Below are 51,778 nucleotides of genomic sequence, written 5' to 3'. Positions count from 1 at the left end.
AGAGCGCCTGCATGGCATGCAGGAGGTCAGGAGTTCAATTCTCCTTAGCTCCACAGAAGAGAAGCGGGCCACCCGGATCGGGTGGCCCGCTTCTCGTTGTGCGGAACGGTCGAGCGGCCGCCGGACCCGCTGCGGTACCCTGGCGCCATGCGTGCCGTACGCCTTCTGCTTACCGAGCCGCGCTGATCAGTACCGACCCCGAGACGGTCGGCATCGGCGCGGCGCCCCCTCCTGTGCGAGGGGTTTTTTCGTTTGGGCAGGCAGAGACGGCAGAGACGATCGATGGAGCTTCAGAAATCATGAGCGAGACGAACACCCCGGCCCCCGAGGCGGCCGAGGCGCACCGTTACACGGCTGCCATGGCCGCCGACATCGAGGCACGCTGGCAGGACGTATGGGACGCGCAGGGCACGTACGAGGCCCCGAACCCGTCCGGTGACCTGGCCGGTGACGCGTCGGTCGTCGCACGCCCCAAGAAGTTCATCATGGACATGTTCCCGTACCCGTCCGGCGCGGGCCTGCACGTCGGCCACCCGCTGGGGTACATCGCCACCGACGTCTACGCCCGCCACCAGCGGATGAGCGGCCACAACGTCCTGCACACCCTGGGCTTCGACGCCTTCGGCCTGCCGGCCGAGCAGTACGCCGTGCAGACCGGCACGCACCCGCGCGTCTCCACCGAGGCGAACATCGAGAACATGAAGGTCCAGCTGCGCCGGCTGGGCCTGGGCCACGACAAGCGCCGCTCGTTCGCGACGATCGACCCGGACTACTACAAGTGGACCCAGTGGATCTTCCTGCAGATCTACAACTCCTGGTACGACGCGGACGCGGCCAAGGCCCGTCCGATCGCCGAGCTGGTCGCCGCCTTCGAGAGCGGCTCGCGTGAGGTTCCCGGGGGCCGCTCCTGGGCCGCGCTGACCGCGGGCGAGCGGGCCGACGTACTGAACGAGTACCGGCTGGCGTACGCCTCGGACGCGCCCGTCAACTGGTGCCCCGGCCTGGGCACCGTACTGGCCAACGAGGAGGTCACCGCGGACGGCCGCTCCGAGCGCGGCAACTTCCCGGTCTTCAAGGCCAAGCTGAGCCAGTGGAACATGCGGATCACCGCCTACGCGGACCGCCTGCTGGACGACCTGGACGCGCTGGACTGGCCCGAGGCCATCAAGCTGCAGCAGCGCAACTGGATCGGCCGCAGCGAGGGCGCCCGCGTCGACTTCGCGGTCGGCGACGACGCCATCACCGTGTTCACCACGCGCCCCGACACCCTGTTCGGCGCCACCTACATGGTGCTGGCTCCCGAGCACGCGCTGGTCGAGAAGATCGTCCCGGCCAAGTGGCCCGAGGGCACTCACCAGGTGTGGACCGGCGGCGCCGCGACCCCCGGCGAGGCCGTGGACGCGTACCGCAAGCAGGCCGCCGCCAAGTCGGACGTCGAGCGGCAGGCCGAGGCCAAGGACAAGACCGGTGTCTTCACCGGCGCGTACGCGGTCAACCCGGTCAGCGGCGACAAGGTCCCCGTCTTCATCGCGGACTACGTGCTGATGGGCTACGGCACCGGCGCGATCATGGCCGTCCCGGCGCACGACGGCCGCGACTTCGAGTTCGCGCGCGCCTTCGAGCTGCCGATGCGCTGCGTCGTGGAGCCCTCGGACGACCGCGACGCCGACCCGGCGGAGTGGGAGGACGCGTTCTCCTCGTACGACGGCACCATCGTGAACTCGACCGGCGAGGGCGTCTCCCTGGACGGCCTGGGCGTCGTCGAGGCGAAGGCCGCCATCACGGCCTGGCTGGCCGAGCGGGGCATCGGCGAGGGGACCGTCAACTTCCGGCTGCGCGACTGGCTGTTCAGCCGTCAGCGCTACTGGGGCGAGCCCTTCCCGATCGTCTACGACGAGGACGGCGTCGCGCACGCGCTGCCCGCCTCGATGCTGCCGCTGGAACTGCCCGAGGTCGAGGACTACTCGCCGCGCACCTTCGAGCCGGACGACGCCGGCTCGAAGCCGGAGACCCCGCTGTCGAGGAACGAAGAGTGGGTCAACGTCGAGCTGGACCTGGGCGACGGGCGCGGGGTGCGCTCGTACCGCCGCGAGACCAACACCATGCCCAACTGGGCCGGTTCCTGCTGGTACGAGCTGCGCTACCTGGACCCGAACAACGCCTCGGCGCTGGTGGACCCGGAGATCGAGCAGTACTGGATGGGTCCGCGCGAGGGCGCGCCGCACGGCGGCGTCGACCTGTACGTGGGCGGCGCCGAGCACGCGGTGCTGCACCTGCTGTACGCGCGCTTCTGGTCGAAGGTGCTGTTCGACCTGGGCCACGTGTCCTCGGCCGAGCCGTTCCACAAGCTGTTCAACCAGGGCATGATCCAGGCGTACGCCTACACCGACGCGCGCGGTGTGTACGTCCCGGCGGCCGAGGTCGAGGAGCGCGACGGCGGCTACTTCTTCCAGGGCGAGCAGGTCAAGCGCGAGCACGGCAAGATGGGCAAGTCCCTGAAGAACGCCGTCACGCCGGACGAGATCTGCGAGGAGTACGGCGCGGACACGCTGCGCCTGTACGAGATGGCGATGGGCCCGCTGGACGTCTCGCGTCCGTGGGACACCCGGGCCGTGGTGGGCCAGTACCGGCTGCTGCAGCGCCTGTGGCGCAACATCGTGGACGAGGAGAGCGGCGCCGTGACGGTCGTCGACTCCGAGCCTGGCGAGGACACCCTGCGCGCGCTGCACAAGGCGATCGACGGGGCCGGCGCGGACATGGCGGGGCTGCGCTTCAACACCGCCATCGCCAAGATCACCGAGCTGAACAACTTCCTGACCAAGGCCGGCCGCCCGCTGGAGCGCTCGGTCGCGGAGCGGCTGGTGCTGCTCGTCGCCCCGCTGGCGCCGCACATCGCGGAGGAGCTGTGGCGCCGCCTGGGCCACACCGACTCGGTGGTCCACCAGGACTTCCCGGTCGCGGACCCGGCGTACGTGGTGGACGAGAGCGTGACCTGCGTCGTCCAGATCAAGGGCAAGGTCAAGGCGCGTCTGGAGGTGCCGCCGACGATCTCCGAGGGCGACCTGGAGCAGCTGGCGCTGGCCGACGAGGCGGTCGTGGCGGCGCTGGGCGGGGCCGAGATCCGCAAGGTGATCGTGCGCGCGCCGAAGCTGGTGAACATCGTCGTGTGAGGATCTACGTGACGATCTTCGGGGCGGCCTTCGTGTGACGTATGACCTCGATGACCATGGTCTAGGGGTTGTCCCGTACGGGCAGGTTGGGGGTTCGATTGGAACCCCCGGCCTGCCCGTGGCGTTTACGGTGGAGGGGACGGAGACGGCAGGGGAAGGGAGCCTCTCATGGAGGCGGGCGTGTTGATCATCATCTTTGCCCTGTTGGTGCTGTTCGCCTTCCTGGGGCTGGGCGCCTGGGCCACCGTGAAGGCGGTCGGGGCGGCGAAGCGCGGTGTGGACCGCACGATCACCCAGGCCCGCCGGACCGTGGAGGACACGGCGCTGAAGGCCAAGAGCTTCGGACAGGTGGGCGTGACGGGGGCGCTGGCGCAGCTGCGGCTGGACCTGCGGACGTCGATGCGGGCCACGCAGCAGGCGCTGTACCAGGGCGTCCAGGCGGATGCCTCGCTGAAGGAGTCGATCGGGCTGTTCGAGCGGCTCAGCGCGCACGGCTACGAGCTGGACGACGAGCTGAAGCGGCTGGAGCAGGAGCCGGACCGGGCGCGGATCGGCGCGATGCTGCCCGACCTCAAGGAACGGACCGCCAAGATCACGGAGGCGGCGGACTCGCTGCGGTGGGCCGCCCGCGACCGGGCGCGGCGCTTCGCCGAGGACGACCTGTCGGCGCTGTCGGCGCAGATCGAGGTCGAATCGGGGGCGCTGCGTGACTGGTCCCGCGAATCGGTGGACGACCTGGCGGCGGCGGCCGCGGCCTGGGACGCCCAGCAGCCGCCGGCGGGGCGCCCAGGGGCCACCGGGCCCGCTGCCGGGTCCACCGGTCGGTCCCCCGAGCCGCCCGCGGCCCTGAACCCGACACCCCCGCAGACCGGGTACCCGTGGCAGAAGGCGCCGCGGCCGGAGGCGACGACCTGAGCCGCGGGCGCTGAGCGGCGGCGACGCGGCACCCTTTCCCGGCCCGTCGGCCGGGGCCGGGCTGCCGTCGCACCCCCACTGGCGGTAACCTCCGGCTCATGTCCCGCCATGTCGCGATCGTCACCGATTCCACGGCCTACCTGCCCCAACCGGCCATGTCGCGGCACGGAATCACCTCCGTCCCGCTGACCGTGGTCCTCGGCGACGAGGCCCTCGAAGAGGGCACCGAGATCTCGGCCCGCAGCCTCGCCCTGGCCCTGCAGAAGCGCCGCCCGGTCACGACCTCCCGGCCCAGTCCGGAGGAGTTCGTACGGGCCTACCGGGCGGCCGCGGAGGGCGGCGCGAGCGGCATCGTGAGCCTGCACCTGTCCGCCGAGTTCTCCGGCACCTACGACGCCGCGGTCGTCGCCGCCAAGACCGCCCCGGTACCCGTCCGCGTCGTCGACACCGGCATGGTCGCGATGGCCCTGGGCTTCTGCGCCCTCGCCGCCGCCGAGGTGGCCGAAGCCGGCGGTTCCGTGGACGAGGCCGTGGCCGCCGCCGAGAAGCGGGCCGCCGACATGTCCGCGTACTTCTACGTCGACACCCTCGACTACCTGCGCCGCGGCGGCCGCATCGGGGCCGCCCAGGCCCTCCTCGGCTCGGCCCTCGCCGTCAAGCCGCTGCTCACCCTGGAGGGCGGGCGGATCGAGATGCTGGAGAAGGTGCGTACGGCGTCCAAGGCCATCGCCCGCCTGGAGGAGCTGGCCGTGGAGCGGGCCGGGGCGGGCAGCGTCGACGTGGCCGTGCACCACCTCGCGGCTCCCGAGCGGGCCGAGAAGCTGGCGCAGCGGCTGCGCGAGCGCATCCCCGGGCTGGTCGAACTGCACGTCAGCGAGGTCGGCGCGGTGATCGGCGCGCACACCGGTCCGGGGCTGCTGGCGGCGGTCGTCTCACCCCGCTGATCACCGGAACGAGTGGCGGAGTTATCCACAACGGCCGGGATTTCCACCGGAATTGATAACTCCGAACCGGGGTCGGGATTCGCCCCTACCGTCGTGCCATGACTCTTCGCACACGCACCTCGCCCTCCTCCGGAGCCACCAGCGGTCCCGGCCGGTCCCGTCTCTCCGACGGGCGGCTGCGCCACCGCCGGGGGCGTCCGCGCCCGCATCACCCCGAGCCCGCAGCGGTGCGCCGCCGGGCCGAAGCCCTGCTGGGCGGTGGCGGTCCGCAGCCTCCGCCGCCGCAGTCCCCGCCACCGGAGGCGGGGCCGAGTCCGGGGCCCGTCGTCCGGCCCGCCATCCGGTCCGTGGCCGACCCGCCGCCCGGCGAGACGCCATTGGGGGTGCCGCCGCCCCGGGATGCCCCGCTGTCCGGAGGAGCCGTGCTGAGGCTCGCGGTGCGGGAGCGGCTGCCGCTGTGGCTGCAGGCCCGGTGTGCGGTGGAGCCGCGCACGGTGGCCGCGGTGGGGGTGGTGCTGGCCGCCGCCGTGGCCTTCGGGGCGCAGCAGTACTGGACGGCCCGGCCGCAGCCGGTGACCGCGCCGTCGGTGGTGGCCCCGGCCACGGCGCCCGCTCCGGCGGCGGGCCCCGGGGCGCCCGCCGCTGCGGGGGGCGGCGGTGCGCGGATCGTGGTGGACGTCAGCGGCAAGGTGCGTGACCCGGGGGTGCGGCGGCTGCCCGCCGGGGCCCGGGTCGAGGACGCGCTGGCCGCCGCGGGGGGAGTGCGGCCCGGTGCGGATGTCAGCGGGCTCAACCGGGCCCGGGTGCTGGTCGACGGGGAGCAGGTGGTGGTGGGCGCCCCGGCGCAGCCCGCCCCGGGAGGGCCGGGGTCCGGCGCGGGCCCCGGCGGGGGCGGCGGTGGTGCGGCCGGGCCGCTGAGTCTCGGCACGGCGACCGTGGAGCAACTGGACGGCCTGCCCGGGGTGGGCCCGGTGCTGGCGCAGCACATCGTGGAGTTCCGGACCGCGCGGGGCGGCTTCCGCTCGGTGGAGGAGCTCCGGCAGGTCGACGGCATCGGGGAGCGGCGGTTCGCCGACCTGCGCAAGCTGGTGCGGCCGTGAAGGGCCCCGAGGGCCCGGGCCCGGTGGATCTGCGCCTGGTGGTGCCGGCGCTGGCCGCCTGGGCGGCCGCCGCCCTCGCCCTCGACGCACCGGCCGGCCGGACCGCCGCAGGGGCGGGGCTGGGGATCCTCGGTGCGGGGCTGCTGCTCCTGGCCGCCTGCCGGCGTCCGGAGTCGCTGTGGCGGATCGGCTCGGCCGCGGCCGCAGCCCTGCTCTGCGCGGCCGCCGGGGCCGGGGTGGCGGGCCTCCAGCGGGCCGAGGCGCGGGCCGGGCCGGTCGTGGGGCTCGCGGGGGAGCACGCCCGGGTCCTCGCCGAGCTCACCGTCGGTTCCGACCCGCGGTCCGCGCGGGGCGGGAGCGGACCGCCCGTGGTGGTGCTGGACGCGGTGCTCACCCGGGTGACCGCCCCCGACGGAACGCGGACCCGGGTCGAGACCCCCGTACGGGTGCTGGCCGGGCATCCGCAGTGGGCGCGGCTGCAGCCCTCCTCCCGGGTCGCGGTCGTCGCCCGACTGGCCCCCGGACGGGCGGGGGAGCGGGCCGTGGCACTGCTGCGCCCCGCGGGGGACACCCCGCCGCGGGTGACCGGCGGCCCCGACACCGTCCAGCGGATCGCCGGGCGGCTGCGGGCCGGGCTGCGCGGGGCCACCGAGGGGCTCGCCCCCGACGCCCGGGCCCTGCTGCCGGGGCTGGTCGTCGGGGACACCTCCCGGGTGCCGCCCGACCTGGACGAGGCGTTCCGGGCCACCGACCTGCTGCATTTGCTGGCCGTCTCCGGGTCCAACCTCACCGTGGTGCTGTTCCTGCTCATCGGCGCGCCCGCCGCCGCGCAGCGCGCCGAGAGGGGCGGTCTGGCGCCCCGTCTCGGGCTGTCCCTGCGGGCGACCGCCCTGTGCGGGACGGCGCTGACCCTGGCGTTCGTGGTGGTGTGCCGACCGGAGCCGAGCGTGCTGCGGGCGGCGGCCTGCGGGACGATCACCCTGCTGGCCATCGCCACCGGGCGGCGCAGGTCCCTGATCCCCGCCCTGGCGGCCGCGGTCCTGCTGCTGGTGCTCCACGATCCGTGGCTCGCCCGCAGCCCCGGGTTCCTGCTCTCGGTCCTGGCCACCGGGTCCTTGCTCACGCTCGGCCCGCGCTGGAGCGAGGCCCTGCGGCGGCGCGGGATGCGGCCCCGGCTCGCCGAGGCCCTGGCCGCCGCCGCGGCCGCCCAGGCGGTCTGCGCGCCGGTGGTCGCCGTGCTCTCGGCCCGGGTGAGTCTGGTCGCCGTGCCCTGCAATCTGCTGGCCGAGCTCGCGGCGGGCCCGGCGACCGTGCTCGGTTTCGCGGCGCTCGCGGCGGCCCCGCTGTGCATGCCCGTCGCCGAGCTGCTCGCCCGGTGCGCGGGGGTGCCGGCCGGGTGGATCGCCGGTGTGGCCCGGGCCGGGGCGGGCCTGCCGGGCGCGGAGCTGGCCTGGCCGGGCGGGCTGACCGGGGGAGTGCTGCTGGCCGGCGCCACCCTGGCCGTCGTGGGGCTCGGCGCGCGGATCCGCCGCCGGCCCTGGGTGTGCTCAGCGCTGGCCGTGCTGCTGCTCCTGGCCGTGCTGCGGCCGCCGCAGTTGACCCGTACGCTCACCCGCTGGCCGCCGCCCGACTGGAGCTACGTGCAGTGCGCGGTGGGCCAGGGCGACGCCGCCGTACTCTCCGTCGGCCCGGGCACGGCCGTGGTGGTGGACGCCGGTCCGGAGCCGGAGCCGGTGGACGCGTGCCTGCGCGCCCTGGGAGTGAACCGGGTGCCCTTGCTCCTGCTGACGCACTTTCACGCGGACCACGTCGGCGGTCTGTCCGGGGTGCTGCGGGGCCGGTCCGTGGGTGTGATTCAGACCACCACGCTGGAAGAGCCCGCGGGTCAGGCCGCGTTCGTCCGGCGGGCCGCGGCGGCGGCGCGCGTACCCGTCGTGGCGGCCTCGGCGGGCGAGCGGCGCCGGGCCGGGCCGCTGGACTGGCAGGTGTTGTGGCCCCCGCCCGACGGGCCGCGGCCCGAGGGGCCCAACGACGCCAGCGTCGCCCTGCTGGTCCGCGGTGCGGGCCTGACCCTGCTGCTGCTCGGCGATCTCGAACCGCCTTCACAGCAAGCCCTTTTGAGGGCCCATCCCGAACTGGGCCCGGTCGACGTCCTCAAGGTCGCGCACCACGGCTCCGCCCACCAGGACCCTGGCCTCCAGGCCCGTGTCCGGCCCCGTCTCGCGCTCGTCCCGGTCGGTGAGGACAACCGGTACGGGCACCCCGCGCCGGGTACGCTCGCGCGGCTGCGGGCCATGGGCGCGACCGTGCTGCGCACCGATACCGACGGTTCGATCGCGGTGGCCGGGAGCGGCCCGGGCGTGCGGGCGTTCCCCTCGCGTCGGCGGCGGCGCCGACACGGGCATACCGGACACCGCCTTTCCGTTTGCCCGCAACCCGGCAGCATGATCGAATGCGTCTTCGCCAGAGCGGTACAAGTCCACAGAGCACGGGGGTGCCTCAACCATGTTCGGTCGCCGAAGAGGGATGGAGACGGCCGGAAGCGCCGGTTCGCACACGTCCGCCACGCTGACGCTGCCTCATACGGCGCGTCTGCTCAGCTGTCGCGTCCTCGACACCGTCCACCAGCCGGTCAGACAGGCGAAGTTCGAGGTGACCGACCCGATCGGCCGGCGCGTCGTCAGCGGCGAGACCGACCCGTACGGAGGGTTCACCGCGGCCGTGCCGGAGGGCGAGTACCGGCTCTCCGTCACCGCCGAGGGTTACGCGCCGTTCCACGGGGCGACGCTGGTCGGGGACCCGGGACAGGCCGGCACGGGGGAGATCGTCCTCGACGCCGTGGAGCCGCCGCTGCTTCCGGCGCCCGGCCACTGGGAACTCGACCCGACGCATTCGTCGATCGCCTTCACCGCCCGGCACATCGGCTTCGCCAAGATCCGCGGCCGGTTCAACACCTTCGCCGGCGGGGTGCGCATAGCCGACCGCATGGAGGACTCCTCCATGCACGTGATCATCGACGCGGCGAGCATCGACACCGGCGTGCGGATGCGGGACGACCACCTGCGGTCCGCCGACTTCCTGGACGCGGCCCGGCATCCGACGGTCGAGTTCTACAGCGAGCGGTTCATCCACCGCAGCGGCAGCCGCTGGGCCGTGGCGGGCGCCCTGACCCTGCACGGAGCCAGCCGCTCGGTGACGCTGGACACCGAGTACCTGGGCCTCGGCACCGGCTTGGAGGGCGAACCGCGCGCGGCCTGCCGGGCGACCGCCGAACTGCACCGCGAGGACTTCGGCGTGAACTGGCAGTCCGTGCTGGCCCAGGGGATAGCGGCGATCGGTTCGAGCGTGGAAGTGGTGCTGGACGTCCAGATCGTGCACAAGGCCTAGGAGGGGGCCGGGGGGCTACGGGGGTTACGGGGTTTCCAGCCAGCCCTCGTACTCGGCGGCGAGGCCGTCCAGCACCGTGGCGTCGAGCCGCTCCTGCGGGTCCTCGACCACCACCAGCCACTGGGCGTCCTCGGCGTCGTCCTCGCCGGCGAGGGCGTCACGGAACAGCTGCGGCTCCTCGGGGAGGCCGAAGCGGTCCGCTGCCTCCTGGGCCACCTCCTCGGCGGCGTCGCGGTCGGGCAGGACCAGTACATGTCGCACGTTCACCCGGCCATTCTCGGGGATGCGGTGGGGGAGGCCGCGCTGCGGGGGGCTGTCAGTGCGGCGTGGGATGCTGGACGCGATGGCCACCAGGAAGAACTCCACCGACGATCCGCTCGCCCCGCTCACCCTCGCGGTGGGGCAGGAGGACCTGCTGCTCGACCGCGCCGTGCGGGAGGTGGTGGCGGCCGCCCGGGCCGCCGACGCCGATACGGACGTGCGCGACCTCGCCCCGGAGCAGCTCCAGCCCGGCACGCTCGCCGAGCTGACCAGTCCCTCGCTCTTCTCCGAGCGCAAGGTGCTGGTCGTACGCAATGCGCAGGACCTGTCCGCCGACACGGTCAAGGAGGTCAAGGCGTACCTCGCGGCGCCGTTCGAGGAGATCGCCCTCGTGCTCCTCCACGCCGGCGGGGTCAAGGGCAAGGGGCTGCTGGACGCGGCCCGCAAGGCCGGGGCCCGGGAGATCGCCTGCCCGAAGATGACGAAGGCGGCGGACCGGCTGGCGTTCGTGCGGGGCGAGTTCCGCACGCTGGGCCGGTCGGCGACCCCGGAGGCCTGCCAGACGCTGGTCGACGCGATCGGCAGTGATCTGCGGGAGCTGGCGAGTGCGGCCGCGCAGCTGTGCGCGGACGTCGAGGGAACGATCGACGAGTCCGTGGTCGGGCGGTACTACACGGGCCGGGCCGAGGCCTCCAGCTTCACCGTCGCCGACCGGGCGGTAGAGGGACGGGCGGCGGAGGCCCTCGAAGCCCTGCGCTGGTCCCTGTCCACGGGGGTGGCGCCGGTGCTGATCACCAGTGCGCTGGCGCAGGCGGTGCGGGCCATCGGCAAGCTGGCCTCCGCCCCGCGCGGCGCCCGCCCCGGCGACCTCGCCCGGGACCTCGGCATGCCGCCCTGGAAGATCGACCGGGTCCGCCAGCAGATGCGGGGCTGGTCGGCGGACGGCGTCGCGGACGCCCTGCGCGCCGTGGCCGCCGCCGACGCCGGCGTCAAGGGCGGCGGTGACGATCCGGAGTACGCCCTGGAGAAGGCGGTCGTGGCCGTGGCCCGGGCCGCCCGCCCCCAGCGCCGCTGACGCCCGACGAGCCGTCCGGGCAAGACGAAGGCCCCGGGGGCCTCCCTGGGGAAGGGGGGCTCTCGGGGCCTTCGTTACTTCTTGTTGCGCCGCACCCGCGTGGCGAACGCTTCGTGTGCGGCGCGGGGTGCCGGTCAGGAGCGGGAGAGAGGGCCCGCTGGATCCGTTCCGGCGATCACATCAGAGCTCAGCCCTGGAGGGAGGCAACCTTGGTGGCCAGCGCCGACTTCTTGTTGGCGGCGGCGTTCTTGTGGATGACACCCTTCGAGACAGCCTTGTCGAGCGCACGCGAGGCGGCGCGAGAAGCCACGGTGGCCTTCTCGACGTCACCCGCGGCCACGGCCTCGCGGGCCTTGCGGATCGCGGTCTTGAGCGAAGACTTGACGGCCTTGTTGCGCAGGCGCGCCTTCTCGTTCGTCTTGTTCCGCTTGATCTGGGACTTGATGTTCGCCACGAAAGAGCCTTTTCAGGTTCAGAGTTTGATCTTCGGATTGTGCCTCGCCAGCTGAGAGGGCATACGAGACACAGCTGCCCAGGCTACCAGGCGCGCTCCGACCGGCCCAAACCGAGCGCATCGCCCCGTCCATGGGACCATGGGAACCTGCGTACAGATCCGACGAGAGCCGGAAACGCTTCCGACTGCGACCCGAGAATCAGGACACTGCGTGCCCGCGATCCCCAGCCACGTGCCCGAGCCGAGCCGTACCGACCCGGCGCTGATCCGCAATTTCTGCATCATCGCGCACATCGACCACGGCAAGTCGACGCTCGCCGACCGGATGCTCCAGCTCACCGGCGTCGTCGACCAGCGGCAGATGCGCGCCCAGTACCTCGACCGCATGGACATCGAGCGTGAGCGCGGCATCACGATCAAGTCCCAGGCGGTCCGTCTGCCCTGGGCGCCCACCACGGGCGAGGGCGTGGGCAAGACGCACATCCTCAACATGATCGACACCCCCGGGCACGTCGACTTCACGTACGAGGTGTCGCGCTCCCTCGCCGCCTGTGAGGGCACGGTCCTCCTGGTGGACGCCGCACAGGGCATCGAGGCCCAGACCCTCGCCAACCTGTACCTGGCGATGGAGAACGACCTCGCGATCGTCCCGGTCCTGAACAAGATCGACCTGCCGGCCGCCCAGCCGGAGAAGTTCGCCGAGGAGCTCGCGAACCTGGTCGGCTGCCAGCCCGAGGACGTCCTGCGCGTCTCCGCGAAGACCGGTCTCGGCGTCGACGCCCTGCTCGACAAGGTCGTCGCCACCGTCCCGGCCCCGGTCGGCGTCAAGGACGCCCCCGCCCGCGCGATGATCTTCGACTCGGTCTACGACTCGTACCGCGGCGTCGTCACGTACGTCCGTGTGGTCGACGGCCAGCTCAACAAGCGCGAGCGCATCCGGATGATGTCCACCGGCGCCACCCACGAGCTGCTGGAGATCGGTGTCTCCTCTCCGGAGATGACCCCGGCCGACGGCATCGGCGTCGGCGAGGTGGGCTACATCATCACCGGCGTGAAGGACGTCCGTCAGTCCAAGGTCGGTGACACGATCACCAGCCTGCACAACGGTGCGACCGAGGCCCTCGGCGGCTACAAGGACCCGAAGCCGATGGTGTTCTCGGGCCTCTACCCGCTCGACGGCTCCGAGTACCCCGACCTGCGCGAGGCCCTGGACAAGCTCCAGCTCAACGACGCCGCGCTCGTCTACGAGCCGGAGACCTCGGCGGCGCTCGGCTTCGGCTTCCGCGTCGGCTTCCTCGGCCTGCTGCACCTGGACGTGGTCCGCGAGCGCCTGGAGCGCGAGTTCGGCCTCGACCTGATCGCCACCGCGCCGAACGTGGTCTACCGCGTCGTCCTGGAGGACGGCAAGGAAGTCCAGGTCACCAACCCGAGCGAGTTCCCCGAGGGCAAGATCTCGGACGTGTTCGAGCCGGTCGTCCGCGCCACCGTGCTCGCGCCCACCGAGTTCATCGGCGCGATCATGGAGCTCTGCCAGACCCGCCGCGGCACGCTGCTCGGCATGGACTACCTCTCCGAGGACCGCGTCGAGATCCGCTACACGCTGCCCCTCGCGGAGATCGTCTTCGACTTCTTCGACCAGCTGAAGTCCAAGACGCGCGGTTACGCCTCCCTCGACTACGAGCCCACCGGCGAGCAGTCCGGCAGCCTGGTCAAGGTCGACATCCTGCTGCACGGCGACAAGGTCGACGCCTTCTCCGCCGTCACCCACAAGGACGCTGCGTACGCGTACGGCGTGCGGCTCGTCGCCAAGCTGCGCGAGCTCATCCCGCGGCAGGCCTTCGAGGTGCCGATCCAGGCGGCCGTCGGCTCGCGCGTCATCGCCCGCGAGACCATCCGCGCCATCCGAAAGGACGTCCTCGCCAAGTGCTACGGCGGTGACATCTCCCGTAAGCGGAAGCTGCTGGAGAAGCAGAAGGAAGGCAAGAAGCGCATGAAGATGGTCGGCTCGGTGGAGGTGCCCCAGGAGGCCTTCATCGCCGTCCTCTCCAGCGACGAGTCCGCGGGCAAGAAGAAGTAGTCCGCGGCGAGCGCCGCAGAGCAGTGCCATACGGAACGGGCCCCCACGCTGACGCGCGGGGGCCTGTTTCGTTATGAATCGGCCGCTCGCCGCCCCTTACGCCCTGGCCGGAGGACACCTAGTCTGATCACTGCTCGATGGTTACTCGCCAGTTACAAGCCCCTGAATGACAGGCCCTGCCGCGTGGTCCGGAGGACGTCCGTGAGCGACACACAGACCTTGATCGAGAACCGCCCGCCCACCGTGGCGGCCCTCTTCCTGGAGCGTGTCGCCGCCACGCCGAACGCCGAGGCATACCGGTTCCCGGTGCCCGCGGCCGGCGGCAGCGGCCCCGACGACTGGAAGTCGCTGAGCTGGGGACAGGCCGCCGAGCGGGTCTTCGGCATCGCCGCCGGCCTGCTGGACCTGGGCCTGGGACCCGAGGACCGGGTCGCGCTCGCCTCCAACACCCGCGTCGAGTGGATCCTCTCGGACCTCGGCGTCATGTGCGCCGGCGGCGCGGTCACCACGATCTACCCCAGCACCAACGCCGAGGAGTCGGCGTTCATCCTCTCCGACTCCGCCAGCCGGGTGCTGATCGCCGAGGACGCCTCCCAGCTCGCCAAGGCCCGCGAACGCCGCGCCGACCTGCCCGAGCTCGCCCACGTCGTGGTCGTGGAGGCCGCCGACGCGGTACCGGCCGCCGGCGATCCGGAAGGCTGGGTGCTCTCCCTCGCCGACCTCGAAGCGCGCGGCAACGCGTACCTCGCGAAGCACCCCGAGGCGGTCAAGGAGCGGATCGGCGCCATCACGGCCGACCAGCTCGCCACGCTCATCTACACCTCGGGCACCACCGGCCGCCCCAAGGGCGTACGCCTGCCGCACGACAACTGGTCGTACATGGCCAAGGCCACCGTCGCCACCGGCATGATCTCCAGCACCGACGTCCAGTACCTGTGGCTGCCGCTCGCGCACGTCTTCGGCAAGGTCCTGACCTCCGGCCAGATCGAGGTCGGGCACGTCACCGCCGTCGACGGCCGGATCGACAAGATCATCGAGAACCTGCCGGTCGTCCAGCCCACCTACATGGCGGCCGTCCCCCGCATCTTCGAGAAGGTCTACAACGGGGTCGCGGCCAAGGCCCGGGCCGGCGGCGGCGCCAAGTACAAGATCTTCCAGTGGTCGGTCGGCGTGGCCCGCGAGTACGCCAAGACCACCCAGGACAACTACCGGCGCACCGGCAGCCCCGCGGTCCCCTTCGGTCTCGCGACCAAGCACAAGATCGCCGACGCGCTCGTCTACTCCAAGCTGCGCGACGCCTTCGGCGGCCGGCTGCGCGCCGCCGTCTCCGGCGCCTCCGCCCTGGCCCCCGAGATCGGCTACTTCTTCGCCGGCGCCGGCATCAACATCCTGGAGGGCTACGGCCTCACCGAGTCCAGCGCGGCCTCCTTCGTCAACCCCGGCGAGGCCTACCGCACCGGCACCGTCGGCAAGCCGCTCCCCGGCACCGAGGTCCGCATCGCCGACGACGGCGAGATCCTGCTGCGCGGCCCCGGCATCATGCAGGGCTACCACCTCCAGCCCGAGAAGACCGCCGAGGTGCTGGAGGAGGACGGCTGGCTGCACACGGGGGACATCGGCGAGCTCTCGCCCGACGGCTACCTGCGCATCACGGACCGCAAGAAGGACCTGATCAAGACCTCGAACGGCAAGTACGTCGCGCCGGCCGAGATCGAGGGCCGCTTCAAGGCGATCTGCCCGTACGTGTCGAGCATCGTCGTGCACGGCGCCGACCGGAACTTCTGCGCCGCCCTGGTCGCGCTCGACGAGCCGTCGATCATGGTCTGGGCCGCCGAGAACGGGCTGGAGGGCAAGACCTACGGCGAGGTCCTGGCCGCGGCGGAGACGAACCGGCTGATCGAGACGTACGTCCAGACCCTGAACGAGGGCCTCCAGCGCTGGCAGACGATCAAGAAGTTCCGGATCCTGCCCCGCGACCTGGACGTGGAGCACGGCGACCTCACGCCCAGCCTCAAGCTGAAGCGCCCGGCCGTCGAGCGTGAGTTCAAGCACCTGATCGACGAGATGTACGAGGGCTCGCGCGAGGCGTAGCGCGGCGGCGGGCGGTACGAGGGGCCCGGGGGCGCCGGTGGGCGGCCGGGCCCCCGGCCGCGGTGCGGGACAATGGGGGCATGCCTTCCGCACTGCCCGACGGTGAACCCATGCCCGAAGACGGCTCGCTGCCGTCGCACGCCCTGGCGGGCGCCGGGGACCGGCCCCTCGGGTTCTACCTGCACGTCCCGTACTGCGCCACGCGGTGCGGGTACTGCGACTTCAACACGTACACCGCGACCGAGCTGCGCGGCACCGGCGGCGTGCTCGCCTCCCGGGAGAACTACGCCGACACCCTGATCGACGAGGTCCGCCTCGCCCGCAAGGTGCTCGGCGACGACCCGCGGGCCGTGCGGACGGTGTTCGTGGGCGGCGGTACGCCGACGCTGCTGCCCGCCGCGGACCTGGTACGGATGCTCGCGGCGATCCGGGACGAGTTCGGGCTGGCCGAGGACGCCGAGGTCACCACGGAGGCCAACCCGGAGTCGGTGAACCCCGAGTACCTGGCGGAGCTGCGGGCCGGGGGATTCAACCGGGTCTCCTTCGGCATGCAGAGCGCCAAGCAGCACGTCCTGAAGGTGCTCGACCGCACCCACACCCCCGGACGGCCGGAGGCCTGCGTCGCCGAGGCGCGGGCGGCGGGCTTCGAGCACGTGAACCTGGACCTGATCTACGGCACGCCCGGCGAGACCGACGAGGACTGGCGGGCTTCCCTGACCGCCGCGCTCGGAGCCGGACCGGACCACATCAGCGCGTACGCGCTGATCGTGGAGGAGGGCACCCAGCTGGCCCGGCGGATCCGCCGCGGCGAGATCCCGATGACGGACGACGACGTGCACGCCGACCGGTACCTGATCGCGGACTCGGTGATGGCCGAGGCCGGGTACGACTGGTACGAGGTCTCGAACTGGGCCACCTCGCAGGCCGGCCGCTGCCTGCACAACGAGCTGTACTGGCGCGGCGCGGACTGGTGGGGCGCGGGTCCCGGGGCCCACAGCCACGTGGGCGGGGTCCGCTGGTGGAACGTGAAGCACCCCGGCGCGTACGCGGCGGCGCTCGCGGAGGGCCGCTCCCCGGGCGCGGGCCGCGAGCTCCTCTCCGAGGAGGACCGCCGGGTGGAGCGCATCCTGCTGGAGCTGCGCCTGGTGGACGGCGTACCGCTGTCCCTGCTGGCCCCGGCCGGCCTGGCGGCCTCCCGCCGCGCCCTGGCCGACGGCCTGCTGGAGCCGGCTCCGTACGAGGCGGGCCGCGCCGTGCTGACCCTGCGCGGCCGGCTCCTGGCCGACGCGGTGGTCCGCGATCTGGTGGACTGACCTCACGGACGAGTGAATCGGTGCGGGTACGGGCAGGTGCGACCCTGCCTGCTCGTGGCCTCCTGCCGCGCGTGCCCGCGGCCGGCGGCGTGCCCGCACGTCCGATCGTGGACCCCCACCATGGGATTCGGCACCCTGCCGTGGCTCAGAGCGGTGCTGTCACGAAGTCGATCAGTTCCTCCACGCGGCCCAGCAGGACCGGCTCCAGGTCCTTGTAGGACCGCACGCGGGACAGGATGTGCTGCCAGGCGGCGCCGGTGTTCTCCGGCCAGCCCAGCGCCCTGCAGACGCCCGTCTTCCAGTCCTGGCCCGGCGGGACCACCGGCCACGCGGGGATGCCCAGGGCGGACGGCTTCACCGCCTGCCAGACGTCCACGTACGGGTGGCCGACGACCAGGACGTCGGGCGAGGTCACCGAGGCCGCGATACGGGACTCCTTCGAACCCGGCACCAGGTGGTCCACCAGTACGCCCAGGCGGGCGTCGGGGGCCGGGGCGAAGTCCGCGACCACCGCGGGCAGGTCGTCGACGCCCTCCAGGTACTCCACCACCACGCCCTCGATCCGCAGGTCGTCACCCCAGACCCGCTCCACGAGCTCCGCGTCGTGCCGGCCCTCCACGTAGATCCGCCCGGCCCGCGCCACGCGCGCACGCGCCCCCGGGACCGCCACCGAGCCCGAGGACGTGCGCAAGGGGGCCGCGGGGGCCCGTGAGGGGCGGGTCAGGGTCACCACGGCGCCCTCCAGCAGGAACCCCCGCGGCTCCAGCGGGAACACCCGCCGCTTGCCGAAGCGGTCCTCCAGGGTCACGGTGCCCGCCTCGCACGCCACCACCGCCCCGCAGAAGTCCGTACCCGCCACCTCGACCACCAGGTCGGTGTCGGCCGGCACCTCCGGCACCGGCTTGGGGCGCTTCCACTGCGGGGTCAGGTCGGGGGAGTACTCGCGCATCCGGCCGAGCGTAGGAGAGCGCGCGCCCTCACGTGACCGACACGCCGAACCGCCGTGCCAGTGTGTCGCGTTGCTCACGGACGAAGTCCGCCGTGACCACCGCTCCGTGACCCGGCACGTACAGCGCGTCGTCCCCGCCCAGCGACAGCAGCCGGTCCAGCGCCGCCGGCCACTGCGCCGGCACCGCGTCGCTGCCCGCCTGGGGCTGCCCCGACTCCTCGACGAGGTCCCCGCAGAACACCGTCTCGCGCTCGCCCGGCACGCACACCGCCAGGTCGTACGGGGTGTGCCCCGGTCCGACGTTGGCCAGCAGTGCCTGCACCCCGCCCAGCTCCAGCGTCCATTCGCCCGACACGTGGTGCCGGGGCACCACCAGCAGGTCCACGGCCTCGGTCGCCTCGGCCTCCGCGAGCCCCTGCCGGACCGCGTCGCCGCGCAGCTCCTCCCGGCCCGTCGCCAGCTCCGCGTCCAGCCCCACCGCCCCGTACACCTCGGCCCCGGCGAACGCGCCCGCACCCAGTACGTGATCGAAATGGCCGTGCGTGAATGCGATATGCGTCACGCGCCGGCCGGTCAGCCGCTCCGCCTCCGCCCGCAGCTGCGCGCCTTCGCGTACGCACGAGCCCGGGTCGATCAGGAGCACCGACTCGTCCCCCACCACCAGTCCCACCGTGCAGTCCCACACCGGGAGCCGTCGCCGCCCGGTCCGCCCGGTCAGCCGCTCCCAGCCCGCCTCTTCCCAATGCACGTCCATGCCGCGACGCTACCCTGGCGGGCCGCCCTTGCCAGGGGCTGACTACCCGGCCGTACACTGGCCGGGGGATCTCTGGCACTCGAACGCCCGGAGTGCCAACGAAGCAGATGAAACCGACCACGACGAGCCACGACGACCAGCTGGAGGTGTGCGCGATGCTGAGCGAACGCAGACTTGAGGTGCTGCGCGCCATCGTCCAGGACTACGTCGGGACGGAGGAGCCGGTCGGCTCCAAGGCGCTCACCGAGCGGCACCGGCTCGGCGTCTCGCCCGCCACCGTGCGCAACGACATGGCCGTGCTGGAGGAGGAGGGCTACATCGCCCAGCCCCACACCAGCGCCGGCCGGATCCCCACCGACAAGGGCTACCGGCTCTTCGTCGACAGGCTGGCGGGGGTCAAACCCCTGTCGACGCCCGAGCGCCGTGCGATCCAGAACTTCCTCGACGGCGCCGTCGACCTCGACGACGTCGTCGGCCGCACCGTGCGGCTGCTCGCGCAGCTCACCCGGCAGGTCGCCGTCGTCCAGTACCCGAGCCTGACCCGTTCGACGGTGCGGCACGTGGAACTGCTGTCGCTGGCTCCGGCCCGGCTCATGCTCGTGCTGATCACCGACACGGGGCGGGTGGAGCAGCGTCTGGTCGACTGCCAGGCGCCGTTCGGCGAGAGCTCGCTGGCCGATCTGCGGGCGCGGCTCAACAGCCGGGTCGTCGGCCGTCGGTTCACCGACGTGCCGCAGCTCGTGCAGGACCTGCCGGAGTCCTTCGAACCGGAGGACCGCGGCACGGTGTCGACCGTGCTCTCCACGCTGCTGGAGACGCTGGTCGAAGAGGCCGAGGAGCGGCTGATGATCGGCGGGACCGCCAATCTCACGCGCTTCGGACACGATTTTCCCCTGACGATCAGGCCGGTGCTCGAAGCGCTGGAGGAGCAGGTCGTGCTCCTCAAGCTGCTGGGCGAGGCCAACGAGTCGGGAATGGCCGTACGGATCGGGCATGAGAATGCCTACGAGGGACTGAACTCCACGTCCGTCGTCTCCGTCGGCTACGGTTCGGGCGGCGAGACAGTCGCCAAACTCGGCGTGGTCGGACCGACCCGCATGGACTACCCCGGAACGATGGGAGCGGTACGCGCAGTGGCACGTTACGTCGGACAGATCCTGGCGGAGTCGTAAGTGGCCACGGACTACTACGCCGTTCTCGGCGTGCGCCGCGACGCATCGCAGGACGAGATCAAGAAGGCCTTCCGCCGCCTCGCGCGTGAACTCCACCCGGACGTGAATCCGGATCCGAAGACGCAGGAGCGCTTCAAGGAGATCAACGCGGCCTACGAGGTGCTCTCGGACCCGCAGAAGAAGCAGGTCTACGACCTCGGCGGCGACCCGCTGTCCTCCTCGGGCGGCGGCGCGGGCGCGGGTGGCTTCGGTGCGGGCGGCTTCGGCAACTTCTCCGACATCATGGACGCCTTCTTCGGCCAGGCCTCGCAGCGCGGACCGCGCTCGCGGACCCGCCGCGGCCAGGACGCCATGATCCGCCTCGACCTGGAGCTGGACGAGGCCGCCTTCGGCACGACCAAGGACATCCAGGTCGACACGGCCGTCGTCTGCACCACCTGCTCCGGCGAGGGCGCCGCCCCCGGCACCTCGGCGCAGACGTGTGACATGTGCCGCGGTCGCGGTGAGGTGTCGCAGGTCACCCGGTCCTTCCTGGGCCAGGTCATGACCTCGCGTCCCTGCCCCCAGTGCCAGGGCTTCGGCACCGTGGTCCCGACCCCGTGCCCCGAGTGCGCGGGCGACGGCCGGGTCCGCTCCCGCCGCAGCCTGACGGTCAAGATCCCCGCCGGTGTCGAGAACGGCACCCGGATCCAGCTCGCGGGCGAGGGCGAGGTCGGCCCCGGCGGCGGCCCCGCCGGCGACCTGTACGTGGAGATCCACGAGCTCTCGCACCCGACCTTCCAGCGGCGCGGGGACGACCTGCACTGCACGGTGACCATCCCCATGACGGCCGCGGCCCTGGGCACCAAATGCCCGCTGGAGACCCTGGACGGCATGGAGGAGATCGACATCCGGCCCGGCACCGGGTCCGGCCAGTCGATCCCGCTGCACGGGCGCGGCGTCACGCACCTGCGCGGCGGCGGCCGCGGCGACCTGATCGTCCACGTCGAGGTCACCACCCCCGGCAAGCTGGACGCCCAGCAGGAGGAGCTGCTGCGCCAGCTCGCCAAGCTGCGCGGCGAGGAGCGGCCCACGGGCCAGTTCGCGCCGGGGCAGCAGGGCCTGTTCAGCCGCCTGAAGGACGCCTTCAACGGCCGCTGACCGGCCCGTCGGCAGACGTACGAGCCCGGTCCGGGGATGCCCCGGACCGGGCTCGTCGCATCGGTGCGGACGCCGCCGGTGAAGCGGACTATGCCAGGCGAATGCGGTGATTCGGCCCGGTGGGCGGGACATGGCACGATGCAGGGCATGTCCTCCGCACCGTACGGTCTCTCCCCCTACCCGATCGTGCAGGCTCCCATGGCGGGCGGCGCCTCCTGTCCGCCGCTGGCCGCCGCCGTGTGCGAGGCGGGCGGCCTGGGCTTCCTGGCCGGCGGCTACAAGACGGCCGACGGCATGTACCAGGAGATCAAACAGCTGCGCGCGCTGACCCGGCGCCCGTTCGGCGTGAACCTCTTCATGCCGCAGACCGGGTACGTGGACCAGTCGGCCGTGGAGGCGTACCGCGGGCAGCTGGCGGGGGAGGCCAGCTGGTACGAGCTGTCCCTGGCCGACGAGGACATCATCGGCACGAGCGACGACGGCTACGACGCCAAGCTGGCGATCCTCCTCGAAGACCCGGTCCCCGTGGTCTCGTTCACCTTCGGCTGCCCCGCGCCCGTGGTCCTCGCCGCCCTGCGCCAGGCCGGTACGTACTCCGTGGTCACCGTCACCTCGGTCGACGAGGCCCGCGCCGTCCAGGCCGCGGGCGCCGACGCCCTCTGCGTCCAGGGCGTGGAGGCCGGCGGCCACCAGGGCACCCACCGCGACGACCCGCAGGCCGACGGCACGGCGGGCGTGGGCCTGCTCGCGCTGGTGGCGCAGGTACGGGAGGCCGTGGCGCTGCCGATCATCGCGGCGGGCGGGCTGATGCGGGGATCGCAGATCGCGGCGCTGCTGGCGGCGGGCGCGGGGGCGGCGCAGCTCGGCACCGCGTTCCTGGCCTGCCCCGAGTCGGGCGCGCATCCGCTGCACAAGCGGGCCCTGACGGACCTCCTGTTCCCCCACACGGAGCTGACCAGGGCGTTCTCGGGGCGGCCGGCGCGGGGACTGGTGAACCGGTTCATGCGGGAGCACGGGCCGTACGCCCCGGCCGCGTACCCGCAGATCCACCACATGACCAGCGGACTGCGCAAGGCGGCCGCAGCGGCCGGGGACCCGCAGGGCATGGCCCTGTGGGCGGGCCAGGGACACCGGCTGGCGCGGGCGCTGCCCGCGGGGAAGCTGGTGGAGGTGCTGGCGGCGGAACTGGCCGAGGCACAGAGTGCATTGAAGTCGATGAACAACAGGAGTACGTCATGACCGCCCCCGTGTTCGTGGTCGAAGAGGTCCCCGCGGGGCCGGAGTTCGTGCTCGACGGCCCGGAGGGCCGGCACGCGGTGTCCGTGAAGCGGCTGAACCCCGGTGAGGACGTGGTCCTCACCGACGGGCGCGGTCACTGGACGGAGGGCGTGGTCAAGGCCGCCGAGGGCAAGGACCGGCTGGTCCTCATGGACTTGAACCTCGTCCGGGAGGAACCGGAACCGGCCGTACGGATCACCGTCGTCCAGGCCCTCCCCAAGGGGGACCGCGGCGAGCTCGCGGTCGAGACGATGACCGAGACCGGCGTGGACGCGATCGTCCCCTGGCAGGCCTCGCGCTGCATCACCCAGTGGCGCGGCGAGCGCGGAGCCAAGTCCCTGGCCAAATGGCGGGCCACGGCCCGGGAGGCGGGCAAGCAGTCCCGCCGGGTCCGCTTCCCGGAGGTGGCCGAGGCCATGTCCACCAAGCAGGTCGCGGCGCTGCTGGCCGGGGCCGACCTGGCGGTGGTCCTCCACGAGGACCGGGACACCCCCTCGGGGGCCCTGGCCACGGCCGAACTCCCGGCCGCGGGCTCCATCGTCCTGGTCGTCGGACCGGAAGGCGGGGTCTCCCCCGAGGAGCTGGCCGCCTTCGCGGAGGCCGGCGCCCACCCCTTCCGCCTGGGCTCCTCTGTGCTGCGCACCTCCACCGCCGGCACCGCGGCGACGGCCGTCCTGCTGGCGCGCACGGGCCGCTGGTCCTGACCCCCGGCCCCCGGCCGGCCCGGGTCCCGGTCCGGTCGAAACGCACATGAGGGCGTCGGCGGCGCCGGATACGATGCCGGGGCTGATCATCGTCGGCTCCGGCGGGCCGTCCGCCGGAGCCACTGTCTCGGAAGGCGAAGCAATGGCCGGGGAACCGCAGGCGGACTGCCTGTTCTGCAAGATCGTCGCGGGGAGCATCCCGGCGACCGTGGTCCGGGAGACCGCGACGACGTTCGCGTTCCGGGACATCAACCCGCAGGCGCCCACGCACGTCCTCGTGATCCCCAAGGTGCACTACCCCGACGCCGCCTCCCTCGCCGCAGCCGAACCGGCCGTCGCCGCAGACCTGCTGCGCGAGGCCGGGCGCATCGCGGCCGAGGAGAAGCTCGACGACCACGGCTACCGCGTGGTGTTCAACACCGGCGCCGGCGCCGGCCAGACCGTCTTCCACGCCCACGCGCACGTCCTCGGCGGCCGCGGCCTCCAGTGGCCCCCCGGATAACCCGGTGTCCGTACGAGAGTTCGTGGTGCTGGGCACCGCCAGCCAGGTGCCCACCCGCCACCGCAACCACAACGGCTACCTCCTGCGCTGGGACGGCGAGGGCATCCTCTTCGACCCGGGCGAGGGCACCCAGCGCCAGATGCTGCGCGCCGGGGTGGCCGCGCACGACATCAACCGGATCTGCGTCACCCACTTCCACGGCGACCACAGCCTCGGCCTCGCCGGGGTGATCCAGCGCATCAACCTGGACCGGGTCCCGCACCCCGTCACCGCGCACTACCCGGCCTCCGGGCAGAAGTTCTTCGACCGGCTCCGGTACGCGACCGCCTACCGGGAGACCGTCGCGCTCCGCGAGGAGCCCGTCGCCGCGGACGGGCCGCTGGCCGAGGGGCCCTCGTACGTCCTGGAGGCGCGCCTGCTCTCGCACCCGGTGGAGTCCTTCGGCTACCGGCTCACCGAACCGGACGGGCGCCGCATGGTGCCCGGACTGCTCGCGCGGCACGGGATCAAGGGGCCCGACGTGGGCCGGATCCAGCGCGAGGGGCGCCTCGGCGGGGTCACGCTCGACGACGTCAGCGAGCACAAGCCGGGGCAGAGCTTCGCCTTCGTCATGGACACCCGGCTGTGCCCCGGCGTGGACGCGCTCGCCGCGGGCGCCGACATGCTGGTGATCGAGTCCACGTTCCTCGACGAGGACGAGGCGCTCGCCACCGACCACGGCCACCTGACCGCCGGTCAGGCGGCGCGGGTGGCACGCGAGGCGGGCGTCCGTCACCTGGTGCTGACGCACTTCTCGCAGCGCTACTCGGACCCCCGGGAGTTCGAACGCCAGGCCCGCGAGGCCGGTTTCGAGGGCGAGCTCACGATCGCCGCGGACCTCGTACGGGTTCCCCTGCCGAAGCGCGGTTAGACGGTAGAGGCGTCCCGCTCGCGGTTGCGGGTGCGGGAGCGGCGGGCCGCCGGGGAGAGCAGCAGGACCCGGCGGGGCCTTCCGGCTTCGGCCGTGACCGCCGGAGCGGGGATCTCGATGCGGAGTTCCGGTTCGACGGCCGCGGTCGCGGTCGTGGCCGCGACCGCGACCGCCGGGCCTTTGCCCGCGTGCAGCGCCACCGCGGTCAGCGGCCCGGCCACGGCCAGCAGCAGCCCGCCCAGCACCAGCCCCATGCCCGCAAGCCCGAAGGCCTCGGCGAGCAGGCTGCCCACCACCGGCCCGCAGGCCGTGCCCAGCGAGGAGGCGGCCCCCGCGAACACCGCCCAGCGGCCGCGCGGATCCAGGGCCGCCGCGAGGCCGATCAGGTACGAGAGGACGACCGGGTAGACCGCGTTCCACAGGATCTCCCCGGCGGCGAAACCGGCGAGCCCGTCCGCGGACGCGGTCAGCACCACGCAGCCCGCGATGGCCGCCGTGCCCGCGCCGATCGGGAGCGCCCGCCCCAGCCGGGTGCCGAACGCGGAGGCGCCCGTGACCCCGAGCAGGCCCGCACCCAGCGCCACCGCGAAGACGACGCCCAGCGTGGCCTCGGACAGCCCCGCCTGCTCGGCGCCGATCCGCCCGCTGACTCCCCACAGGGCCTCCTGGGTCAGTGACCAGAACAGCAGGCAGCCCGCCAGGACCGCCCCGGCGCGCGGGTACGGCGGCCGCCCGGAGTTCCGTACGGCGGCCGGACCGGGACGGGTCGGCCCGCCGAGCCGGCCGGTGGCCGGCCAGGCCAGCGCCGCGACCAGGGCGATGGCCGCGAACGGCAGCCCGTGCCCGCCGCCGAGGTGCGGCAGGGTCAGGTACAGGGCCCCCGCGGTCGCCGAGACCGACAGCAGCCCGAGCGAGGAGATCCGGTGGGGATCACGGTGTCCGGCGATCCCGGCGGCGGCCACGGCGGTGGCGCTGCCGGAGCCGAAGCCGCCGACCACCACGCCCGCGACCACCAGCGGGAGCAGCGTGGTCGAGGCCGCCGCGCCGTAGCCCAGGACGGCGAGCAGCAGTCCGAGCCGTGCCAGTGGGCGCGGTCCGCGGCGGGGGATCCGGGAGGCCAGGGTGAATCCGGCGGTGGCGGAACCGAGCAGCAGGGCCGTGCCGACGAGCCCGGCCTGGGCGGGGCTCAGCGGGAGGTGGGCGTCGAGGCGTCCGACGACGGTGGGGAGCAGGTAGGGGGCGACGTACCCGGCCGTGAAGAGGGCCACCAGGGGCCAGACGGCGGGCGGCGCGGGGGTGGTGTCGGACACGGCTCTTCCCGGTGATGCGCAGGTGGGACGGGATTTCCGCGAGGCCGCGGGCCCCTTGTCTATCAAGTGCTCCGCGACCCGGAGAAGAGCGCCACGAGAGTGATGTGCGACACACTGTGTTTTGGCCCTGCCCGGGGCGGGCAAGGCTGCCAGCTTTCCCCTGCATGCCCGCTTGCGGAAACGAGCATTCGCACCAGAGCCGGGAGTACACCGTGACCAGTCGGGACAGCCTCACCAGCCGCAGCGCAGACCTGGACGCGCTCGACAGCGCAGCCGCAGACCTGGACCCGCTCGGCCCGCTGCGGGACCCCTTGGAGCCGGGGTTCGACGTCTACCTGACCGGCACGGTCTTCCTCGACATCATCTTCACCGGCCTCGACTCGGCCCCGGTGCGCGGTACGGAGTCCTGGGCGCGCGGCATGGGCTCCAGCCCCGGCGGAGTGGCCAACATGGCCACCGCCCTGGCCCGGCTCGGCCTGCGCACCTCGCTGGCGGCCGCGTTCGGCGACGACCACTACGGCGAGTACTGCTGGGACGCGCTGGAGCAGGGCGAGGGCATCGACCTGTCGATGTCGCGGACCGTCCCCGGCTGGCACAGCCCGGTCACCGTCTCGATGGCGTACGAGGGCGAGCGCACGATGGTCTCGCACGGCCACGAGGCCCCGCCCCCGGCGGGCCCCGGGCCGTTCCCGCAGTGCCCGCCGCGCACCCGGGCAGCCGTGGCCTCGCTGGCGCGGGGGCGGGCGGAGCCGTGGATCGCGGAGGCGGCGCGCTGCGGGGCGCGGATCTTCGCAGACGTGGGATGGGACGAGAGCGGCCGCTGGGACCTGGCGGCCCTGCCGGACCTGGAGCACTGCGAGGCCTTCCTGCCGAACGCGGGGGAGGCGATGCGGTACACGCGGACCGACTGTCCGAGAGCCGCGGCCCGGGCGCTGGCCGAGAAGGTGCCGGTCGCGGTGGTGACGATGGGCGCGGAGGGTTCGTACGCGGTGGACGGGCGGACCGGGGAGACGGCCGAGGTCCCCGGGATCGCGGTGGAGGAGCTGGACCCGACGGGGGCGGGGGACGTCTACGTGGCGGGATTCGTCACGGCCACCCTGGCGGGGTGGCCGCTGGCGGACCGGCTGGCCTTCGCGGGGCTGACGGCGGCCCTGTCGGTCCAGGAGTTCGGCGGCTCCCTGTCGGCCCCGGGCTGGCCGGAGGTGGCCCACTGGTGGCGCACGGCCCCCGAGGTCCTGCGGCCGCGCTACGGGTTCCTGGACGCGCTGGTCCCGCCGGGCGGCGAACCGGCCTCCCGGCGCCGGGCGGTCCCGACCATCGGCTTCCGCCACCCCGTCTAGGACCGGCCCGGGAGGCGTGCGGGGCGGGGTGGAAAACCCCTCGGGGATGGCGCGGCGGAGTCGTACCCTTGGTACTCCGGAGGTCGTCGATCGGCGAGGCCCCTCAGCGGGAGGTATGTGCAGGCCACAGTGCCGGCCCATGACTCAGACACCCACAGCCCAGAACCCGGCGCCGGGGCAGGCGCGAGCCCACTTCACCGTTCCGTCCAGGCATCCGATGGTCGCGGTGCTCGGCTCTGGTGACGCCCTGTTGCGCGTGATCGAGAAGGCCTTTCCGAAGGCCGACATCCATGTTCGGGGCAATCAGGTCAGCGCGGTCGGAGACGCGGCGGAAGTCGCTCTGGTCCAGCGCCTTTTCGACGAGATGATGCTGGTGCTCCGCACCGGGCAGCCGATGACGGAGGACGCAGTGGAACGCTCGATCGCCATGCTCAAGGCGAGCGGCAACGGCAACGGCCCGGACGAGACTCCGGCGGAGGTGCTCACCCAGAACATCCTCTCCAGTCGCGGTCGCACCATCCGCCCCAAGACCCTCAACCAGAAGCGGTACGTCGACGCGATCGACAAGAACACGATCGTGTTCGGCATCGGCCCCGCCGGTACCGGCAAGACCTACCTCGCCATGGCCAAGGCGGTCCAGGCCCTGCAGTCCAAGCAGGTCAGCCGGATCATCCTGACCCGGCCGGCGGTCGAGGCGGGCGAACGCCTCGGCTTCCTCCCGGGCACGCTCTTCGACAAGATCGACCCGTACCTGCGCCCGCTGTACGACGCGCTGCACGACATGATCGACCCGGACTCGATCCCCCGCCTGATGGCGGCGGGCACGATCGAGGTCGCACCGCTGGCATATATGAGGGGCCGCAGTCAGCCGGTCTTCACGAACGTTCTGACACCGGACGGCTGGCGACCCATCGGCGATCTCCAAGTGGGTGACCTGGTTGTCGGATCGAACGGCGAGCCGACCCCCGTCCTCGGCGTCTACCCGCAGGGCGAGAAGGACGTCTACCGTGTCACGGCCCAGGACGGCTCCTGGACCCTGGCCTGCGCTGAGCATCTCTGGACGGTCAGGACACGCGACGACGAGCGCCGCGACAAGCCGTGGCGGGTCCTGGAGACCCAGGACATGATCGGCAACCTCCGGGCGGGGCACGCCCGCCGCTACGAGCTGCCGATGCTCACCGCGCCTGTCGAGTTCCCCGTGCGTGAGGTCCTCGTGGACCCGTACGCGCTCGGGCTGCTGCTCGGGGACGGATGTCTGACCGGCTCGACCACCCCGTCGTTCTCCACGGAGGACGAGGAACTCGTCCACGCACTGGAGGCTGCGCTCCCAGGTGTGACCGTCCGGCACAAGGGCGGTTCCGACTACGTCCTGAACCGCGTCAAGTCTCCCGGTGACGTGGTCACCCTGGAGAATCCCGTCACCAGGATCATGCGCGAACCGGACCTGCTCGGCAGCCGTTCGCACTCCGAGTTCGTGCCGGACGACTACCTGTTCAACACGGCGGAGGTCCGTCTCGCCGTGCTCCAGGGGTTGCTCGACTCCGACGGCGGCCCGGTCGTCCAGAAGGACCGGACCTGCCGGATCCAGTACTCCACGGCGTCGATCGTCCTGCGGGACGACGTGATCGCTCTCGTCCAGTCCCTCGGCGGCGTCGCCTACACCCGCCGCCGCGCGGCCGAGGGGCGCGAGCAGGGCAGCGCACTGGCCGGTCACCGCGACGCCGCGCACGTCGTCGACATCCGCCTGCCCGAGGGCATCGAGCCCTTCCGTCTCGCCCGCAAGCGGGACGCTTACGACGCGGCCGGCGGCGGCGGGCGCCCGATGCGGTTCATCGACTCGATCGAGCCCGCGGGGCGGGAGGAGGCGGTGTGCATCCAGGTGGCCGCCGAGGACTCGCTGTACGTCACGCAGGACTACCTCCTGACGCACAACACCCTGAACGAGGCGTTCGTCGTGCTCGACGAGGCGCAGAACACCACCGCCGAGCAGATGAAGATGTTCCTGACCCGGCTCGGGTTCGACTCGAAGATCGTCGTGACCGGTGACATCACGCAGATCGACCTGCCGGGTGGTGCCAAGAGCGGTCTGCGTGAGGTCCAGAAGATCCTGGAGGGGGTCCCGGACATCCACTTCTCGCGGCTCACGTCCGAGGATGTCGTCCGGCACAAGCTGGTCGGCCGTATCGTCGATGCGTACGAGAAGTACGACGACAGCCAGGACGCCCAGCAGTCCCGGAACGGCTACCAGCGGAAGTAGAACCCAGCGCACCATGTCGATCGACGTCAACAACGAGTCCGGAACCGAGGTCGACGAGCGGGCGATCCTCGACATCGCCCGCTACGCGCTCACCCGGATGCGGATCCACCCGCTGTCCGAGCTCTCCGTCATCGTCATCGACGAGGACGCCATGGAGCAGCTCCACATCCAGTGGATGGACCTGCCCGGTCCCACCGACGTCATGTCCTTCCCGATGGACGAGCTCCGTCCGCCGGCGAAGGACGACGAGGAGCCCCCGCAGGGTCTCCTCGGTGACATCGTGCTCTGCCCCGAGGTCGCCAAGAAGCAGGGTGAGGAAGCTCCGACGCAGCACTCCATGGACGAGGAGCTCCAGCTCCTGACCGTCCACGGGGTGCTGCACCTGCTCGGGTACGACCACGAGGAGCCGGACGAGAAGGCCGAGATGTTCGGCCTCCAGGCGGCCATCGTCGACGGCTGGCGCGGTGAGCGCGGCATGACCGGTCCGTCCCCGGCCCCGACCGTCTCGTGACCGCCCCGCAGCTGATCACCGGCGCGGTGCTGCTGGTGGTGGTGGCCTGGTTCGCGGCGTGCGCCGAGTCCGGCATCGCCCGGATCTCCGGCTTCCGCGCCGAGCAGGCCGTACGGGAGGGCCGGCGCGGCAGCGCGAAGCTGGCGCAGGTCGCCGCCGACCCCACCCGCTACCTCAACGTGGCGCTGCTCGTGCGGGTCACCTGCGAGATGGCGGCCGGCGTGCTCGTCACGTACGTCTGCCTCGACGAGTTCGGCGACAACTGGAAGGCGCTGCTCGTCGCGATCGCCGTGATGGTGCTGGTGTCCTTCGTGGCCGTCGGGGTCTCCCCGCGCACCATCGGCCGCCAGCACCCCCTCAACACGGCGACGGCGGCCTCGTACGTCCTGGTCCCGCTCGCCCGCGTCATGGGGCCCATCCCGCAGCTGCTGATCCTCATCGGCAACGCGCTCACGCCCGGAAAGGGCTTCCGCAAGGGGCCGTTCGCCTCCGAGGCGGAGCTGCGCGCGATGGTCGACCTGGCGGAGAAGGAGTCGCTGATCGAGGACGACGAGCGCCGGATGGTGCACCAGGTCTTCGAGCTCGGCGACACGCTGGTGCGCGAGGTGATGGTGCCGCGTACCGACCTGGTCTGCATCGAGCGGTACAAGACGATCCGTCAGGCGACCACGCTGGCGCTGCGGTCGGGCTTCTCACGCATCCCGGTCACCGGGGAGAACGAGGACGACATCGTCGGCATCGTGTACCTGAAGGACCTGGTCCGCAAGACGCACATCAGCCGAGAGGCCGAGGCCGACCTGGTCACGACCGCGATGCGGCCGGCGGTGTTCGTACCGGACACCAAGAACGCGGGCGATCTGCTGCGCGAGATGCAGCAGGTGCGCAACCACGTGGCCGTGGTCATCGACGAGTACGGCGGCACGGCGGGCATCGTCACCATCGAGGACATCCTGGAGGAGATCGTCGGCGAGATCACCGACGAGTACGACCGCGAGCTCGCGCCCGTCGAGGAGCTGGGCGAGGACCGTTACCGGGTGACCGCGCGGCTCGACATCACCGACCTCGGCGAGCTGTTCAAGGTCGAGGACTACGACGACGAGGACGTGGAGACGGTCGGCGGTCTGCTGGCCAAGGCGCTGGGCCGGGTGCCGATCGCGGGCGCCTCGGCGGTGGTGGAGCTGCCGGACGGGCGGCCGCTGCGGCTGACGGCCGAGTCCCCGGCGGGCCGCCGGAACAAGATCGTGACGGTGCTGGTGGAGCCGATTGCCCGGGTGGCGGGCGAGGACGGGGAGGGCGCATGACGCCGGCGGAGCTGCGCGCGTTCTGCCTGGGGTTCAACGCGGCGGTGGAGGAGTTCCCCTTCACGCCCGAGACCTCGGTGTTCAAGGTGCTGGGGAAGGTGTTCGCGCTGAGCGCGCTGGACGCGGACCCGCTGAAGGTCAACCTCAAGTGCGAGCCGGAGCTGGCGGTGCGGCTGAGGGAGGAGCACGAGGCGATCGTGCCGGGCTGGCACATGAACAAGCGGCACTGGAACACGGTGACGGTCGGCGCGCTGCCGGACGCGCTGGTGCGGGAGCTGGTCGAGGACTCGTACGACCTGGTGGTCGCTGGTCTGCCGAGGGCGGAGCGGCTCCGGCTCGACCGCCCGTGAGGGTGGCACGCGGACAGGACGAAAGTCACTGAACTCTGTGACCTTTGGATCACAGGTCGTGCTGGTTCGGGCGCTTGGGTTCGGTCCCGCGTGCCTCAAGATCCGGGGGGACACGGGGGCGGAGGGGAGAGCGTCTCGGCGGGGCCCGTCGTGCGGCCCCGTCGAGGCGCTCCATATGCTTTCGCCCATGACCGACAGCACCGGGATCAGCCCCGAAGACAGCAAGATCATCACACTGGCGCGCAGCGCCCGGGCCCGCAACGGGGTGCCCGAGGGTGCGGCGGTGCGGGACGAGACCGGGCGTACGTACGTCGCCGGGACGGTGGAGCTGGACTCCCTGAAGCTGAGCGCGCTGCAGACGGCGGTCGCGATGGCGGTGGCGAGCGGGGCCGAGTCCCTGGAGGCCGCGGCCGTGGTCAGCTCGGCGGAGTCGGTGGCCGCCGCCGACCGTGCGGCGGTCGGCGACCTGGGCGGCCCCGCCACCCCGGTCCTGCTGGCCGGCCCGGACGGCACCCTGAAGTCCACGACCCCGGCGGGCGCCTGACCCCGTGGCGGCCCGCCGCCGCCCTGCTCACGCCGTGAGGGCGGCAGGGCGGCGGCGGATCACCATCGCCATCAGCGCCGCCATCGCGCAGAGCGCGCCCGACGCGTACCAGACCAGGTCGTAGCTGCCGAAGGCGTCGCGCGCCAGGCCGCCCAGGAAGGCCACCAGAGCCGCGCCCACCTGGTGCGAGGCCAGGACCCAGCCGAACACGATCGCGCTGTCCTCCCCGTAGTGCTCGCGGCAGAGCGCGATGGTCGGCGGGACGGTCGCGACCCAGTCCAGCCCGTAGAAGATGATGAAGAAGACCATCGGCGGGTGCACGGACGGCGCCAGCAGCATCGGCAGGAACATCAGCGAGACGCCGCGCAGTGCGTAGTACACCGCCAGCAGGCGGCGCGCCTCGAAGCGGTCCGTGAACCAGCCGGAGGCGATGGTGCCGATGACGTCGAACACGCCGATCACCGCGAGCAGCCCCGCGGCCGCCGTCACCGGCATGCCGTGGTCGTGCGCCGCCGGCACGAAGTGGGTCTTGACCAGCCCGTTGGTCGAGGCGCCGCAGATCGCGAAGGTGCCCGCCAGCAGCCAGAACGGGCCGGTACGGGCCGCCTTGAACAGCACCGTCACCGCCCGGCGGGCCGCCCCGAGGGCCGGTGCGGGCTTCTCCGCGTAGCTGCCCCCGTACGGGGCGAGCCCCACGTCGGCCGGGTGGTCGCGCAGCAGCAGCCAGACGAACGGGATGACCGCCAGCGCCGCCAGCGACACCGTCACGGCCGCCGGACGCCAGCCGTGGTGCACCACCAGCCAGGACAGCAGCGGCAGGAAGATCAGCTGGCCGGAGGCCCCGGCCGCGGTCAGGATGCCGGTGACGAGCCCGCGCCGGGCGGTGAACCAGCGGTTGGTCACCGTCGCCGCGAAGGCCAGTGCCATGGAGCCGCTGCCCAGGCCGACCAGCACGCCCCAGAAGAGCACCAGTTGCCAGGACGCCGTCATCCACACGGTGGCCGCCGTGCCGCCGGATATGACCAGCAGGGCCAGCGCCACCACCTTGCGGATGCCGAAACGGTCCATCAGCGCGGCGGCGAAGGGCGCCGTGAGTCCGTAGAGCGCGAGGTTCACCGAGACGGCGAAGCCGATGGTGCCGCGCGACCAGTCGAACTCCTCGTGCAGCGGCTCGATGAGCAGTCCGGGCAGGGAGGCGAAGGCGGCGGCGCCGATGATCGTCACGAACGCGACGGCCGCAACGAACCAGGCGCGGTGGATGCGCCCCGGAAGGTTCGGGGCGGGGGCGGGGGCGGGGGCGGGGGGAACGGGGGCCGGGGGAGCGGGGGAGGGGGCTGCGTCTGGGGCTGTCTGCGTCACTCCGACAGCTTCCGGCCGGAAGGCCCCCGTACGACAGTGGCCTGACCGACACCCTTCGATACGATTGGGCCATGGCCCCTCATCGTGTCGTCGTCCTCGCGCTCACCGGGCTGCTGCCCTTCGAGCTCGGCATCCCGCACCGGATCTTCGGCCGGGCCAAGGATCCCTCCGGAGCGCCGCTGTACGAGATCCTCACCTGCGCCCTGGCCGCCGGGCCGGTGCGCACGGACGCCGACTTCGCGGTCCACGTCGAGCACGGCCCCGAGCTGCTGGCCACCGCCGACACGGTGGTCGTGCCCGCCTCGTACGAGCTGGGGCCGGTGTACGAGAAGGGCCTGCTGACCGGCGAACTCGCCGCCGCGCTCGCCCGCGTCCGGCCCGGGACGCGGCTCGTCTCCATCTGCACGGGCGGGTACGTGCTGGCCGCCGCCGGGTTGCTGGACGGGCGCCCCGCCACCACCCACTGGGCGCACGCCGAGCACTTCCAGCGGCTCTTCCCGGCCGTCCGGGTGGACGCGGACGTGCTGTACACCGACGACGGGGACGTGCTGACCTCGGCCGGGGTCGCCGCCGGCATCGACCTGTGCCTGCACATCGTGCGCCGCGACCACGGCGCGGCCGTCGCCAACGACGTGGCCCGGCGGACCGTCGTACCGCCGCACCGGGACGGCGGGCAGGCCCAGTTCGTCGACCGCCCGGTGCCGCAGCCGCAGCTGGCCAGTACGGCGGCGGCCCGCGCATGGGTGCTGGAGCGGCTGCACGAGCCGGTGCGGCTGGTGGACCTGGCCCGGCAGGAGGCCATGTCGGTACGGACGTTCACCCGCCGCTTCCGCGAGGAGTCCGGGGTCAGCCCGGGGGAGTGGATCGTCGGGCAGCGGGTGGAGCGGGCCCGGTGGCTGCTGGAGAGGACGGAGCTGCCGATGGAACAGGTGGCGCGGGAGACGGGTTTCGGGACGGCGCAGTCGCTGCGCAAGCACGTGCAGGCGGCGCTGGGCGTGAGCCCGACGGCGTACCGGCGCACGTTCCGCGCGGCCGGCGGGCAGGGGGACTCCGCCATCTCCTGATGGGTCATCAGATATTGCCGGGCCCGTGCCTTGACTTCTTCCGCCGCCCGCTCGTGAATGGCCCCCTGTCGGCGCGAGGGAACCCAGGGGGCGGGCCGTGCGAACACGGGCGGGCAGCAGCAGGAGATGGTCGGTGGCCTTCGGCGTGGCCGCGCTCGCGGCGACGACCGGGGGAGTGCTGAGCCCGCCCGCCGCCGCCGAATCGCAAACGCCCGCCGGGCGGGTGGAGTTCCCGACGCGGTGCCTGCCGCCCCAGGAAGCCGCTCTGGCACCCGCCGACGGGCCGACCACGGCCCTGATCACCGCGGACGACCCGGCGCCCGAGGTCGGGGACACGGTCACCGTGACGTACCAGGTGACCCGGACCCCCGCCGTGAACCCGGTCGCCGGCGCCCTCCCGGCCGATGTGCTGACCCCGACCGGGCGGATCCTGCTCGGGGGCGCACAGAGCGGTGAGGTCACCGTCGTGGGGGCGAAGCGCAACGACTCCGTCCAGGCGGGGGCGGAGCTCCCCGCCGTCACCATGACCGGCACCTTCACCGTCACCGCGCCGGGCGGGATCACCCTGGCCCCGGGCGACTACGCGCTCCACACCAGCCACCTGCTGGACCTGGACACCACCTGCGCCGTCACCGGGGCGCCGGTGTCCGCACGGCTCACCGCGAGCCCACCCCCGGCCACGCCCGGGGGGACCCCCACCCGGACCAACCTGCGCTCGGTCGCGCTCGGCACGGCGTACGGGAAACCGGGAGCCGCGGTCGAGGTGACCGGCGCCGGCTTCGCACCGGGCGCGGCGGTGACGGTGGCCGGCCGGGCGGGCGCCGCCGAGACCGCGGACCGGGTGGCGGCGACGGCGGACGACCGGGGGGAGGTCCGGGCGCGGCTGCCGGTCACCGACCGGGCGACGACGGCGGTGGTGGCGTACGAGGGCGCGCGGTGGTCGGCGCGGGAGGGCTCGGGCCCGGCGGCGTACACGGTGCTCGCCGCGGCGCCCCCGCGGGCGGCCGCGCAGGAGGTGACGGCGCTGGTGGCGGATCCGGGCGCGCTGTCGCTGACCCAGACCGGCGCGTCGATCACGCTGGGCGCGCTGCCGTACGGGGCGGGCGGCGCGGCTCCCGGCCGGATCGGGACGGTCACGGTCAAGGACGCCCGGGGCGGAACCGGGGGATGGTCGCTGATCGGCAAGGTCACGGCCTTCACCGGTTCGGGCGGTGCCGTGATCCCGGGTGCTTCGCTGAGCTGGACCCCGACCTGCACGGCGGCGCCGGGAAGCGCGAGCCGGTGCGCGGCGGGCAGCGCGGGGGCGGTCGGGCCGGAGGGGGCGGTGCTGGCTTCCGCTCCGGACGCCGCTTCGGTGGGCGGCACCTTCACGATCGACGCGGCCGTCACCCTCACGCTGCCGCCGTACACCCCGCCGGGCGCGTACCGGGCGGTCCTGACCCTGACCCTCTCGTGACCCCCGTCCGACCCTCCTCGCGGCGGACTGGTCGGCGCCGGGACCCGCATCGGGGAGAATGGCCCGTATGAGCGATCGTTCCCCCGAGTCCACCGCCCCGCACCGTGCGGGCTTCGCCTGCTTCGTCGGCCGCCCCAACGCGGGGAAGTCGACCCTGACCAACGCACTCGTGGGCACCAAGGTCGCGATCACCTCCAACCGGCCGCAGACCACCCGCCACACCGTCCGCGGCATCGTGCACCGCCCCGACGCCCAGCTCGTGCTCGTCGACACGCCCGGTCTGCACAAGCCGCGCACGCTGCTCGGCGAGCGGCTGAACGACGTCGTGCGGACCACCTGGGCCGAGGTCGACGTGATCGGCTTCTGCCTGCCCGCCGACCAGAAGCTGGGCCCCGGAGACAAGTTCATCGCCAAGGAGCTCGCGGGGATCAAGAAGACCCCCAAGATCGCCATCATCACCAAGACCGACCTGGTCGAGTCCAAGCAGCTGGCCGAGCAGCTCCTCGCCGTGCACCAGCTCGGCGCCGAGCTGGGCTTCGAGTGGGCCGAGATCGTCCCCGTATCGGCGGTCGGTGACACCCAGGTGCAGCTGCTGGCCGACCTGATCGCGCCGCTGCTGCCGGAGAGCCCGCCGCTGTACCCCGAGGGCGACCTCACCGACGAGCCCGAGATGGTGATGGTCGCGGAGCTGATCCGCGAGGCCGCGCTGGAGGGCGTACGGGACGAGCTCCCGCACTCCATCGCCGTCGTGGTCGAGGAGATGATCCCGCGGGAGAACCGCCCGGCGGACCGCCCGCTGCTGGACATCCACGCGAACGTCTACATCGAGCGGCCCAGCCAGAAGGGCATCATCATCGGCCCGAAGGGCTCCCGGCTGAAGGAGGTCGGGATGAAGTCGCGCAAGCACATCGAGGCGCTGCTCGGCACCCCGGTCTTCCTCGACCTGCACGTCAAGGTCGCCAAGGACTGGCAGCGCGACCCCAAGCAGCTGCGCAAGCTGGGGTTCTGAGGCGGTAGGGGCGTCCGCCCCACCACACGACGACGCACGGCCGCGGTCCCCGCCCGGGACCGCGGCCGTGCGTCGTCGTGTGGCCCGTCGTGTGGCCCGTCGTGTGGCCCGTCGTGTCGTCCGGCTACGCGGGCCGGCGCACCCGCACCACGTTGTCCGTACGGTGCCCCGGCGTACCGTCGGGCTTCGCCTGGACCCGCTCGGTCTCCTCGGCGCGCAGCACCTCCCAGCCCGCCGTGACCGGCTCCAGCTGCGCGAGGACCTCCTCGGGCGTGGGGAAGTGCGCCTCTTCCCGGTCCTCCTGCCACGGTGCCCATCCCGCGTGGCCGACCACGAGCAGGGTGCCGCCGGGGGCCACGGCCGAGGCGGCCGTGCGCAGGACGACGTCACGGGGGAAGTCCCCGTAGTTGTGCAGGAAGCAGGCCGAGACGAGGTCGAACTCCCCCTCGGGGAAGGACTCCGTCAGATCGTGGCGCGCCAAGGAGACCCGGTCCGCGACCCCGGCGTCCGCCGCGTGCCCGGCCGCCCGGCCGAGGGCGACGCCGGAGATGTCGGTCCCGGTGACGGTCCACCCGCGGCGGGCCAGCCAGACGGCGTCGCCGCCCTCGCCGCAGCCGAGGTCCAGGGCCCGCCCCGGGGCGAGGCCGGACACCTCGTGCACCAGCACGGCGTTGGGCTCGCCGCTCCAGATCCGGCCGCTCTCCGCGTAGCGGCCGTCCCAGAACTCCTCTCCCGCCGGGGGCCCGGCCGCCGGGAGGTGCTGCGTGTGCGTGTGCGTGTGAGTGTGCGCGTGCGTGTGCTCGGTCATCGGTTCCTCTTCCCGTACGGGTGCCGGTACGGGCGATGCTCCGCCCGGTCCGCCCGTCCGGGCAAACCCTGTTGCCGTTCCGGCAACGCCGCTCAGGCGCCTTCCTTCAGCAGCCGGGAGATCAGCTTCCGCTGGGCCTCCGACAGGTTCGGCTCCCGGCAGGAGACGGTCCGGTCGTCGACGGTGATCCGGTACGAGAACCCGTCCCGGATCCGGTCCGAGCCGGGAGCGGGCGGGACGGGCCGCAGCGCCAGCCGGGCCAGGGCCTGCCACTCCGCCTCGTCGGGCCGGCCCGAGGTGTCCACCTCGGCCCGGCGCTCGATGCCCGCGAAGCCGCCCGTCCGCACCACCAGAATCCGCATGTCCTGCGTTCTACCCCAGGCCGACCGTCGACCACGCCTTCTGGAGGGCCTGGTGCTCCGCGCCGCCGTCCCCGTACCGGGCCACCGCGGCCGCCACCGTCAGCCGGGCGAAGTCCTTGAAGTCCGCGTCCGAGGCCAGCTCGCCGCCCGTCAGCGTGTCGTACCAGATCCGCCCGGCCCGTTCCCAGGCCTTGCCGCCGAGCTCGGTCGCCACCAGGTAGAAGGCGTGGTTGGGGATGCCCGAGTTGATGTGCACCCCGCCGTTGTCCTGCGAGGTCTTCACGTAGTCGTCCATGGTCGCCGGCTGCGGGTCCTTGCCGAGCTCGTCGTCGTCGTACGCCGTGCCCGGCGCCTTCATCGAGCGCAGCGCGACCCCGGTGACGTCCGGTCCCAGCAGGCCGGCGCCGATCAGCCAGTCCGCGTCCTGGGCCGTCTGGTCCAGCGAGTACTGCTTGATCAGCGAGCCGAAGACGTCGGACATCGACTCGTTCAGGGCGCCCGACTGCCCGTGGTAGTCGAGGTTCGCCGTGTACTGGGTGACCCCGTGGGTGAGTTCGTGCCCGATGACGTCGATCGACACCGTGAAGTCGAGGAAGATGTCCCCGTCCCCGTCGCCGAACACCATCTGCTGCCCGTCCCAGAAGGCGTTGTTGTAGTCCTGCCCGTAGTGCACGCTCGCGTCCAGGGCCAGCCCGGAGTCGTCGATCGAGTGCCGGCCGAAGCCCTTCAGGAACAGCTCGTACGTGGCGCCGAGCCCCGCGTAGGCGCGGTTGACGGTGGCGTCGCCGCTCGCCCCGTCGCCCTCCCCGCGCACCTTCTTCCCGGGCAGCCTGGTGCGGTGCTGGGCGTCGTAGATGGTCCGGCGGGGCTCGTCGGAGGCGGGCGTCCCCACGGCGGGGGCGATCCCGCGCAGGGTGGTGACGCTGCGCCGGGTGCGCAGCAGGGCGTCCTGTTCGAGGGTGCGCTGGGCGGCGTCGGCTCGCGGGAGCCGCTCGGACCGGGCGATCTTGTCGAGCAGGTGGGGCGGGACCACCGTGCAGAAGACGGGGTGGCGGGAAACGTGGGAGGCGTCCATCCCGGCAATGTGGCAGTGGGTCATCGCCCTGTCACTACCTGCAACCATGATTCATTCGGTTGTCTGAAAGTGGTCACACCGCGTTGACGGATCGGCCGGACCTGTATCGAAGAAAGCGATGTAGCTCACATTAGGTACAAAACGGACAGGCCAGTCCCGCATACTGGAACAGGTCCTCGCGTTACGGCGCGGCTCGGTTAGGCTCGGTCCATCATGCGTTTCGGGCTGCTTCTCCTTAGCTGCCGCGGCGAGGGTCTGTAGTCGTAGGCCGACCCCCTCCCCGCGGAGTTTGGTGTTGCGGTTTTTACGACCGCCGTCGGCCGTTCCAGCGAACTACACGCGGACACGCGAGGAGCCCAACGCCATGAGCCAGCAGCCTTTTGTCGGTCGCCCCACGCCCATCACCAACGCGACCCACACCCAGAAGACCTCCGGCATGCCGATCCACAAGTACGGCCGGTACGAGCAGGTCGACATCGCGGACCGCACCTGGCCCGACGCCCGCGTCACCAAGGCCCCCCGCTGGCTCTCCACCGACCTGCGCGACGGCAACCAGTCGCTGATCGACCCGATGACCCCCGCCCGCAAGCGCGAGATGTTCGACCTGCTGGTGCGCATGGGCTACAAGGAGATCGAGGTCGGCTTCCCCTCCTCCGGCGAAACCGACTTCGCCTTCGTGCGCTCCATCATCGAAGAGGGCGCGATCCCGGACGACGTCACCATTTCCGTACTGACCCAGGCCCGCGAGGACCTGATCGAGCGGACCGTGGAGTCGCTGGTCGGCGCCAAGCGCGCCACCGTGCACCTGTACAACGCGACCGCCCCGACCTTCCGCCGGGTCGTCTTCCGCGGTTCGAAGGAGCAGATCAAGCAGATCGCCGTCGACGGCACCCGCCTGGTCATGGAGTACGCCGAGAAGCTGCTGGGCCCGGAGACCACCTTCGGCTACCAGTACAGCCCCGAGATCTTCACCGACACCGAGCTGGACTTCGCCCTGGAGGTCTGCGAGGCGGTCTGTGACGTCTGGCAGCCGTCCGAGGGCCGCGAGATCATCCTGAACCTGCCCGCCACCGTGGAGCGTTCGACGCCGTCCACGCACGCGGACCGCTTCGAGTGGATGGCCCGCCACCTGACCCGCCGCGAGCACATCTGCATCTCCGTGCACCCGCACAACGACCGCGGCACCGCCGTCGCCGCCGCCGAGCTGGCCCTGATGGCCGGCGCCGACCGCATCGAGGGCTGCCTGTTCGGGCAGGGCGAGCGCACCGGCAACGTCGACCTGATCACGCTGGGCATGAACCTGTTCTCGCAGGGCGTCGACCCGCAGATCGACTTCTCGCAGATCGACGAGATCCGTCGCACCAGCGAGTACTGCAACCAGATGGAGGTCCACCCGCGCCACCCCTACGCGGGCGACCTGGTCTACACCGCCTTCTCCGGCTCCCACCAGGACGCCATCAAGAAGGGCTTCGACGCCATGGAGGCCGACGCGGCCGCCAAGGGCGTCACCGTCGACGACATCGAGTGGGCGGTCCCGTACCTGCCGATCGACCCGAAGGACGTCGGCCGCTCCTACGAGGCCGTCATCCGGGTCAACTCGCAGTCCGGCAAGGGCGGCATCGCGTACGTCCTGAAGAACGACCACAAGCTGGACCTGCCGCGCCGCATGCAGATCGAGTTCTCGCGGATCATCCAGGCCAAGACCGACGCCGAGGGCGGCGAGGTCACGCCGAAGGCGATCTGGGACGTCTTCTGCGACGAGTACCTGCCGAACCCCGAGAACCCGTGGGGCCGCATCCAGCTGCGCTCCGGCTCGACGGCCACCGACAAGGACGGTACGGACACACTGACCGTCGAGGCGGTCGTGGACGGCGTGGAGACGGTCCTGTCCGGCACCGGCAACGGTCCGATCTCGGCGTTCTTCGACGCACTGGCCGGCATCGGCGTCGACGCCCGCCTGCTGGACTACACCGAGCACACGATGAGCGAGGGCGCCTCCGCCGTCGCCGCCTCGTACATCGAGTGCGCGATCGACGGCCGCGTCCTGTGGGGCATCGGCACCGACGCCAACACCACCCGCGCCTCCCTGAAGGCGGTCATCTCCGCCGTCAACCGCGCGGGCCGCTGATCCCTCGTACGAGACCCCGTCCCTTCCTCCGGAGGGGCGGGGTTCCGTCGTTCCGGGCTCAGCGGGCCAGGTAGCCGCCGTCCACCGGCACGATCGCGCCCGTCACGAACGAGGCCGCGTCCGAGGCCAGGAAGGCGATGACCCGGGCCACCTCCTCCGGCTCGCCGAGGCGTCCCATCGGATGGGCCGCGGAGACCTCCGCCAGGTACTCCGGGCCGCCCGGCTCGTCCACCAGCGCCAGCACCCGCTCCGTACGGATGGTGCCGGGTGCCACCGCGTTGACCCGGATCCCGCGCGCCGCCCACTCCACCGCCAGGTGCTTGGTCAGCCCCGACGCCACGAACTTCGCCGGCCCGTACGCCGCCTGCCGGGCCTGTCCGGCCACGCCCGAGACCGAGGACACGCAGACCAGCGCCCCGCCGGGCCGCTCCTGCGCGCTCATCGCCTCGATCGCGTACTTGCAGGTCAAGAACATGCCCCGGCCGTCGACCGCCATGACGTGGTCCCAGTCCTCGGGGCTGGTCTCGTTCACGTCCGAAAGGGGGAGCACCCCCGCGTTGGCCACGGCGACGTCGAGCCTCCCGTACGCCTCCACCGCGGCGTCGACCATCGCCCGGTTGGCCCGCGGATCGGCGACGTCACCCGTCACCACGGTGATGCCGATGCCCTCGGCGGCCAGTTCCGTACGCAGTTCCCCGACCCCGGGGCCATTGATGTCGGCCGCGGTGACGCGGGCCCCGGAGCGGGCCAGCAACAGGGCGGTGGCCTTGCCGATGCCGCTCGCGGCACCCGTCACCAGACAGGACTTCTCGTTCACGCGGCAGAGCCTAGGGAAAAAACGGTGTCCGGCGGGGGCGCAGTTCGGCCAAGTCCCCTGGGTGGCGCAGGTTGTCTTGTCACACGACTGACGGATCCTCACCGATGTGGCTAACATCACGCCAGACCGGCGATGCTGCCGGTAGGTGATGGAGGTGCGACGTGCTGCCAGTTCGGGGTGGGGACGGCCGGAAGCTGACGGTCTGGGGCATCCGTACCACCTGGAGCACCGTGGGTGACGGGGAGTTCTTCTGCCCCGACTGCGGTGGCGACCGCAACTACCGCCGGCGCACCGGGCGCCGCCGGTTCACGGTCCTCGGCGTCCCGCTGCTGCCGCGCGGAGCGGCCGGGCCCGTCATCGAGTGCCAGGGCTGCCGGGAGCGCTTCGACACCGAGGTCCTCGACCACCTGACCACCACCCGCTTCTCGGCGATGCTGCGCGATGCCGTGCACACCGTGACCCTGGCGGTGCTGGCGGCCGGCGGGACCGCCTCGCGCGGAGCGCTGGAGTCCGCGGTGTCGGCCGTACGGGCGGCGGGCTTCCAGGACTGCACCGAGGAGCAGCTGGAGTCCCTCGTGGAGGCGCTGGCCACCGACGAGGGCCGACTCGGGCTGTACGACGTGCCCGAGTGCTGCGGCGCCGCACTGGCGATCGAGCTCCACGAGGTGCTGGAACCGCTGGCTCCGCATCTGGCCGGGCCCGGTCGAGAATCGATCCTGCTCCAGGGTGCCCGGATCGCCCTGGCGGACGGCCCGTACACCCCGGCCGAGCGCGAGGTGCTCGCGACGGTGGGCGCCGCCCTGCGGATCGCCTCCGAGGACGTGACCCGCCTGCTGTCGGCGGTCCGGGCTCCGTAACCCTGGCCGAAACGGCATCGGTCCGGGCTCGATACGGCCTCGGTACGGGCTCGTTGGCCCTTCGGTGGGGTAACGATCCGGCCTCGCGCGACTGAATGCGCCCCCCTTCACACTCCGCGTGAAGGGGGATTCGTGCGTTCCGGCCTCGGCCGTCCACCCCTTGGACACCCGGACGGAGCCGTGACCTGCGCCTACGCGTTTCGCGGCCGTCGGCATTACGCCCCTGCGGAGACATCCGCCAGTGGAGATACCCACAGATCTGCCGTCTCCAGAGGTCAACACTTTGTGGAAGTCCACGATATCTGTGAGCACCCCCACAGGCGTTCAATTCCGGTCACACGACGAGACGCCGCCGGTAACACAGCGGGGCTTCGATTCACGTGATCGCACTGACAACCCTGGCGAACCAACGGGATAGCGACCCACTTCGCCCAGGGATAACCAGATTCCTCTCGTTTACCTACCTCTTGAAGGGCAAGGCAGAGATGGCACGTGTCGCCGCCCGGTTCCCCGTCAGCGGAGAGCCCGGTACGCACCCCGTCGACGAGGTGCTCCCCCTCCCCAAGCTGGCCCTCTACGGCTTCCAGCACGTACTGGCCTTCTACGCCGGTGCGGTGATCGTCCCGATCATCGTGGGCGGTGCCCTCGGCCTGACCACCGAGCAGCTGGTCTACCTGATCAACGCAGACCTCTTCACCTGCGGCATCGCCTCGATCATCCAGGCGTGGGGCATCGGCCGGATCGGCGCGCGCCTGCCGCTGATCCAGGGCGTCACCTTCACCGCGGTCTCCCCGATGATCGCCATCGGGCTCGGAGCCGGCGGCGGTACGGCGGGCCTGCTCGTCATCTACGGCGCGGTCATCACGGCCGGCATCGCGACCTTCGCCTTCGCCTGGCTGCCCCCCAAGGCCTTCCGCGCGGTCATGAGGCTCTTCCCGCCGGTCGTCACCGGCACGGTGATCACCGTCCTCGGCATCGTCCTGATACCCGTCGGCCTGGGCGACGCCGCGGGCGGCCTCGGCAGCCCGGACTTCGGCGCCCCGAAGAACTTCGCGTACGCCGGCGGCACGATGCTCTTCATCCTCGTCCTGATGAAGCTCGGCAAGCCCTTCCTGTCCAGCATCGCGATCCTGATCGGCCTGGTCGGCGGCACCGTGGTCGCCTTCCTGCTCGGCGACGCCAAGTTCGCCGACGTGGGGAACTCGGACTGGATCGGCATCACCACCCCGTTCCACTACGGGGCGCCGAAGTTCGCCTGGTTCCCGATCCTGCTGATGCTCATCGTCATGCTGATCACCATGGTCGAGACGACCGGTGACACGTACGCCGTCGGCGACATCGTCGGCAAGGAGATCGACAGCGAGACCGTGGCGCGTGCCCTGCGCGCCGACGGGGCCGCGACCGCCCTCGGCGGCGTCCTGAACTCCTTCCCGTACGTGGCCTTCGCCGAGAACGTCGGCCTGGTCCGCATGACCAAGGTCAAGAGCCGCTTCGTCGTGGTCGCCGCGGGCGTCTTCATGATCGTGCTCGGGCTGATCCCGAAGGCCGCCGCGATCGTCGCCGCGGTCCCGCACGGAGTGCTCGGCGGCGCGGCGACGGTGATGTTCGCGATGGTGGCGCTGGCCGGCATCCAGACCCTCGCCAAGGTCGACCTCAAGGAGGAGAAGAACGCGCTGGTCGTGGGCGTTTCCCTGGCCTTCGCCCTGCTGCCGGCCACCGTCCCGGTGCTCTTCAAGGACCACATGGACGCGGACCTGTCCTCGCTCCTCAACAGCGGGGTGACGCTCGGCGCCACGGCCGCGATCGTGCTCAACCTGATCTTCAACGGCCTGGCCAAGGACGATGCGCACGGAGCCGCCGTGCAGGCCGCGGTGCCCTCCCAGGCGACGGCACCGGCCACGGCGGCGGAGCCCGCCGAGACGGTTGCCGAGGCCGAGACGGTGGCCGAGGCCGCCGTCGGCGCCGCCGTGAGCACGGCGCCCGCCGTCGCCGTGAAGGCCGGCGCGGACGAGGAGGCCCCGTCCGCCTCCTGACCCTCCCGAGGGGCGATGGCCCTGCGTCCGGACCGGTGTCCGGGCGGAGGGCCATCGCCGCGCCCGGGCAGGCGACAATGGGCGCATGAGTCTGTTCCGCGACGACGGCATCGTGCTGCGCACCCAGAAGCTGGGTGAGGCGGACCGCATCATCACGCTCCTCACCCGCGGCCACGGCCGGGTGCGGGCCGTCGCCCGCGGGGTGCGGCGTACGAAGTCAAAGTTCGGCGCCGGGCTGGAACCTTTCTCCCACGCCGACGTGCAGTTCTTCGCGCGCGGCAGCGAGCTGATCGGCCGCAGCCTCCCGCTCTGCACCCAGACCGAGATCATCGCCCCGTACGGCAACGGCATCGTCACCGACTACGCCCGCTACACCGCGGGCACCGCGATGCTGGAGACCGCCGAGCGGTTCACCGAGAACGAGGGCGAGCCCGCCGTACAGCAGTACCTGCTGCTGATCGGCGCCCTGCGCACGCTCTCGCGCGGCGAGCACGAGCCGAACCTCATCCTCGACGCGTTCCTGCTGCGCTCGCTCGCCGTCAACGGCTACGCGCCCAGCTTCACGGACTGCGCGAAGTGCGGGATCCACGGCCCCAACCGGCACTTCTCGGTCGGCGCGGGCGGGGTCGTCTGCGGTGACTGCCGGGTCGCCGGCAGCGTCGTACCCTCGTCGGAGGCCATCGCCCTGCTCAGCGCGCTGCTGACGGGCGACTGGGGGCATGCGGACGCCTGCGAGGCGCGGTACGTGCGGGAGGGCAGCGGGCTCGTCTCCGCCTATTTGCACTGGCATCTGGAGCGCGGGCTACGCTCCCTGCGATACGTCGAGAAATAGGAGCTGGACACATGGCACGACGCGGGATTCTGGGGCGCTCTCGCCGGGAGTACAAGGTTCCCGAGCCGCACCCGTCCGGTGAGCGCCCGCCGAAGATCCCCGGCGAGCTCGTCCCGAACCACGTCGCGGTGGTCATGGACGGCAACGGCCGCTGGGCCAAGGAGCGCGGCCTGCCCCGCACCGAGGGCCACAAGGTCGGCGAGGGCGTCGTGCTCGACGTGCTCAAGGGCTGCCTGGAGATGGGCGTCAAGAACCTCTCCCTGTACGCCTTCTCGACGGAGAACTGGAAGCGCTCGCCCGACGAGGTCCGCTTCCTGATGAACTTCAACCGTGACGTCATCCGGCGCCGCCGCGACGAGATGAACGAGCTGGGCATCCGGATCCGCTGGGTCGGCCGCATGCCGAAGATGTGGAAGTCGGTCGTCCAGGAGCTCCAGGTCGCCCAGGAGCAGACCGTCGACAACGACGCGATGACCCTGTACTTCTGCGTGAACTACGGCGGCCGTGCGGAGATCGCGGACGCGGCGCAGGCGATCGCCCGGGACGTGGCCGCGGGCAGGCTGGACCCGTCGAAGGTCAACGAGAAGACCTTCGCGAAGTACATGTACTACCCGGACATGCCGGACGTGGACCTGTTCCTGCGGCCGAGCGGCGAGCAGCGCACCTCCAACTACCTGCTCTGGCAGAGCGCGTACGCCGAGATGGTCTTCCAGGACGTGCTGTGGCCGGACTTCGACCGCCGTGATCTGTGGGCGGCCTGCCTCCAGTACGCCCAGCGCGACCGCCGCTTCGGCGGCGCCGTCCCCAACCAGCCGGAGCCGGGCCCGACGGCCTGAGCGTCGTCTACGCTCCTGCGTCATGCACATGAGTGGGAATGACGCGCGGCCGACGCGCACGCAGTCGGCCGCGCGGACGGAACAGGCCGTGTTCGTGTACGAGCCGGCTCTGGAGGACTTCCGCGGGGCCGTCCGGGTCCGCGCCCGGCGTACGGGGGCGGGCCGGGCGGAGACGGTTCTGGTCCCGCTGGTGACGACGAGCGCCATCGTGGCGTTCGCCCTGTTCCGGGGGTTGCTGCCGGCCCTCGTCGTGGTCAGCGCGGTGCTGGGCCTGGGCGCCGGGGCCTTCGGGGTCGCGCGCGGCCGGCGCGGCATGGCGCGCCGGCTCCACGCGGTGATGGCCGCGTACGGGCAGTGCCGCACGGTGGTCGACGAACGGGGCACCGCGACGACCGGCCGGACCATGTCGTACACGGGTGACTGGGAGCTCTTCACACACTTCGCCGAGACGCCGGAGCTCTTCGTCCTGCTCGGGGGCCCGCGCGCGAGCTGCGTCACGGTGCTGCCGAAGCGGGGGGCCGAGGGGCCGGCCGACGTCGACCGCCTGCGCGGGATCCTCGGCCGGAACCTGCTCAGGCTCTAGGCGGAGGCTGCGGCGCAGTCGGCGCAGGTGCCGAAGATCTCCACCGTGTGGGCGACGTTCACATAGCCGTGCTCCGCGGCGATGGACTCCGCCCACTTCTCCACCGCCGGGCCCTCCACCTCGACCGCCTTGCCGCACTTGCGGCAGACCAGGTGGTGGTGGTGGTCCCCGGTGGAACAGCGCCGGTAGACCGACTCCCCGTCGCTGGTGCGCAGCACGTCCACCTCGCCGGCGTCGGCGAGCGACTGGAGGGTGCGGTACACGGTGGTCAGGCCCACGGAGTCACCGCGGTGCTTGAGCATGTCGTGCAGTTCCTGGGCGCTGCGGAACTCGTCCACCTCGTCCAGCGCCGCGGCGACGGCTGCCCGCTGCCGGGTGGATCGTCCTCGTACTGGCGCGGTATTCATCTCGCCAGGCGCAGTCGCCACCGGTTCCTCCTCGTATCGGCCTCGGCCCATTGTGCCAGGCGGCCGCAGCGCCCAGACCGTCCTAGACCTTCACATCATCGCGCGTGCAGACCTCTTCGGCGGCGCGGGCCGCGTTCGCGCGGCGCCGGGCCAGCGGTGTGGACACGGCGGTCATCACCATGAAGACGCCGATGGCGAGGAGCACGATCGTGCCGCCCGAGGGGGCGTCGATGTAGTACGTCAGGGTCGTGCCGGAGAGCGAGACCAGCACGCCGATCACCATGGCCACCGACAGCGTGGCGGTGAAACCGCGGGTGACGCGCTGGGCCGCCGCGACCGGGATCACCATCATGGCGCTGACCAGCAGCAGGCCGACGATCCGCATGGCCACGGTGACGGTGACGGCGGCGGTGACCGCGATCAGCAGGTTCAGGAAGCGCACGGGCAGGCCGGTGACCCGGGCGAACTCCTCGTCCTGGCAGACGGCGAACAGCTGGCGGCGCAGCCCGAGGGTGACGGCGATGACGAAGGCCGCGAGGATCACGACGGCCGTGACGTCCTCGGCGGAGACCGTGGTGATCGAGCCGAAGAGGTAGCTGGTCAGGTTGGCCGTCGAACCGCCGGGAGCCAGGTTGATGATCATCACGCCGCCGGCCAGGCCGCCGTAGAAGAGCATGGCGAGGGCGATGTCACCGCTGGTCTTGCCGCGGGAGCGGATCAGCTCCATGCCGACCGCGCCGATCACCGCGACCAGGGTGGCCATCCACACCGGGCTCGCGTTGAAGAGGAAGCCGAGCGCCACACCGGTCATGGCCACGTGCCCGATGCCGTCGCCCATGACGGCCTGGCGGCGCTGGACGAGGTACGTGCCGATGGCGGGGGCGGTGACGCCGACCAGCACGGCCGCGAGCAGGGCCCGCTGCATGAAGGCGTAGTGGAGGAGGTCCATCAGCTCAGCAATCCCGTCCGGAGCGGCTCGGCGTCGTGCGCCGCGTGGGGGTGTACGTGGTCGTGGCCGGGCAGGGCGTGCTGCCCCACGGCCTCGGGCGGCGGGCCGTCGTGGACGACGCAGCCGTCGCGCAGGACGACGGCGCGGTCGATGAGCGGCTCCAGCGGGCCCAGCTCGTGCAGGACGAGCAGGACGGTCGAACCGGCGGCGACCTGCTCGCGCAGGGCGTTCGCGAGGACCTCCTGGTTGGCGAGGTCCACGCCGGCCATCGGCTCGTCCATGATCAGGAGTTCGGGCTCCACCGCGAGCGCCCGCGCGATGAGCACGCGCTGGTGCTGGCCGCCGGAGAGGGCGTTGACGGAGGCGTCGGCGTACTGGCTCATGTCGACGAGGGCCAGGGCCCGTTCGACGGCCGCCTTGTCGGCCCTGCGCAGGATGCCGAAGCGGGAGCGGGCGAGCCGGCCGGAGGAGACGACCTCGCGGACGGTGGCCGGGACTCCGCTGGCGGCGGTGGTGCGCTGCGGGACGTACCCGATGCGCGACCAGGCGCGGAAGCGCTTGAAGTCGGTGCCGAACAGTGCCAGCCCGCCGTCGGAGAGCGGGACCTGTCCGACGATCGCGCGGACGGCCGTGGACTTGCCGGAGCCGTTGGCGCCGAGCAGGGCGACGACCTCGCCGCGCCGGACGGTGAGGTCGACCCCGCGCAGCACGGGGCGCGAGCCGAGCGAGGCCGTGGCCCCGCGCAGGGATATGACGGGCTGGTCCGCTGCCTCCGCGGGCTGGGACTCCATGGCACGCGCCTCCGTTACTGCCATCACTTGCTACCGAGCGCCTTCTGCAGGTTCTTCAGGTTGGACCGCATGACCTCGAAGTAGTCAGCGCCCTGGGACTTGTCGGTGATTCCTTCGAGCGGGTCGAGGACGTCGGTCTTCAGGCCCGTGTCGGTGGCGAGCGTCTTGGCGGTCTTGTCGCTGGCCAGGGTCTCGAAGAACACGGTCGAGACATTGTCCTTCTTCGCGACGGCCTGGAGTTCCTTCATCCGGGCGGGGCTCGGCTCGGACTCGGGGTCGACGCCGGAGATGCCCTCCTGGTCGAGGCCGTAGCGCTCGGCGAGGTAGCCGAAGGCGGAGTGCGTGGTGATGAAGGTCTTGGAGGCGGTGTTCTTCAGGCCGTCCTTGAACTCCGTGTCGAGCGCGGTCAGCTTGCCCAGCAGCTCGTCGGTGTTCTTGCGGTAGTCCGCCGCGTGCTCCGGGTCGGCCTTCTCCAGGGCCGCGCCGACGCCCGTGGCGACCTCGGCGTACTTCACCGGGTCCAGCCAGACGTGCGGGTCCTCGCCGGCCTCGCCGTGGGCGTGGTCGTGGCCCTCCTCGCCCTCGCCCTCGCCCTCGCCCTCGTGGGCGTGGTCGTGGCCCGAGGAGCCGTGGACCTCCAGCCTGGTGAGCTTGGCGGCGTCGACGACGTTCTTCACGCCGGACTGGGCGACGGCCTTGTCGACGGCGGGCTGCAGGCCCTTGAGGTAGAGGACGACGTCGGATTCGCCCAGCTGCCCGGTCTGCTTCGGGGTGATCTCCAGGTCGTGCGGTTCGACGCCCGGCTTGGTCAGGGTGTCGACCTTCACGTGGTCCTTGCCGATCTGTTCGGCGAGGAACTGCATCGGGTAGAACGACGCCATGACGTGCAGCTTGCCGTCCTTGCCGCTTCCGGCAGAGGCTCCGGAGCACGCGGTGAGGGCCGTGGCGCCGAGGGCTACGGCTCCGGCGAGGGCGGCTGCGGGTATGAGGCGTCGTACGTTCATGACATCCATTTTCATCAAAGATGGAAACGATTGTCAAAAACCCAGGTGGGGGGCCCGGGGGCGGCGCCTTCGAACGGGAACCGATTTGAAAGGGGGGGTGCGGGCGCCGGTAACCTAAAGCCTTCGCCGTTCGTCCTCGTAATGAAGAGAGCACCGTGGCCGCCGACAAGATCGAAACCATCGTCAGCCTGAGCAAGCGCCGTGGCTTCGTTTTCCCGTGCAGTGACATCTACGGCGGCTCCAGGGCTGCCTGGGACTACGGTCCGCTGGGTGTCGAGCTCAAGGAGAACATCAAGCGCCAGTGGTGGAAGGCCATGGTCACCGGGCGCGAGGACGTCGTCGGCCTCGACTCTTCCGTGATCCTGGCCCCCGAGGTCTGGGTGGCCTCCGGCCACGTCGCGACCTTCTCGGACCCGCTGACCGAGTGCACCTCCTGTCACAAGCGCCACCGCGCCGACCACCTGGAGGAGGCCTACGAGGCCAAGCACGGTCGCCAGCCCGCGAACGGCCTCGCCGACATCAACTGCCCCAACTGCGGCGTGAAGGGCCAGTTCACCGAGCCGAAGCAGTTCTCCGGCATGCTGGAGACCCACCTCGGCCCGACCCAGGACACCGGCTCGAAGGCGTACCTGCGCCCCGAGACCGCCCAGGGCATCTTCACCAACTTCGCCCACGTGCAGACCACCGCGCGCAAGAAGCCCCCGTTCGGCATCGCGCAGATGGGCAAGTCCTTCCGCAACGAGATCACGCCGGGCAACTTCATCTTCCGCACGCGCGAGTTCGAGCAGATGGAGATGGAGTTCTTCGTCAAGCCGGGCGAGGACGAGCAGTGGCAGGAGTACTGGATGCAGGAGCGGTGGAACTGGTACCGCGACCTCGGCATCCGCGAGGAGAACATCCGCTGGTACGACCACCCGCAGGAGAAGCTGTCCCACTACTCGAAGCGCACCGCCGACATCGAGTACCGCTTCAACTTCGGTGGCAGTGAGTTCTCCGAGCTGGAGGGCGTCGCCAACCGCACCGACTTCGACCTGAAGGCGCACTCGGCCGCCTCCGGCCAGGACCTGGTGTACTTCGACCAGGAGACCAAGGAGAAGTACACCCCGTACGTCATCGAGCCGGCGGCCGGTGTGAACCGCGCCATGCTGGCCTTCATGCTCGACGCGTACGTCGAGGACGAGGCTCCGAACGCCAAGGGCGTCATGGAGAAGCGCACCGTGATGCGCTTCGACCCGCGCCTGGCCCCGATCAAGGTCGCCGTCCTGCCGCTGTCCCGCAACGCGCAGCTGTCGCCGAAGGCCAAGGGCCTCGCCGCCGACCTGCGCAAGTTCTGGAACATCGAGTTCGACGACGCGGGCGCCATCGGCCGCCGCTACCGCCGCCAGGACGAGATCGGTACGCCGTTCTGCGTCACCGTCGACTTCGACACCCTGGACGACAACGCGGTGACCGTGCGCGAGCGCGACACCATGAAGCAGGAGCGCGTCTCCCTGGACCAGATCCAGAGCTACCTCGGCAGCCGTCTGCTCGGCTGCTAGGTCCCTGCCCCGAGCGGGGTGAAACGGCCGGTGGCCCCGTGCGCCAGAAGAGCACCCGGCC

At 72.1% G+C, this 51,778-nt stretch carries 45 protein-coding genes and 1 pseudogene; 32 read left to right on the top strand and 14 right to left on the bottom strand.

Going from position 1 to position 51,778, the window contains the following annotated elements:
- The first annotated feature begins 299 nt into the window (after window positions 1-299).
- The 6 genes and pseudogenes from leuS to AB0M92_RS35485 all read left to right on the top strand — a co-directional run bounded on the left by leuS (window position 300) and on the right by AB0M92_RS35485 (window position 9,516).
- On the top strand, window positions 300-3,170 hold the full coding sequence (gene leuS / locus AB0M92_RS35510) for a leucine--tRNA ligase (protein ID WP_366106481.1): 2,871 nt from the start codon (window positions 300-302) through the stop codon (window positions 3,168-3,170).
- A 168-nt stretch (window positions 3,171-3,338) separates the two neighbouring features.
- Window positions 3,339-4,085, top strand: a complete 747-nt coding sequence (locus AB0M92_RS35505; RefSeq protein ID WP_366106480.1) for a hypothetical protein — start codon at window positions 3,339-3,341, stop codon at window positions 4,083-4,085.
- A gap of 98 nt (window positions 4,086-4,183) precedes the next feature.
- The gene (locus AB0M92_RS35500) at window positions 4,184-5,029 is read left to right on the top strand and encodes a DegV family protein (protein WP_366106479.1); all 846 of its coding nucleotides are present in this window, start codon (window positions 4,184-4,186) and stop codon (window positions 5,027-5,029) included.
- Window positions 5,030-5,127: 98 nt separating this feature from the next.
- Window positions 5,128-6,129 carry a ComEA family DNA-binding protein gene (locus tag AB0M92_RS35495; RefSeq protein WP_366106478.1) on the top strand — a complete coding sequence of 334 codons (1,002 nt, stop codon included), beginning with the start codon at window positions 5,128-5,130 and terminating at the stop codon, window positions 6,127-6,129.
- Window positions 6,126-8,498: pseudogene (locus tag AB0M92_RS35490) on the top strand (ComEC/Rec2 family competence protein); the annotation flags it as partial. The gene AB0M92_RS35495 and the pseudogene AB0M92_RS35490, both read left to right, overlap by 4 nt.
- Before the next feature lie 157 nt (window positions 8,499-8,655).
- Complete coding sequence (locus AB0M92_RS35485; protein ID WP_366106477.1) at window positions 8,656-9,516, top strand: YceI family protein; 861 nt, start codon at window positions 8,656-8,658, stop codon at window positions 9,514-9,516.
- 24 nt (window positions 9,517-9,540) lie between these two features.
- Here AB0M92_RS35485 and AB0M92_RS35480 read toward each other — a convergent pair whose 3' ends face one another.
- Window positions 9,541-9,783: a hypothetical protein gene (locus AB0M92_RS35480; RefSeq protein WP_366106476.1), complete on the bottom strand. Its 243-nt coding sequence runs from the start codon at window positions 9,781-9,783 to the stop codon at window positions 9,541-9,543.
- Between the two features lie 76 nt (window positions 9,784-9,859).
- Here AB0M92_RS35480 and holA point away from each other — a divergent pair, with 76 nt between their 5' ends.
- On the top strand, window positions 9,860-10,852 hold the full coding sequence (gene holA, locus AB0M92_RS35475) for a DNA polymerase III subunit delta (RefSeq protein ID WP_180291122.1): 993 nt from the start codon (window positions 9,860-9,862) through the stop codon (window positions 10,850-10,852).
- 187 nt (window positions 10,853-11,039) lie between these two features.
- Here holA and rpsT read toward each other — a convergent pair whose 3' ends face one another.
- A complete protein-coding gene (gene rpsT, locus AB0M92_RS35470; RefSeq protein ID WP_099892447.1) occupies window positions 11,040-11,306 on the bottom strand; it encodes a 30S ribosomal protein S20 in 267 nt (88 codons plus the stop codon).
- 211 nt (window positions 11,307-11,517) lie between these two features.
- Here rpsT and lepA point away from each other — a divergent pair, with 211 nt between their 5' ends.
- The 3 genes from lepA to hemW all read left to right on the top strand — a co-directional run bounded on the left by lepA (window position 11,518) and on the right by hemW (window position 16,787).
- A complete protein-coding gene (gene lepA / locus AB0M92_RS35465; RefSeq protein WP_366106475.1) occupies window positions 11,518-13,383 on the top strand; it encodes a translation elongation factor 4 in 1,866 nt (621 codons plus the stop codon).
- 201 nt (window positions 13,384-13,584) lie between these two features.
- Entirely contained in the window at window positions 13,585-15,474 is a 1,890-nt protein-coding gene (locus tag AB0M92_RS35460) for an AMP-dependent synthetase/ligase (RefSeq protein ID WP_366106474.1), read from the top strand.
- An 80-nt stretch (window positions 15,475-15,554) separates the two neighbouring features.
- Entirely contained in the window at window positions 15,555-16,787 is a 1,233-nt protein-coding gene (hemW, locus tag AB0M92_RS35455) for a radical SAM family heme chaperone HemW (RefSeq protein WP_366106473.1), read from the top strand.
- Window positions 16,788-16,932: 145 nt separating this feature from the next.
- Here hemW and AB0M92_RS35450 read toward each other — a convergent pair whose 3' ends face one another.
- On the bottom strand, window positions 16,933-17,736 hold the full coding sequence (locus tag AB0M92_RS35450) for a DUF3097 domain-containing protein (protein WP_366106472.1): 804 nt from the start codon (window positions 17,734-17,736) through the stop codon (window positions 16,933-16,935).
- 28 nt (window positions 17,737-17,764) lie between these two features.
- Window positions 17,765-18,490, bottom strand: coding sequence for an MBL fold metallo-hydrolase (locus tag AB0M92_RS35445; RefSeq protein WP_366106471.1), 726 nt, complete (start codon window positions 18,488-18,490; stop codon window positions 17,765-17,767).
- 155 nt (window positions 18,491-18,645) lie between these two features.
- Here AB0M92_RS35445 and hrcA point away from each other — a divergent pair, with 155 nt between their 5' ends.
- The 6 genes from hrcA to AB0M92_RS35415 all read left to right on the top strand — a co-directional run bounded on the left by hrcA (window position 18,646) and on the right by AB0M92_RS35415 (window position 24,196).
- Complete coding sequence (gene hrcA, locus AB0M92_RS35440) at window positions 18,646-19,662, top strand: heat-inducible transcriptional repressor HrcA (RefSeq protein ID WP_366106484.1); 1,017 nt, start codon at window positions 18,646-18,648, stop codon at window positions 19,660-19,662.
- Entirely contained in the window at window positions 19,663-20,802 is a 1,140-nt protein-coding gene (gene dnaJ, locus AB0M92_RS35435) for a molecular chaperone DnaJ (RefSeq protein ID WP_366106470.1), read from the top strand. It abuts the gene before it with no gap.
- A 147-nt stretch (window positions 20,803-20,949) separates the two neighbouring features.
- The gene (locus AB0M92_RS35430) at window positions 20,950-22,041 is read left to right on the top strand and encodes a nitronate monooxygenase (RefSeq protein ID WP_366106469.1); all 1,092 of its coding nucleotides are present in this window, start codon (window positions 20,950-20,952) and stop codon (window positions 22,039-22,041) included.
- Window positions 22,038-22,784, top strand: a complete 747-nt coding sequence (locus AB0M92_RS35425) for a 16S rRNA (uracil(1498)-N(3))-methyltransferase (RefSeq protein ID WP_366106468.1) — start codon at window positions 22,038-22,040, stop codon at window positions 22,782-22,784. Before AB0M92_RS35430 ends, AB0M92_RS35425 begins: the two co-directional genes overlap by 4 nt.
- 142 nt (window positions 22,785-22,926) lie before the next feature.
- On the top strand, window positions 22,927-23,286 hold the full coding sequence (locus AB0M92_RS35420) for a histidine triad nucleotide-binding protein (protein WP_366106467.1): 360 nt from the start codon (window positions 22,927-22,929) through the stop codon (window positions 23,284-23,286).
- Window positions 23,287-23,290: 4 nt separating this feature from the next.
- Entirely contained in the window at window positions 23,291-24,196 is a 906-nt protein-coding gene (locus tag AB0M92_RS35415; RefSeq protein WP_366106466.1) for a ribonuclease Z, read from the top strand.
- On the opposite strand, the gene AB0M92_RS35410 is transcribed toward AB0M92_RS35415, so the two are convergent.
- Complete coding sequence (locus AB0M92_RS35410) at window positions 24,193-25,506, bottom strand: MFS transporter (RefSeq protein WP_366106465.1); 1,314 nt, start codon at window positions 25,504-25,506, stop codon at window positions 24,193-24,195. The two genes, AB0M92_RS35415 and AB0M92_RS35410, sit on opposite strands and share 4 nt — an antisense overlap.
- A 281-nt stretch (window positions 25,507-25,787) precedes the next feature.
- On the opposite strand from AB0M92_RS35410, the gene AB0M92_RS35405 reads away from it, so the two are divergent.
- The 6 genes from AB0M92_RS35405 to AB0M92_RS35380 all read left to right on the top strand — a co-directional run bounded on the left by AB0M92_RS35405 (window position 25,788) and on the right by AB0M92_RS35380 (window position 31,809).
- Window positions 25,788-26,846 (top strand): PfkB family carbohydrate kinase, encoded by a 1,059-nt coding sequence (locus AB0M92_RS35405; RefSeq protein ID WP_366106483.1) that lies wholly within the window; start codon window positions 25,788-25,790, stop codon window positions 26,844-26,846.
- Window positions 26,847-26,985: 139 nt separating this feature from the next.
- Entirely contained in the window at window positions 26,986-29,103 is a 2,118-nt protein-coding gene (locus tag AB0M92_RS35400; RefSeq protein ID WP_366106464.1) for a PhoH family protein, read from the top strand.
- A gap of 13 nt (window positions 29,104-29,116) precedes the next feature.
- Window positions 29,117-29,614: an rRNA maturation RNase YbeY gene (ybeY, locus tag AB0M92_RS35395; protein ID WP_053689049.1), complete on the top strand. Its 498-nt coding sequence runs from the start codon at window positions 29,117-29,119 to the stop codon at window positions 29,612-29,614.
- Window positions 29,611-30,915, top strand: coding sequence for a hemolysin family protein (locus AB0M92_RS35390; protein WP_366106463.1), 1,305 nt, complete (start codon window positions 29,611-29,613; stop codon window positions 30,913-30,915). Before ybeY ends, AB0M92_RS35390 begins: the two co-directional genes overlap by 4 nt.
- Window positions 30,912-31,265: an MmcQ/YjbR family DNA-binding protein gene (locus tag AB0M92_RS35385; RefSeq protein WP_048480608.1), complete on the top strand. Its 354-nt coding sequence runs from the start codon at window positions 30,912-30,914 to the stop codon at window positions 31,263-31,265. The genes AB0M92_RS35390 and AB0M92_RS35385 overlap by 4 nt, the downstream gene beginning before the upstream one ends.
- A gap of 187 nt (window positions 31,266-31,452) precedes the next feature.
- Window positions 31,453-31,809: a cytidine deaminase gene (locus tag AB0M92_RS35380; protein ID WP_366106462.1), complete on the top strand. Its 357-nt coding sequence runs from the start codon at window positions 31,453-31,455 to the stop codon at window positions 31,807-31,809.
- 27 nt (window positions 31,810-31,836) lie between these two features.
- On the opposite strand, the gene AB0M92_RS35375 is transcribed toward AB0M92_RS35380, so the two are convergent.
- Window positions 31,837-33,069, bottom strand: a complete 1,233-nt coding sequence (locus AB0M92_RS35375; RefSeq protein ID WP_366106482.1) for an MFS transporter — start codon at window positions 33,067-33,069, stop codon at window positions 31,837-31,839.
- Window positions 33,070-33,239: 170 nt separating this feature from the next.
- Here AB0M92_RS35375 and AB0M92_RS35370 point away from each other — a divergent pair, with 170 nt between their 5' ends.
- The 3 genes from AB0M92_RS35370 (at window position 33,240) to era (ending at window position 36,697) form a co-directional block, all read left to right on the top strand.
- Window positions 33,240-34,232 (top strand): helix-turn-helix domain-containing protein, encoded by a 993-nt coding sequence (locus tag AB0M92_RS35370; protein ID WP_366106461.1) that lies wholly within the window; start codon window positions 33,240-33,242, stop codon window positions 34,230-34,232.
- 133 nt (window positions 34,233-34,365) lie between these two features.
- Complete coding sequence (locus tag AB0M92_RS35365; RefSeq protein ID WP_366106460.1) at window positions 34,366-35,688, top strand: beta-xylosidase; 1,323 nt, start codon at window positions 34,366-34,368, stop codon at window positions 35,686-35,688.
- A 67-nt stretch (window positions 35,689-35,755) separates the two neighbouring features.
- The gene (era, locus tag AB0M92_RS35360; protein ID WP_181382474.1) at window positions 35,756-36,697 is read left to right on the top strand and encodes a GTPase Era; all 942 of its coding nucleotides are present in this window, start codon (window positions 35,756-35,758) and stop codon (window positions 36,695-36,697) included.
- 124 nt (window positions 36,698-36,821) lie between these two features.
- On the opposite strand, the gene AB0M92_RS35355 is transcribed toward era, so the two are convergent.
- The 3 genes from AB0M92_RS35355 to AB0M92_RS35345 form a co-directional block, all read right to left on the bottom strand.
- Entirely contained in the window at window positions 36,822-37,505 is a 684-nt protein-coding gene (locus AB0M92_RS35355) for a class I SAM-dependent methyltransferase (protein ID WP_366106459.1), read from the bottom strand.
- Between the two features lie 92 nt (window positions 37,506-37,597).
- Window positions 37,598-37,867, bottom strand: a complete 270-nt coding sequence (locus tag AB0M92_RS35350; RefSeq protein ID WP_366106458.1) for a protealysin inhibitor emfourin — start codon at window positions 37,865-37,867, stop codon at window positions 37,598-37,600.
- A gap of 10 nt (window positions 37,868-37,877) precedes the next feature.
- Complete coding sequence (locus tag AB0M92_RS35345) at window positions 37,878-38,942, bottom strand: M4 family metallopeptidase (RefSeq protein WP_366106457.1); 1,065 nt, start codon at window positions 38,940-38,942, stop codon at window positions 37,878-37,880.
- 364 nt (window positions 38,943-39,306) lie between these two features.
- Between AB0M92_RS35345 and leuA the strand changes: the two genes are divergently transcribed.
- On the top strand, window positions 39,307-41,070 hold the full coding sequence (gene leuA / locus AB0M92_RS35340; RefSeq protein ID WP_366106456.1) for a 2-isopropylmalate synthase: 1,764 nt from the start codon (window positions 39,307-39,309) through the stop codon (window positions 41,068-41,070).
- 58 nt (window positions 41,071-41,128) lie between these two features.
- Here the strand turns inward: leuA and AB0M92_RS35335 are convergent, their stop codons facing one another.
- Complete coding sequence (locus tag AB0M92_RS35335) at window positions 41,129-41,887, bottom strand: SDR family NAD(P)-dependent oxidoreductase (protein WP_366106455.1); 759 nt, start codon at window positions 41,885-41,887, stop codon at window positions 41,129-41,131.
- 161 nt (window positions 41,888-42,048) lie between these two features.
- On the opposite strand from AB0M92_RS35335, the gene AB0M92_RS35330 reads away from it, so the two are divergent.
- From AB0M92_RS35330 to AB0M92_RS35310, 5 genes are all read left to right on the top strand, one after another.
- A complete protein-coding gene (locus AB0M92_RS35330; RefSeq protein WP_366106454.1) occupies window positions 42,049-42,744 on the top strand; it encodes a TerB family tellurite resistance protein in 696 nt (231 codons plus the stop codon).
- A gap of 485 nt (window positions 42,745-43,229) precedes the next feature.
- Window positions 43,230-44,777, top strand: a complete 1,548-nt coding sequence (locus tag AB0M92_RS35325; protein ID WP_366106453.1) for a nucleobase:cation symporter-2 family protein — start codon at window positions 43,230-43,232, stop codon at window positions 44,775-44,777.
- A gap of 85 nt (window positions 44,778-44,862) precedes the next feature.
- Complete coding sequence (recO, locus tag AB0M92_RS35320) at window positions 44,863-45,609, top strand: DNA repair protein RecO (RefSeq protein WP_366106452.1); 747 nt, start codon at window positions 44,863-44,865, stop codon at window positions 45,607-45,609.
- Between the two features lie 11 nt (window positions 45,610-45,620).
- Window positions 45,621-46,445 carry an isoprenyl transferase gene (locus AB0M92_RS35315; protein WP_366106451.1) on the top strand — a complete coding sequence of 275 codons (825 nt, stop codon included), beginning with the start codon at window positions 45,621-45,623 and terminating at the stop codon, window positions 46,443-46,445.
- A gap of 28 nt (window positions 46,446-46,473) precedes the next feature.
- The gene (locus AB0M92_RS35310) at window positions 46,474-47,028 is read left to right on the top strand and encodes a hypothetical protein (protein ID WP_366106450.1); all 555 of its coding nucleotides are present in this window, start codon (window positions 46,474-46,476) and stop codon (window positions 47,026-47,028) included.
- Here AB0M92_RS35310 and AB0M92_RS35305 read toward each other — a convergent pair.
- From AB0M92_RS35305 to AB0M92_RS35290, 4 genes are all read right to left on the bottom strand, one after another.
- The gene (locus AB0M92_RS35305) at window positions 47,025-47,456 is read right to left on the bottom strand and encodes a transcriptional repressor (protein ID WP_134075427.1); all 432 of its coding nucleotides are present in this window, start codon (window positions 47,454-47,456) and stop codon (window positions 47,025-47,027) included. The genes AB0M92_RS35310 and AB0M92_RS35305 overlap by 4 nt on opposite strands.
- Before the next feature lie 61 nt (window positions 47,457-47,517).
- Complete coding sequence (locus tag AB0M92_RS35300) at window positions 47,518-48,384, bottom strand: metal ABC transporter permease (protein WP_366106449.1); 867 nt, start codon at window positions 48,382-48,384, stop codon at window positions 47,518-47,520.
- Entirely contained in the window at window positions 48,384-49,175 is a 792-nt protein-coding gene (locus AB0M92_RS35295) for a metal ABC transporter ATP-binding protein (RefSeq protein WP_366106448.1), read from the bottom strand. Before AB0M92_RS35295 ends, AB0M92_RS35300 begins: the two co-directional genes overlap by 1 nt.
- Window positions 49,176-49,198: 23 nt before the next feature.
- Window positions 49,199-50,179, bottom strand: a complete 981-nt coding sequence (locus tag AB0M92_RS35290) for a metal ABC transporter substrate-binding protein (RefSeq protein ID WP_366106447.1) — start codon at window positions 50,177-50,179, stop codon at window positions 49,199-49,201.
- Between the two features lie 155 nt (window positions 50,180-50,334).
- On the opposite strand from AB0M92_RS35290, the gene AB0M92_RS35285 reads away from it, so the two are divergent.
- On the top strand, window positions 50,335-51,717 hold the full coding sequence (locus AB0M92_RS35285; RefSeq protein ID WP_366106446.1) for a glycine--tRNA ligase: 1,383 nt from the start codon (window positions 50,335-50,337) through the stop codon (window positions 51,715-51,717).
- The last annotated feature ends 61 nt before the right edge of the window (window positions 51,718-51,778 follow it).

Origin of the sequence: Streptomyces sp. NPDC051582 (assembly GCF_040681715.1) — a bacterium.
GTDB lineage: Bacteria > Actinomycetota > Actinomycetes > Streptomycetales > Streptomycetaceae > Streptomyces.
This window is presented reverse-complemented; position numbering and strand designations above follow the sequence as displayed.

Coding starts and splice junctions, on each gene's coding strand:
- leuS (WP_366106481.1), top strand. CDS start 300: ATGAGCGAGACGAACACCCCGGCCCCCGAGGCGGCCGAGGCGCACCGT.
- AB0M92_RS35505 (WP_366106480.1), top strand. CDS start 3,339: ATGGAGGCGGGCGTGTTGATCATCATCTTTGCCCTGTTGGTGCTGTTC.
- AB0M92_RS35500 (WP_366106479.1), top strand. CDS start 4,184: ATGTCCCGCCATGTCGCGATCGTCACCGATTCCACGGCCTACCTGCCC.
- AB0M92_RS35495 (WP_366106478.1), top strand. CDS start 5,128: ATGACTCTTCGCACACGCACCTCGCCCTCCTCCGGAGCCACCAGCGGT.
- AB0M92_RS35485 (WP_366106477.1), top strand. CDS start 8,656: ATGGAGACGGCCGGAAGCGCCGGTTCGCACACGTCCGCCACGCTGACG.
- holA (WP_180291122.1), top strand. CDS start 9,860: ATGGCCACCAGGAAGAACTCCACCGACGATCCGCTCGCCCCGCTCACC.
- hemW (WP_366106473.1), top strand. CDS start 15,555: ATGCCTTCCGCACTGCCCGACGGTGAACCCATGCCCGAAGACGGCTCG.
- AB0M92_RS35450 (WP_366106472.1), bottom strand. CDS start 17,736: ATGCGCGAGTACTCCCCCGACCTGACCCCGCAGTGGAAGCGCCCCAAG.
- AB0M92_RS35445 (WP_366106471.1), bottom strand. CDS start 18,490: ATGGACGTGCATTGGGAAGAGGCGGGCTGGGAGCGGCTGACCGGGCGG.
- hrcA (WP_366106484.1), top strand. CDS start 18,646: ATGCTGAGCGAACGCAGACTTGAGGTGCTGCGCGCCATCGTCCAGGAC.
- AB0M92_RS35430 (WP_366106469.1), top strand. CDS start 20,950: ATGTCCTCCGCACCGTACGGTCTCTCCCCCTACCCGATCGTGCAGGCT.
- AB0M92_RS35425 (WP_366106468.1), top strand. CDS start 22,038: ATGACCGCCCCCGTGTTCGTGGTCGAAGAGGTCCCCGCGGGGCCGGAG.
- AB0M92_RS35420 (WP_366106467.1), top strand. CDS start 22,927: ATGGCCGGGGAACCGCAGGCGGACTGCCTGTTCTGCAAGATCGTCGCG.
- AB0M92_RS35400 (WP_366106464.1), top strand. CDS start 26,986: ATGACTCAGACACCCACAGCCCAGAACCCGGCGCCGGGGCAGGCGCGA.
- ybeY (WP_053689049.1), top strand. CDS start 29,117: ATGTCGATCGACGTCAACAACGAGTCCGGAACCGAGGTCGACGAGCGG.
- AB0M92_RS35385 (WP_048480608.1), top strand. CDS start 30,912: ATGACGCCGGCGGAGCTGCGCGCGTTCTGCCTGGGGTTCAACGCGGCG.
- AB0M92_RS35380 (WP_366106462.1), top strand. CDS start 31,453: ATGACCGACAGCACCGGGATCAGCCCCGAAGACAGCAAGATCATCACA.
- AB0M92_RS35370 (WP_366106461.1), top strand. CDS start 33,240: ATGGCCCCTCATCGTGTCGTCGTCCTCGCGCTCACCGGGCTGCTGCCC.
- era (WP_181382474.1), top strand. CDS start 35,756: ATGAGCGATCGTTCCCCCGAGTCCACCGCCCCGCACCGTGCGGGCTTC.
- AB0M92_RS35355 (WP_366106459.1), bottom strand. CDS start 37,505: ATGACCGAGCACACGCACGCGCACACTCACACGCACACGCACACGCAG.
- AB0M92_RS35350 (WP_366106458.1), bottom strand. CDS start 37,867: ATGCGGATTCTGGTGGTGCGGACGGGCGGCTTCGCGGGCATCGAGCGC.
- AB0M92_RS35345 (WP_366106457.1), bottom strand. CDS start 38,942: ATGGACGCCTCCCACGTTTCCCGCCACCCCGTCTTCTGCACGGTGGTC.
- leuA (WP_366106456.1), top strand. CDS start 39,307: ATGAGCCAGCAGCCTTTTGTCGGTCGCCCCACGCCCATCACCAACGCG.
- AB0M92_RS35325 (WP_366106453.1), top strand. CDS start 43,230: ATGGCACGTGTCGCCGCCCGGTTCCCCGTCAGCGGAGAGCCCGGTACG.
- recO (WP_366106452.1), top strand. CDS start 44,863: ATGAGTCTGTTCCGCGACGACGGCATCGTGCTGCGCACCCAGAAGCTG.
- AB0M92_RS35315 (WP_366106451.1), top strand. CDS start 45,621: ATGGCACGACGCGGGATTCTGGGGCGCTCTCGCCGGGAGTACAAGGTT.
- AB0M92_RS35310 (WP_366106450.1), top strand. CDS start 46,474: ATGAGTGGGAATGACGCGCGGCCGACGCGCACGCAGTCGGCCGCGCGG.
- AB0M92_RS35300 (WP_366106449.1), bottom strand. CDS start 48,384: ATGGACCTCCTCCACTACGCCTTCATGCAGCGGGCCCTGCTCGCGGCC.
- AB0M92_RS35295 (WP_366106448.1), bottom strand. CDS start 49,175: ATGGAGTCCCAGCCCGCGGAGGCAGCGGACCAGCCCGTCATATCCCTG.
- AB0M92_RS35290 (WP_366106447.1), bottom strand. CDS start 50,179: ATGAACGTACGACGCCTCATACCCGCAGCCGCCCTCGCCGGAGCCGTA.